Genomic DNA, 55,310 nt, shown 5'->3' with positions numbered 1-55,310 from the left:
GCCGCGTTGTCGATCAGCACGCGCACGAGGCTTTCGCCTTCGGTCTTCACCACAGGGCGCGCGGCCTCGGGCAGGCCGAGCGATACGCACACCTCGACGACCGTCGCGCTCACCACCTGGCGTGCGGCCATCGCGCGCAGCTCGGGCTTGTAGATCTTTCCGACGTTGGTCATCGGCATGGTCTCGATCACCGACACCCACTTGGGCTTTGCGGGCGCTTCGTCCACGCGCTCGGCGGTGAAGGCCAGCAGCTCTTCTTCCGTTGCCGAGGCGCTGGGCACCAGCGTCGCGAAGATCACGGGCAGTTCGCCCGCATAGGCATCGGGCGCGCCCACGGCGGCGCACAGTTGCACGGCGGGATGCGCGCCCAGCGCGTCCTCGATGGTCTTGGGGTCGATGTTGTGGCCGCTGCGGATGATCAGGTCCTTCGAGCGGCCCGTGAGGTTGAGTCGCTCCTCGCTGTCGATCCAGCCCAGGTCGCCGGTCGCGAGCCAGCCGTCGGCCGTGAAGGCCTTGGCGTTGTCGGCCGGGTCCACGAAGCCGGAGAACACATTGGGCGACTTGAACAGCACCATGCCCTGTTCGCCGGGCGCCACCTCGCGGTCGCTGGCGTTGCCGTTCTCGTCGAGCGCCACCACGCGCATCTGCATGTAGGGCAGGCGAAAGCCCACGCAGCCCGCGGGCCCGTCCACGCCCGGTGGTGTGATGGTCGAGATGCCGGCCATCTCCGTCATGCCCAGGCTCTCGTGCACGTGCAGGCCGAACAGCCGCTCGAAGCGCGCGGCCAGCTCGGGCGCGAGCACGGCGGCGCCGGTGCGGCAATAGGTGATCGATGAAATGTCCGCGCCGTCCAGCGGCACATTGGCCAGCGCCGCGAGCACGGTGGGCACGGCCGACAGCGAGGTCGGGCGGTACTTCGCCACCAGCTTCCAGTAGTTGGCCAGCACCTCCTTGTTGCGCAGCAGCGAGGGCGTGGGAATGATCACTTCCACGCCCGCCGACAGCGACGAGAGCGATGCCGGCAGCACGCCCGCCACGTGGAACAGCGGATAGCCGTTGATGGAGATGCCGCTCTCGTTCATGCCCGCGACCTGCACGCTGGCCCAGGCCGTGAACACCTGCGCGCCGTGGCTGTGGCGCGCGAGCTTCGGCGCACCCGTGGTGCCGCCGGTGTGGAAGTAGGCGGCGATGTCGGTCGGCGCGATGTCTCGGCCGCTCACGAGGCGGTCGTCGGGTTGCGCGGCGCGCAGCACGTCGAACTCGGCAACGCCCGGCAGCGCGGTCGCGCTGTCCGATCCTGCTCCAGGCAGCGTGCCGGCAGCGCCCGGCGCTTCGTCGTGCGGCGCCACGCGCAGCACCGTGGTCAGCGTCGGCACCTGGCCGCGCAGGCGCATCGCCTTCGACCACATGCCCGATTCGCTGTCCGAGCCGTAGGCGATCAGCACCTTGGCGCGGCCCGCGGTCATCAGCGCGACCAGCTTCTCGTCGGTGAGCAGCGGGTTCAGCGGCTGCACGATGCCGGCCGCCTCGCCGCCCCACAGCGCGAGGTGGTACTCCAGGCAACCGGGCAGCAGCACCGCCACCGCGTCGTCAGGCCCCACACCCAGCGTGTGCAGCATGTTCGCGGTCTGGTGGATGCGCGCGAGCAGTTCGGCGTACGACCAGCGAATGGGTTCGTCGGCCGGGTTGCCGGTGCGCAGGAAGGTCAGCGCCGTCTTGCCGCCGAAGGCGTGGCCCGCGTTGCGGAAGATCTCGTAGGTGCTGCGCACCGTGAGCGCCTGCTCCAGCGGCGTCTCTTCGAGCTTGCGGATGTCGGCGAGGCTGCGAACGGGAAGGGCGGGGCGGAACGGCGCGCCGACCGGGGTGCTGTAGTTGTTGTCGTGCCTGTCTGTCATGTCTTGTCTCCTTGGTGTTGTCGCCCTGCCGGCCCGGCCGTTTTACTGGTTCGTGATGTGGTTGTCGCGAATGACCTTGCCCCAGCGCTCGAAGTCCTCGCGCATGCGCACGCCCGTCTGCTCGGGCGTGCGGTAGGCCGAGAAGGTGCCGACGCTCTGGAGCTTGTCCTGCACTTCCTTGTCGGCCAGCGCGGTCTTGAGTTCGGCGCTCATGCGGTCGATCACGTCCTTGGGCGTGCCGGCCGGCGCCAGCAGGCCGCCCCAAGAGGTTGCGTCGAAGCCCGGGAAGCCCTGTTCGGCCACCGTCTTCACATCGGGCAGCAGGCTCACGCGCTGGCCGGAGCCGACCGCGATGGCGCGCAGCTTGCCGGCCTTGATGTGCGGCAGCACGCCCACAAGGTCAGAGAACATCGCGGGCACCTGGCCGCCGATCAGGTCGGTCACGGCCGGCGCGCTGCCGCGGTAGGGCACGTGCTGCATGTCGAACTTGCCGATGGTCTTCAGCTGCTCGGTCGTCAGGTGGCCGAAGCTGCCGGCGCCCGCGCTCGTGTAGTTGAGCTTGCCGCCTTCGGCCTTGGCCTTGGCGATCAGGCCCTGCACGCCGGTCACGTCGGGCAGCGACTTGGGGTTGACCACCAGCACGATCGGCAGGTCGTACACCGAGCCCACGGGCGTGAAGTTCTTGAAGATGTCGTAGCCGGTGGGGCCGTACAGGTGCGAGGCCAGCAGCGTGGGCGTGGCCAGCATCACGAAGGTGTAGCCATCGGGCGCGGCGCGGGCCGCGGCAGCAGCGCCCACGGTGCCCGATGCGCCGCTGCGGTTGTCGATCACGATGTTCTGCTTGAGCGCGACCGACATCTTCTGCGCCACGATGCGCGAGGCCACGTCGGTCGGGCCGCCGGGCGGGAAGGGCACGATCAGCGTGATCAGCTTGGCGGGCCAGGCCTGCGCGAAGGCGGTGCCGGCCACCAGGGGCAGGGCGAGTGCAAGAAGGGCGCGGCGAACGGGACTGCGAAGGGAACTGCGAAGGGAAGAAAAGGATGCCATTGGGTCTTGTCTACTTTGGAAATGCGGGCGCCTGTCTTCTTCAGACGACGCCACTTGTTTTAAGCGCGGCCAGCTTTTCATCCGACAGGCCGAGCAGGGACTGCAGCACGTCGTGCGTGCCTTCGCCCAATGTGGGCGGCGCGCTGCGCACCGGCAGGCGCTCGCCGTCGAAACGGTAGGGCGGTGCCAGCACGTTGACCGTGCCGGCCACCGGGTGCGGCTGCGTGGTCACGAGGCCGGCATCGGTCGCACGCTTCGATTGCAGCGCTTCGAGCAGGCCCAGCACCTCGCCGCACGGAATGCCCGAGGCGGTGAGCTTCGCGAGCAGGTCGGCGCGCTGGCGCTTGGCCAGCTCGGCATGCAGCTCGGGCAGCAGTACCGCGCGGTTTGCAGAACGCAGGATGTTGGTCTTGAAGCGTTCGTCGGCAGCGAGGTCGGGCCGCTCGATCACGTCGGTGCAGAAGCGCGCGAACTGCGCGTTGTTGCCCACGGTGATGACCAGCGGGCCGTCGGCCGCATCGAACACGCCGTAGGGCACGATCGACGGGTGCGAGTTGCCGTAGCGCGGCGGGTCTTCGCCCATCAGCAGCGCTTCGAGGCCGTAGTAGGCGGTGATCATCAGGCCGCAGTCGAACAGTGCCATCTCGACATGCCGGCCCTTGCCGGTTTTCTCGCGCTGGTACAGCGCGGCCAGGATGGCCTGCGCCGAGTACATGCCGGTGAACAGGTCGACGGCAGCCACGCCGAACTTCAGCGGCGGTTGGTTCGCTTCGCCGTTCAGTGCCATCAGGCCGGCTTCGCCTTGCACCACGAGGTCGTAGCCCGGTCGCGCGGCTTCGGGGCCGGTGCGGTCGTAGCCCGAGATCGAGCAGTAGATGAGGCCGGGCTGCTCCTTGCTCAGCTGTTCGTAGCCCAGGCCCAGCTTGTCGATGCCGCCGAACTTGAAGTTCTGGATCACCACGTCGCATTGCTTCGCGAGGTCGCGCGCGAGCTGCTGGCCTTCGGGCGTCTGCAGGTCGAGCGTGACCGAGCGCTTGTTGCGGTTCACGCTGTTGAAGTAGGCGGTCTCGGTCTTGCCGACACGCAGGCCCCAGTCGCGCGTGTCGTCGCCGCGGCCGGGGTGTTCTACCTTGATGACCTCTGCACCCATGTCGGCCAGCACCATGCCGCACCAGGGGCCCGCGAGGATGCGGGACAAGTCGAGGACGCGCACGCCGGCAAGCGGCAGCGAGGAATTCAGCGAAGACATGGCAGCTCCAGAAAGACGAAAAACCTCCGCACCTGCGTGCAAGAGGTTGGAAGGGTGAGCACGGCGCGTGTCAGGACGCGTCCTGCTTCTGTCGGCGCAGCGCGACGAAGTCGGCCTTGCGCTTGCCGAGGAACGCGCCGATGCCTTCGGCCGCTTCGGCGTCCGCCTGCGACTCGACCATGAACACGGCCTCGGCGTCGAGCTGCTCTTCCAGCGTGGCGCGGTGTGCCTGGCGGCACAGCGTCTTGATGCGGGCGCTCGCGCGTTGCGGGCCGCTCGCCACCTTGGCTGCGAGCGCGATGGCTTCGGCCAGCGCCGCGCCCTTGTCGGTCAGGCGGTTGACCGCGCCCAGTGCGTGCAGGCGCTCGGCCGGCATGCGGTCGCCGGTGAGGCACATCTCCGTCAGCACCTGGCGCGAGACGAACTCCGACAGGAATGCCGTGGCGCCGCCGTCCGGCGTGAGGCCGACCTTGACGTAGGCCACGGTAAAGAAGGCGTCTCGCGCCGACACCAGCATGTCGCAGGCCAGCGCCATAGACAGCCCAGCACCGGCAGCGCCACCTTCGACCGCCGCGATCACGGGCTTGCCGGAATCGCGGATCGCGCGGATCAGGTCATGCAGGCCTTCGAGCTTTTCGCGGCGCTCCGAGGCGGGCAGCTCGCGGCGCTTGGCCAGCAGGTTGAGGTCACCGCCGGAGCAGAAGAAGTCACCTGCGCCGGTGAACACCACGGCGCCCACTTCGGGGTCGTTCTGTGCATCGGCGAGTGCGGCCGAGAGTTCGGCGTACAGCGTCGGCGTGATCGCGTTGCGTGCGCCGGGGTTGCTGTTGGTCAGGATGCGTACGTCGCCTTCCTGCGAGATCAGAACCGTCTTGTCCGTCATGCCGCCAGCTCCTTGCCGGACTCTTTGCCCAGGGCAATGTAGCGCTGCAGATGGTGGTCTTCGTCGCCCAGCTGGTGGTCGATCATCACGAGGCGCTTGGCGTAGTGGGGCATCGGCAGCTCCCACGTCATGCCGATGCCGCCGTGCATCTGGATGCTTTCTTCCGCCACCAGCGCGCCGATGCGGCCGATGCTGAACTTGGCGGCCGACAGCGCACGCTCGCGCGTCACGCGGTCGCCGGTGTCGATGGCTGCCGCGGCGTTGATGACGGCCGAGCGGGCCTGTTCGATCTCGAGCAGCAGGTCGGCCATGCGGTGCTGCAGGGCCTGGAAGCTGCCGATCAGCGTGCCGAACTGCTTGCGCGTGCGCAGGTACTCCAGCGTCGCGGTCTTGGCCGCTTCCATCGCGCCCAGCGCTTCGGCGCACAGTGCGAGCACGCCGCGGCCGATGGCGCGTTCCAGCGTAGCGTGGCCCTGGCCTTCGGTGCCCAGCAGTGCATCGGCGCCCAGCTTCACGCCGTCGAACGAGAGTTCGGCGACACGGCCACCGTCGATGGCGGGGCAGCCGCGCACCGTGAGGCCTGCCGTCTTCGCGGGCACGAGGAACAGCGAGATGCCGGCTTCGTCGTCCACCTTGCCCGAGGTTCGGGCGGACACGAGGAAAAGGTCGGCCTGCTCGCCCTGAGGCACCACGGCCTTGGCACCGTGAAGCACCCAGCCATCGCCACAGCGCTCGGCCTTGGTAGCCACGCGCGTGCGTTCGTAGTGCGTGTCGGCCTCGTCGTGCGCGAAGGCTGCCACGGTCACGCCGTTGATGATGTCTGCGAGCTTCTCTTTCTGCGCGTTGGTGCCTGCGGCGCTGAGTGCCTCGCCGACCATCACGGCGCCCAGCAGCGGCTCGATCACCAGGCCGCGGCCCAGTGCCTCGAAGACCACCGCGATGTCGAAACCGCCACCGCCGAAGCCGCCATCGGCCTCGCTGAACAGCGCGCCGATCACGCCCAGTTCGGCGAACTGCTGGAAGATTTCCTTGCTGAACCCGTGCTCCGATTTCGCGATGCGGTCGCGTGCGTCGAACGCGTACTGCTCGGCGATGAAGCGGTTCAGGCTGTCGGCGAGCATGCGCCGGTCTTCGGTGTGTTCGAAGTTCATTGCATGTCTCCTTACAGACCCAGGATCATCTTGCTGATGATGTTCTTCTGGATTTCGTTCGAGCCGCCGAAGATCGACAGCTTGCGGTTGTTGAAGTAGCGCGAGGCGGCGGCCGATGCATAAGCTGGTCCGAAGGTCTCGCCGGTGAAGCCGTCTTTCAGCGCCTCGGCGATGAAGGGGCGGCCATAGACGCCCATCGCGCGGCGGGCCAGCGAAGAAATCTCCTGGCGGATCTCGGTGCCGCGGATCTTCAGCATCGAGCTTTCCGCGCCTGGCACGCCGCCACCGGCCACCGCCGCAATCACGCGCAGGTTGGTGGTCTTCATGTTCTCCAGGTCGATCTCGACGCGCGCCATGCGTGCCGCGAAGGCCGGGTCTTCGGCCAGCGGCCTGCCGTTCTTGGTCTGCGTGGCCGCAATGCCCTTGAGCTGTTCGAGCGCGGCCACCGAGAAGCCCACGCCCGCGATGTTGGTGCGCTCGTACGTCAGCAGGTACTTGGCGCAAGTCCAGCCCTTGTTCTCTTCGCCCACGAGGTTCTCGGCGGGCACGCGCACGTCGGAGAAGAACACCTCGTTCACCTCATGCTCGCCGTCGAGCGTGATGATCGGGCGCACTTCCACGCCGGGCGAGTTCATGTCGATCAGCAGGAAGCTGATGCCCTCCTGCTTCTTCGCCTCGCGGTTGGTGCGCACCAGGCAGAAGATCATGTTGGCGTGCTGGCCCAGCGTGGTCCAGGTCTTCTGGCCGTTCACGATGTAGTGGTCGCCCTGCGCGTCGATGCCGCGCACGGCTGAGGTCTTCACCGCTGCCAGGTCGGAGCCTGCGCCGGGTTCCGAATAGCCCTGGCACCACCAGTCGGCGCCGTTCAGGATGCGCGGCAGCCAGTAGCTTTTCTGCGCTTCGTTGCCGTACTTGATGAGCACAGGGCCGAGCATGTTCACGCCGAAGGGCACGATGCGCGGCGCAAAGGCCAGTGCGCATTCGTTCTCGAAGATGAACTTCTCGACCGCCGTCCAGCCCGGGCCGCCGTACTGCTCGGGCCAGTGGTTGGCCAGCCAGCCGCGCTCGTTGAGGATGGCGTGCCATTCCTGCATGTCGGCCTTCTCGAGGATCTTGCCGCCGCGCACTTTCTCCGACAGCCGCACGGGCAGCTTGTCGGCCAGGAAGGCGCGCACATCGCTGCGGAAGGCTTCTTCTTCGGGGGTGAAGTTCAGGTCCATCGCTGGCTCCTCAATAGATTTCGAACAAGCCGGCCGCGCCCATGCCGCCGGCGATGCACATCGTGACCACGGCGTACTTCGCGCCGCGGCGCTTGCCTTCGATGAGCACGTGGCCCGTGAGGCGCGCGCCGGTCATGCCGAAGGGGTGGCCGATGGAGATCGCTCCGCCGTTCACGTTCAGAAGCTCCGACGGAATGCCCAGCTTGTCCTGGCAGTAGATCGACTGCGAGGCGAAGGCTTCGTTGAGTTCCCACAGGCCGATGTCCTGCACCTTGAGGCCGTGGCGCGCGAGCAGCTTGGGCACTGCGAACACCGGGCCGATGCCCATTTCGTCGGGCTCGCAGCCGGCGACTGCCAGGCCGCGGAATGCACCCAGCGGCTTGATGTTGGCGCGCTCGGCGTCCTTGGCTTCCATCAGCACGCAGGCCGATGCGCCGTCCGACAGCTGCGAGGCGTTGCCTGCGGTGACGAACTTGTCCTCGCCCATCACGGGCTTCAGCTTGGCGAGCGCCTCGTAGGTGGTGCCTCGGCGGTTGCAGTTGTCTTCGGTGGCAGTGACTTCGCGGTAGGTGACTTCCTTCGTCTCCTTGTCGGTCACGGCCATCGTGGTGGTGCAGGCGACGATCTCGTCCTTGTAGCGGCCGGCGATCTGCGCTTCTTCGGTGCGGCGCTGACTTTCGGCGGAGAAGCGGTCCTGCGCCTCGCGGGTAATACCGTAGCGCTTTGCCACGATGTCGGCGGTTTCGATCATCGCCATGTACAGCTCGGGCTTGTGCTCGACGATCCACGGGTCCATGCCGCTGTCGCCAGCATCGGTGGCGCTGCGCGAGCGGATCTGCGAGATGCTTTCGACGCCGCCCGCGATCATGGCCGGCGCGCCGTCCACCACGATGCGGCCCGCGGCCATCGCAATCGCCTGCAGGCCCGAGGCGCAGAAGCGATTGACCGTGGTGCCGGCGATGCTGATCGGCAGGCCCGCGCGGATGATGGCCTGGCGCGCGATGTTGCGGCCGGTGGTGCCTTCGGGGTAGCCGCAGCCGAGGATCGCGTCCTCGATCAGCGCCGCGTCGAGGCCCGAGCGCTCTACCGCTGCCTTCACCGCGAAGGCAGCCAGCGTGGGGCCGGGGGTGATGTTGAATTCGCCGCGGTGCGCCTTGGTGAGCGGGGTGCGGGCGGTGGAAACGATGACGGCTTCACGCATGGGAATGTCTCCTGGACGGCTGACTGAAATGGACTCGGATTACTCGGATTGATTGAGGCTGGCGAAATCGGCGCCTTGCGCGACCAGCTCGACCAGCAGCGGCGAGGGCTTCCAGAAGATCGGGTCTTCCTTGGCAAACTCGCGGATGTCGGCCAGCACCTTGGGCAGGCCCACGGTGTCGGCGTATTTCATCGGGCCGCCGCGGTGGCGCGGGAAGCCGTAGCCGTAGAGGAAGGTCACGTCCACGTCGAGCGGGCGCAGCGCGATGCGCTGGAGCACGACGTTGGCGCCTTCGTTGATCATTGCGGCCATGTAGCGGCGCATGATTTCTTCCTCGGTGAAGGCGCGCGGCTTGATGCCCGCGCGTTCGCGCTCGGCATCGATGATGGCCAGCACCTCGGGGTCGGGCACGCCGGTGCGCGCGCCTTCGGGGTACAGGTAGTAGCCGCGCTGCGTCTTCTGGCCGAACCAGCCGCGCTCGCAGATGCGGTCGGCCACCTGCACGTAGCGCGCTTGCGGGTCGCGCGTGGCGGCCTTGCGCTTGCGCGTGGCCCAGCCGATGTCGCCGCCGGCCAGGTCGGACACCTGGAACGGACCCATCGGATAGCCGAAGTTGCGCACCGCTTCGTCGATCTGATACGGCGAGGCGCCGTCTTCCATCATGTGGTCGGCGGCCTGGCGGTACACGGCGAGGATGCGGTTGCCGATGAAGCCGTCGCACACGCCGGCGCGCACCGGCACCTTCTTGAGCTTCTTCGCAAGCTCGAAGCCGGTGGCGACCACGTCGGCGCTCACCTTGGCGGGCACCACGATTTCCAGCAGCTTCATGATGTTGGCCGGCGAGAAGAAGTGCAGGCCCACCACGTCCTGCGGGCGCGAGATGCTGTCAGCGATCTGGTCGATGTCGAGGTACGAGGTGTTGGTGGCGATGACGGCGCCGCGCTTGCACACGCGGTCGAGTTCGGCGAACACGGCCTTCTTGACGCCCATTTCCTCGAACACGGCCTCGACCACGATGTCGACCTGCGCGAGTGCGTCGTAAGACGTGGAGCCCGAGAAGCGCGCCATGACGGCGGTCTTGGCCTCGGGCGTCATGCGGCCCTTCTTGATGAGGCCGTCGTACACCTTCTCCACGTTGGCGCGGCCGCGCGCGAGCTGGGTGTCGTCGCGCTCGATCATGGTCACGGGCATGCCCGCGTCGAGCATCGCCACCGCGATGCCCGCGCCCATGGTGCCGCCGCCGATGATGCCGGCCGACTCCAGCGCACGCGGCTTCGCGCTCTTGGTCTCGGGCGCCTTCAGCACTTCGCGCTCGGCGAAGAAGGCGTGGATCAGGCCGGCGCGCTGCGGGCTGTCGATGCACTGCAGGAACAGCTTGCGTTCGAGCGCCATGCCTTCGTCGAAGGGCAGCGTGAGCGCGCCTTCGACGGCTTCGATGATCTTCATCGGCGAGAACAGGCCGCGGCTCTTCTTCGCGGTGTCGGCGCGCGCGGCTTCTAGGGCGGCGCGGCTGGCTTCCTTGTCGGCCAGCGCGCCGGCTTCGCGCGTGCGGCGCACCGGGGCCTTGGCGGCGACCAGTTCCTGCGCGTAGGCAAGGCCTTCAGCCAGCGCGTCGGCATCGGTGCCGAGGCGGTCGACGAGGCCGAGCGACAGCGCTTCCTTCGCGCCCGCATGGCGGCCGCTGAGCATCAGCTCGAGCGCGGGCTTCACGCCGATGAGGCGCGGCGCACGCTGCGTGCCGCCCGAGCCGGGCAGAAGGCCGAGCGCCACTTCGGGCAGGCCGAGCTTGGCCGTGGGCGATGCGAGGCGGTAGTGCGCCGACAGCGCCACTTCGAGCCCGCCACCCAGTGCGGCGCCGTGGATTGCGGCGACAACCGGCTTCGTGCAGTTCTCGATCTTCAGGCAGACCTCGGGCAGCGACGGCGGTTGCGGCGTCTTGCCGAACTCGCGGATATCCGCACCAGCGATGAAGTTGCGGCCCGCGCCGACGATCAGCACCGCCGCGGCGGCGCTGTCGGCCTCGGCCGCGTCGATGGCGCCCACGAGGCCGCGGCGCACATCCACGCCCAGGGCGTTGACGGGCGGGTTGTCGATGGTCACCACGAACACGTCGCCTCGACGCTGGAAGGTGACGGGACCGTTGGACGTGGAGGGGCTGGGAGTTGTGGTGGCCATGTGCTTGCTTGTCTCTTTGCGTTGCGAACCGTGCGGTTCGAGGCTCTGGGGGTGAACCCAGCATTCTTTGCCCGCTGCGCCGCTTTGACAATTGCATAGGCGGTTGACAGACTGTCAAAGAATTTTTGACACAATCGGCCCATGGACCTCCAGTCGCTCACTTTGTTGGTGGAAATTCTTGACGCCGGCAACCTGAGCGCGGCGGCCCGCCGGCTCAAGATGAGCCGCGCCAACGTCAGCTATCACCTGAACCAGCTGGAGCGCTCAGTCGGCGCGCAGCTGGTGCGGCGCACCACCCGGCGCGCCGAGCCGACCGAAATCGGCCTGCGGCTTTACCAGCACGGCGTGGCCATCCAGGGCGAGCTGCTGGCGGCGCGCGAATCGGTAACGACGCTGGGGCAGGGCCTGCAGGGCCGCGTGCGCCTGAGCGTGCCCAGCGGCTACGGCCAGCTCGTGATGGCCGACTGGCTGATCGACTTCAAGCGCCAGTACCCCGGCATCGTGCTCGACGTGGTGTTCGAGAACCGCATCGAGGACCTGCTGCGCGACGAAGTCGACATCGCGATCCGCGTGATTCCCGAGCCGCCGCAGAACCTGGTGGCGCGCGAGATGGGGCCGGTGCGTTATGTGGCCTGCGCTTCAACCGACTACGCGGCGAAGAACCCGCTGCCGGTGCAGCTGGACGCCCTGCAGGGCGCGCCGGTGGTCACCGCCGCCGTCATCGGGCGACAGCTGCGCGTGTCGGCCTACCAAGGCGAGACGAGGCGCGAAGTGATCCTGGAGCCGACGCTGATCTCGGAAAACTTCCTGTTCCTGCGCCAGGCCATCCTCGCGGGGCTGGGCATCGGGCTCGTGCCCGACTACGTGGTGCAGGAAGACGTGCGCAAAGGCGACGTCGTGACCACGCTCGACGACTGGCGCCTGAGCATCTTCGGCACGCAGATGTTCATGCTCTACATGCCGAACCGCCAGCACACGCGGGCGATCCGGACGTTCATCGATTTCATTCTGGAGCGGGTGCGGGTGCCTGGCTATGAAGGCCCGGACGTGAAGTAGATCAATAGAGCCACTACGCCGATCAACAGCCAGGTAAGAAAGCCGACTACGCTGCCCCAGTCCATGCTGAGCACGATGCGCCCGCTGGGCGCTCTGAGCCAGCGCGAGGTCATCGCGTCGACGCCTTCCTCGGGCTGCTCGACGACAACGAGTCCCAGTGTGGCGACCGGAACGACGATGAATCCGGTGACGTAGCCGGCCAGGTGCAGTACGGCCTCCGCGACGGGCTGCAGCACCAGTTCGATCACGGGTCGGATCAGGGCTTCGGCAAGGCCTTCAATGGGCATCGGTTCTTTTCAGCAATCGCAACTTTCACACACTGTCGGTCTGGCCATCCTGGTGTTGATGGCTACAGCTGTCGCCGCTCTGCCGCTGTACTCTCGTAGTGCCGTGACTTGTCGACATACATCGCCCGGTCCGCCCGCTGCAGCGCCACTTCGAGCGACTCGTCTCCATGGCAGGTTGCGAGCCCGATGGCCAGGCTCAAGGCGTGGCCGCTTTGCCCCGCGTGGAACTGGTTGTTCATTTCGAGCAGCGTGAGGATGCGCTCGCGCATTGCCTCGGCGCCGCGCTCGTCGGTCATCGGCAGCAGCACCGCGAACTCGTCGCCGCCGATGCGCGCGGGCCAGGCCGGTGGGTCGACGGCCTTGTCGAGCACCTCGCCCATGCGGCGCAGCAGCGAGTCGCCGGCGGCGTGGCCTTCATGGTCGTTGATCTGCTTCAGGCCGTTGAGGTCGATGGCCACGATCGACACCGGCCAGGGGCCCTTGCGCGACAGGCGGTTCAGCTCCTCGGTGTAGTAGGTGCGGTTGCACAGCTGCGTGAGCACGTCGTGCTTGCCGAGGTACTCAAGATAGGCCTCGGCCTTCTTGCGCGCGGTGATGTCGACCAGCGACACCAGCACCAGGTCCCAGGTGCCCTGCCGGTCTTCCTGCACCGCGAACTGCATGTGGATGTTCAGCACCTCGCCCGACAGCGAATAGTTGAGCACCTCGCGATGCTGCACGGTCTTGCCGTTCCACAGGTCTTGCAGTTGCTCGGCGAACGATTCGCGCATCTCGTCGCGGAAGATGCGCGAGATGCTGCCCAGCAGCGTGGGCAGGTCGGGCGCGCCGAACATGCGCAGCGTTTCGTGGTTCACGTCGATGACGCGAATCTCCTGCATGCAGCGCGCAACGAAGTCGGGGTGCACCTTGATGAAGGTGGCGAAGTCGGTGATGCCGCGCGCACGGATGCTCTCGAGCAGCGAGCGCACCGCGCTGAAGTCTTCCACCCACAGCGACACGGGCGAGCGGTCGAACAGGCTGCGCGCGTACATGGCGCTCTCGTCCCGCAGGCGCTGCGCGGCCACGCGCTCGGTAACGTCGTCGAGCGACACCAGCACGCGGCTCCAGCTGTCTTCGTACCCCGGCAGCACGCGGGCACGCACGCGCACGTCGAGCCGCCGGCCGTCGAGCGCGTAGTTGACGGTCTCGCTCTCGAAGGTGAGCTGGCCGTGCCACAGCTGGTCGAGCTCGTGCACCACGGTGGCCGACATGTCGCCGCGGAACACGCGGTCCAGCGCGCCCAGCAGGGTCTCCTGGCTGTCGGCGGCAAAGAGTTTCAGCGTGTGCTGGTTGACCCGCAGCACCTTCAGCAGCGCCATGCAGTCGCTCACGCGCTGCGGGTCCGCATGCAGGTGCGCCACCAGGTTGGTCACGCCCTCGGCGCGCCAGCCGTCGAGCTTGCGCTTGAGGTCGCCGTAGTCTTCGATCCAGAGCGAGACGGGCGCCAGGTCGAACATGGCGTCGAGGTCGCCGATGGACGGTGGGGCCGAAGAGGGGGAGGACGCGGCAGCGGGCTGGGCCATCGATGAAGCTTTCGAAGAAGCGGCTGCAGCCATGGCTGACGAATGCCGGCGAACTGAAGTCTTAATTATTACTCGCGCACCCGCTGCATTCAGCGGCTGTAGAGGCCCACCACGCTCTGCCCGCCCAGTGCATGGCCCTTGAGCGCGGCCAGCAGGGCGTCGCGCGCAAGGCCTGCCGGCAGGCTGCCCGGTGCGAAGTCGGTGGCAACCACGGTCATCACGTAGTGATGCGGCCGGTCGCCCACCGGCGGGCACATGCCGCGATAAGCGGGTGCGCCGGCCACGTTCGGGCCCATGGTGAAGTTGAAGTTCGAGCCCGCCTGGCCTTCGCCGGCCTTGAGCTCGCCGCGTTCGGCCGCGATGTTGTAGGCCACCCAGTGCGACACGCCGAGGCCGGCCGCGCCATCGGGGTCGAACACCAGCACGGCGACCGATTTGGTCTTGGCCGGCAGGTTGCTCCAGGCCACGGGCAGCGACACGTTCTTGCCGCCGCAGTCGCCCGCGCCGGCGTAGTCGGCCGGAATGACGCCGTTGTCGCCGAAGGCGCTCGACGTGACCTTCATGCCCGTGAAGGCCTTGCCGCTGCCGGGCGACATGCCGGTGCAGCCCGCCATGAGGCCGGCGAAGGCGAGGGCCGTGACCGACAGGGTGAGGGGGTGAAGCCTGTTGTTGCTGCGCATATCTTTTTTCTCCTGGAGGGTTGTCTTCGTCTTCATTCGGCCTGGCCGAGCCACACGCTGCCGTCCGCTTTTTCATGCACCGCCAGCGGCGTGAGCCGTGCGCCGCGGCAGGGGCCGCCGACGCACTTGCCAGTGTCGGGCTCGAAGATGGCGCCGTGCCGCGCGCACATCAGGAAGCGGCCTGAACTTTCCAGCACCTGGCCTTCGAAATCAAGCGGGCCGCCTGCATGGGGGCATTGGTTGAGATAGCCGTGCACGCCGCCTTGCCAGCGCACGGCAAAGGCCTGGGCGCCGTCCGGTGCCGTGAACATGGCGGCGAGGCCGCCATCGGCAAGCGCCGGGGCGATCAACTGGGGCTCTGTCGTGCTCATGGCGAACAGTATCCCTCGCGTGGCGGAAGGCATGCTTTCTGCTGCAATTGCGGCATGAACGATTTTTCTCCCGCCAGAGCAGCGTTGCTCGTCGCGCAGCCGCTGACTTCCCATGCCTTTGCCCCGTATGGCACCGTGATCGAGGCACCCACCGGCGAGGGCCGGCCCATCAACGGAGGCAATGCACAGCGCTTCGACCTGCTCGGCGACCTGCGACTAGACGCCGAAGGCGGACGGCCGATGCTCGCGCTGTTCCGCGCGCAGGCGCGGCGCTTTCCGCACGAGGTGTCGGAGATGGAGCGCCACGCGCTCGGCAGCCAGACCTTCGTGCCGCTGGGCGACAGGCGCTTCGTGATCGTGGTCGCCCGCGCGGGCGAGGCGCCCACCTCGGCGCAGCAACTCGCGGCTTTCGTCACCGACGGGCGCCAGGGCGTGGTGCTCGCGCCCGGCACCTGGCATCACGCGCTGCTGGCGGTGGATGCGGGCGACTTCGTGGTGATCGAGCGCGCGGGAGGCGGTGTCGATTGCGACGTCTGCCTTCTTCGGCAGAGCGGCAGCGTGCAGTTCTGAGGCTTGCCCGGCCTCAGCCCGCGAGGCGCTGCGCCAGCGCAACCAGCGACCGGTCCGACCCCGCCGGTCCGAGCAGCGAAATGCCCAGCGGCGCACCGTCGCGCGAAGCCAGCGGCATCGAGAGCTGCGGAAAGCCCGCCAGGCCCGCGATGCACAGCATGCGGATCGCACGGTTGCGGTAGTCCTCCAGCGCGGCTTCGCTGTCGCTGCGCAGCGGTGCGATGTCGGGCATGGTCGGCATCAGCAGCACGCCGTCGGTGCCGAGCAGCGCGGCCAGGTGCTCGCGAAACGCGGTGCGGAAGGTGCGGCCCGCTGCAACCTGCGCATCGGTCACTTCGCGCGACCACGCAAAGCGTTCGGCCACGCCCGGACCGAGCGGCGGTGCGTAGCGTTCGATGAGTGGGCCATCGGTGAGCCAGGCCTCGCGCGACTGCAGGTAGCGGAAGTTCCAGTACATCGTGTCGAAGGATTCCAGCGCCACCGTGGTGCCCTTGGCGGCACCGAGCAGGCCCTGCACGCGGTCGGCCGCGCCCTTCAGCGCTTCGATTGCGGCGGGCACGGCCAATGCCCAGACATCGTCGGGCCGCAGCAGCCGCACGCGTTCGGGCAAGGCCGCCGCATCGGCGCCGAGCAGCACATCGGCCACGCGCGCGAAGGTGCCGATGTCGCGCGCGAACCAGCCGCAGGTGTCGAAGCTGGGTGCGAGGTCGAGCGCGCCTTCAAGGCTCACGCGGCCGTGGGTAGGGCGCAGGCCGTACAGGCCGCAGTGGTTGGCCGGCGCGCGCACCGAGCCGCCGGTGTCGGTGCCCAGCGCGAAGTCGCACAGGTTCGACGACACGGCCGAGGCCGAGCCAGAAGACGAGCCGCCGGTAATGCGCGTGGGTGCGCCGCCGTTGATCGGCGCGCCGAAATGCGCGTTGTTGCCGTTCATCGAGAACGCCAGTTCGTCGGTCACGGTCTTGCCGGCAAAGCGCGCGCCGGCATCGAGCAGCTTCTGCACGGTCGGCGCGGTGCGGGTCTTGATGCCCGACATCGCCAGCACGATGGGATTGCCGCCGCCCGTGGGGTAGCCGGCCACGTCGAACAGGTCTTTCGCCGCAAAGCTCAGGTCGGCCAGCGGACCTGTCGTGGCGCGCGCCACCGGCGCATCGGGGTACGGAACGAAGGCGTGGGCGGGGTCGTGCAGAGGCATGGCGATGAAAGATGTTGAAGAGGTTGTCTGTCAGGCGACGAGCACCGGCGCAATGGCCGCCGCGGCATCGGTGTGGATGCAGCGCACGCGGTGGTTCGGCGCGAGCTCGACCACCGGTGGTTGCGCGGTGCGGCAGGCATCGCTTGCGAGCGCGCAGCGTTCGGCAAAGGCGCAGCCGGGCGGCAGCGCGGACAGGTCGGGCGGCGCGCCGCCGATGGTTTCGAGCCGCGTGCCGCGCGCCAGTGCGCCATGCGCGCGGCTCTTGAGCAGCGCGATCGTGTATGGATGGCGCGGCGAGCGGATCAGCTCGCGCGCAGTGCCTTCCTCGACGATGCGGCCGGCATACATCACCGCGATGCGGTCGGCCACCTCGACGGCGGCGCCGATGTCGTGCGTGACGAAGATCACCGACAGCCCCAGGTCGCGCTGCAGTTCGCGCAGCAGCAGCAGGATCTGAATTTGCACCGTGGCGTCGAGCGCAGTGGTGGGCTCGTCGGCCAGCAGCAGTTGGGGCTTGCAGGCGAGTGCCAGTGCAATCATGGCGCGCTGGCGCATGCCGCCCGACATCTCGTGCGGGTAGGCCTGCAGGCGCCGTTCGGGGCTTGGAATGCGCACGCGCTCGAACAGCGCCAGCGCACGTTGTTGCGCCTCGGCCTGCGTGACGGATTCGTGCCGGCGGATCGACTCGACGATCTGCGCGCCCACCGAATACACCGGGTCGAGCGCCAGCAGCGGCTCCTGGAAGATCATCGACGCGACCTTGCCGCGGAAGTCGGCCAGCTCGCGCTGCGACATCGCGAGCACGTCGCGGCCGGCCACCTGCACCGTGCCGCCCATGCGGGTGCGGCGCTCGGGGTGCAGGCGCAGCAGGGTGCGCATGGTCACGCTCTTGCCCGAGCCCGATTCGCCGATCAGCGCGACGACCTCGCCGCGCTGCACTTCGAGGCTCACGCCGCTGACGGCGTGCACCGGCTTGCGTCCGCCGCTGAAGGTAACGCTGAGGTCGCGCAGGCGGACCATCGGTTCGTTGTTGTCGCTCATTGGGGTACCTTCGTGCTTCGCACTGCGGTGCGAGCTTGCTTGGGGCGGCCCGGCGCGGCGCTCATGCTGCCTGCCTCTGCGTTTCGATGGCCATCGGATGCCCGCTGCCGGCTTCGTGGATCAGGCAGCTCACCGCATGCTGCGAGCCGGTGACGATGCGCTCGGGCACGACCTTGGCGCACACCGGCGCGGCCAGCGCGCAGCGCGGATGAAAGCGGCAGCCCGAGGGCGGGTTGATGGGGTTCGGCGGATCGCCCGCAAGCGCCGCTTCTTCGGTACGGTGGTCAGGGTCCATCGACGGCATGGAGGACAGCAGCGCACGCGTGTAGGGGTGCGCGGGCGCGTCGTACAGCGCATCGGCCGGGCCGATCTCGGCCACCTGGCCCAGGTACATCACCATGACGCGGTCGCTCACGTAGCGCACCACGTTGAGGTCGTGGCTGATGAACACGTAGGTCAGCCCGAACTCGGTCTTCAGGTCGAGCAGCAGGTTGATGACCTGTGCTTCCACCGACTTGTCGAGCGCGGAGACGGCTTCGTCGAGGATCACCATGCGCGGCTGCAGTGCCAGTGCCCGCGCGATGTTCACGCGCTGCCGCTGGCCGCCCGAGAGCTCATGCGGGTAGCGTTCGGCAAAGCGCTGCGGCGAGAGGCCCACGCGAGCCAGCAGGTCGCGCGCCCGTTCCACCGATTCGCGTCGCGATACGCCGTGCACCTGCGGGCCGAAGGCGATCGAGTCTTCGATGGTGAGGCGCGGGTTGAGCGAGGCGTAGCTGTCCTGGAACACCATCTGCACCTGGCGGCGGAATTCTTTCAGCGGCAGGTCGCGGCTGCCGACTTCGCGGCCGTCGAACACGACTTCGCCGCGTGTGGGTTCGATGAGCTGCATGAGCAGGCGGGCGGTGGTCGACTTGCCGCAGCCCGACTCGCCGACCACGCCTAGCGTTTCGCCCTTGAGCACTTCGAAGTCCACGCCATCGACCGCGCGCACAACGCCGCCGCCTCGGCCCAGTGGGTCTTTCTTCAAGGGGAAGTGCTTGACCAGGCCCTTGATTGTCAGGAGTGGTTGGGCTGGGCCGCCGATGTCTTTGGGTGCGTCCATTTTTGTTAGCTCCTGTCCACTGCGTTCGGGGTGCGTGCGAATGACACCGGGTACTCCCCTCCGCGAATGTCCCCCGCCTTCGGCTCCTCCTTTATTTCGCTGCGGGGAGCACCCGGTGCCATTCGCACATGGGCGCGGCTGTGGTGCTGGCCGATCAACCACCGCTGCGAACAACGATCACGCCGATGGGGTGCCTTGCGCAGCGAAATAAAGGAGGAGGCCGAAGGCCGGGGGACATTCGCGGAGCAAGGTACCCCGTCGGCGTGAGCGCGCCCTGAAACGCACTGCATCGAAGAACAGACTTCCATGCTCACCCCTTGTTGTCCATGGCGGACCGAAGCCCGTCGGACAAGATATTGAAAGAGATCGAAGTGATGAAGATCATCGCGCCCGGCAGGGCAGCGACCCATGGCTGCACATAGATGGCGGTGCGCAGCGTGTTGAGCATCAGCCCCCACTCGGGCTCCGGCGGCTTCACGCCGAGACCGAGGAACGACAGGCCCGAAGCCAGGATCATCGACACCGCGATCAGGCTGGTGGCGTACACGAAGATCGGGCCGAGCACATTGCCCAACACGTGCACGCGCACGATGGTGAAGGGGCTGGCGCCTGAAGCGCGCGCCGCTTCCACGTAGTCGCGGGTGCGCACCTGCGTTGTGACGCTCTCGGCCACGCGCGCTATCTGCGGAATGAACACGATGGTCAGCGAGATCAGCGAATTGACCACCCCCGCACCCAGCGTGCCCGACAGCGCGATGGCCAGCAGCACCGATGGGAAGGCGTAGAACACGTCGATGGTGCGCATGATCAGCGTGTTGGTCAGCCCGCCCGCGTAGCCTGCGACGATGCCGATGATCGTGCCCAGCACGAAGGCGCACAGCACCGGCGTGATGCCGATGAACAGCGACAGCCGCGCGCCGACGATGAGGCGCGAGAGCATGTCGCGGCCCAGCTCGTCGCTGCCGAAGGGCAGGCCTTCGGTGCCGATGGGCTTCAGGCGCTTGAGCATCGACGACTGGTAGGGGTCCGACGGCGCGAGCCATGGGCCGAAGACTGCGAGCGCGATCAGCAGCAGCACGACGATGGCCGCGCCCACGGCGACCGGGTCGCGCCGGAAGCGTAGCCACACCGAGGCCCAGTAGCCGCGCGAGCGCTGGGCCGGCAAGGGTTCGACTGCGATTGCGGAAGATGAAGAGACGGGAAGCACGGTGGACATGGCTTGGCGGCTTTCTTCTTCAGGCGCGCGCGATGCGCGGATCGAGCAAGGTCTGCAGCACGTCGACCAGCAGGTTCAGCAGCACGAAGAACAATGCCAGCACCAGGATCGTTCCCTGCAGCAGCGGCAGGTCGCGCTGGAAGATGGCCGAGTTCAGCAGGAAGCCGGTGCCCGGCCACGAGAACACGGTCTCGATGAGGATCGAGCCGCCGAGCAGGTAGCCCAGTTGCAGGCCCATCACCGCCAGCGCCGTGGGCGCCGCGTTCTTCACCATGTGGCGGAACACGCCGAGGTGCGTGAGGCCCTTGGCGCGCAGCCCGACGATGAACTCCTGGTCGAGGATGTCGGCCACCAGTGCGCGCACGGTGCGCGCGATGATGCCCATGGGAATCACCGACATCGTGAGCGCCGGCAGCAGCAGGAACTGCAGGTGCTCCCAGTCCCAGGCCCAGTCGTCGGAGCCGCTGGGGCCCGCGCCGGTGGCCGGCAGCCACATGAGCTGCGACGAGAACACGATCACCATCACCATGCCCAGCCAGTAGTGCGGCACGCTCACGCCGAGCACCGAGAACATCGAGGCCAGGCGGTCGACCCACGAGTTGCGGAAGTAGCCCGCCACGAAGCCGAACAGGCAGCCCAGCACGAAGCCGATGAAGGTTGCCACCACCGCGAGCCGCAGCGTGTTGCCCACGGCGGTGAACACCTCGCCGGCCACCGCGCGGTTGCTGGCGATGGACACGCCCAGGTCGCCATGCATCGCGCGCCACAGCCACATCGCGAACTGCTCTGGCAGCGAGCGGTTGAAGCCGTAGAGCTCCCGCAGCTGTGCCTGCAGGTCGGCGGACGCATCGGGCGGCAATATCGACACCAGCGGATCGCCCGGCGCGATGTGCACGAGCAGGAAGCACACGAGGGCCACGCCGATCATGATCGGCACGGCGTAGATCACGCGGCGCAGGAGGTAGGCGAACATTGGCTGGCTCGTGGCTGGCTGAAAAGAACGCTCAGTCCATCGTCATCGTGGCGATGTCGATGAACCAGCTCTTGGGCTGCACCACGTTCTTGACCTTGGCCGACATGGCGCGCGGACCGACGTCGTGCGCAATCCACACGAAGGGCGCGTCGTCAACGATGTGCGTGTGCAGCTTGGCTAGCGCGGCGTCGCGTGCCTTGTCGTCGAAGCTGGTGCGCGCATCGGCCACCAGCTTGTCGACCTCGGGATTGCCGTAGTAGCCCCAGTTGTTCGACACCGGCGGGAAGGCCTTGGTGCTCACGAAGCGCACCATCGCGAAGAACGGGTCCATGGCCGCGAAGCTGATGTTGACCGCGTTGGCGCCGTTGGCCGAAGGGTCCTTCGCGCCCTTGCGCCAGTTGGTGAACAGCGTGTTCCATTCGATCACGTCGAACTGCACGTCGAAGTAGCACTGCTTGAGCGACTGCTGCGCGAATTCGTTCATCGGCAGCGGCTGCATCTGGCCCGAGCCCGATGCCGAGATCTGCACCTTCACCTTGATCGGCTTGGCGGCCGAGTAGCCGGCCTGCGTCATCAGCGCCTGCGCGGCCTTCACGTCGTACTTGATGTCGAAGGTGGGCTTGCCGAACCACGGGTGGCCCGGCGGCACCGTGCCCTTGGGCTCGGCCATCATGCCGCCCAGCAGCTGCTTCATGCCGCCGCGGTCGATGCACAGGTTGGCGGCCTGGCGCACGCGCTTGTCGAGCCAGGGCGAGCCTTCGGCGAACGAGAGCTGCCAGGGCCACACATGGGGCTGTGCATTCGAATAGATCTTGAAGCCGCGCTGCGTGATCTGCGCCATGGCGTCGGGCGCGGGCGCCTCGATCCAGTCGACCTGGCCGCCCAGCAGCGCAGCGGTGCGCGCGTTGGCCTCGGGCATCGGCAGCATCACGACCTTGTCGATCTTCGGTACGCGCCTGGCGTCCCAGTAGGTCTTGTTGGCGGCCAGCTCCAGCCGCTCGCGCGCCACGAAGCGCGTGACCTTGAACGGGCCCGAGCCGGCGGGGTCGGCGGCGAAGGCGGTCCAGGCGGCCTTGGCCTTGTCGGCGGGCGTGGCGCCGGCGGCGGCATCGAACTTCTTCTGCCAGTGCGCGGGCGAAGCCATGAACAGGTTCGTGAGGTTGATCGGCAGGAAGGCGTCGGGCTCGCTGGTGGTGAGTTCGACCGTCGTGTCGTCGATCTTGCGCGCCGACTTGAGCGTGGGCATGCGCGAAGCCGTCACGCCGACCTGGCTGGGGTCGAACTGCACGGCTTCCTTGTCGAGCACCTTCTGCACGTTCCACACCACGGCGTCGGCGGTGAAGGCCGAGCCGTCGTGGAACTTGACGCCGGGGCGCAGCTTGAAGACCCACTTGGTCTTGTCCTTGGCGTCCACTGCCCACGAGGTGGCGAGGCCGGGAATCAGCACGCTCGGTGCGTCGGCCTTCGACAGGTCCCATTGCGTGAGCGAGTCGTAGATCGGAATGCCGGTGAAGCGGTTGCCCTCGAAGCCCTGGTCGGGCTGGCCCAGCGTGCGCGGAATGTCGGCTGCCGTCATGGCGATGCGCAGCGTCTTTTCCTGGGCCATCGCGTGGGGCGCGGCCAGGGCCAGGATGGCGAGTGCCGCGCAGGCGGCCAGGGGCTTCAGGAACAGGGCAGGGGCAGCACGCTTCACATGGAACTCCGTTGGGTGGAATGGCGGAAAGGACGAAAGGAAACTCTCAAGCACGACATGTGCCAGCAGGCGGTCAGTCCCTGCCTGGCCTAGGGCCATGACAGCGCGATCTCGCGCCTTGCGCAGCGCAGGTCCATCTCGACTTCCATGTCCACGATCGGCGGGCGCGCGAGGTGCCATGTCAGGCCGGTGGTGAGCGCGCCGCGCTGCACGATCTCGTCGAACACCAGCGCGCCGATGTCATGCACCGTGTAGGCCTGCACGGCCGCGGCATCGCGCCAGCCGAAGCCCAGCACGGCCAGGCGGCGTTCCATTTCCGTCATCACGTAGCCGAGCTTGGCGCGCAGGCCGTCGGGGCTGGTGTCGCCCAGGCGGACCATCACCTCGCGGTAGCTGGCGTGGCCGTCGGGCGCTTCGCCGCCGCCCGAGACCACGAAGCTCGGCGGCCCGGCATCGTCGTCGGCCGGCACGGTGTACGAGAAGGCCTGGAAGGCCGGCGTGGCCGGTGCGCCGACACGCGGGCACACGTTGGTGCGCGCAACCGGGTTGTGGTCGCCGCGCAGCAGCTGCCAGCGCTCGAGCGTGCCGGCATAGATGCGGTTGAAGTCGTGAAAGCCGCGCTCGGAGAACGGCGCGGGCGAGCGCAGTTCGCAGGCGCACAGCGCGGTGAGCGGCCGGCCGATGGCGCGCAGGTGCGCCGCGATGGCGTCGAAGCCGTCGGCCAGCGGCACGGCCTGCTGGAAGCGCACCCGCTCGATGGCAAAGCCGGGCAGCGCCGCCACGCCGGCGGAATACTGGAACACGCCCTTCGCGTAGCAGTAGCCGCCTTCGGAGAACGCAATGGTTTCGGTGCTTGTGGTTGTCATGCCGTCTTTCCTCGTCAGCGCCCAATGTAGGGAGCGACGAGGCCGACGGGAAGGCTCATTTCTGCACGCGCGTGTTGCCGGAATCAGAACGCGGCACCGCGTTGGAGCCGTAGCGCCCCATGCTGGTGGCCAGCATTTCGAGCAGTGCGCGCGACGCCGGCGACTGGCGCTGCCCCGGCATCGTGAGCAGGCTGGTCGCGGTGGCGGCAAAGTCGCGCTCCTGCAGCGGCACGGCGCACAGGTCGCCGTTCGACACCTCGTGCAGCGCCGCATAGCGCGGCAGGAAGGTGATGAGATCGCTGTTGCGCACCACGCCCTTGGCCATGTCGAGCGTGCTGGTCTCGATCACCAGGTCGAGCGACACCTGCGTCTTCGATGCGATGCGGTCGACCAGGTGGCGGATCTGGAACGAGCGGTCGGGCAGCGCCACGCGGTGGCCTTCGAGTTCGCGGAACGACACGCTGCGTCGCCGCGTCAGCGCATGTGTGGGCGCGACGATGGCGCACAGCGGCTGCTCCAGCCGCGCATGTTCGCGGAAGGCGTGGCGCTCGGGCAGGTTGAAGGCCAGCGCGATGTCGATGCGGCCTTCCTGCAGCGCTTCGAGCACCGCGCGCGAGCCCACCACCGAGGCCTGCAGCTTCACCTGCGGATGCCGCTTCTGGAAGCGCGCCAGGTTGTTCGCAAGGAAGTGGCTGACCATGCCCTCGATGCTGCCGACGCGCACTGTGCCGACGGGCTGGCCGATCAGCTCCTGCAACGCGCCGCGCAGCGCCTCGCTGTTCTGCAGCACCTGGTCGGCGTGTGCGAGCACCAGCTCGCCGGCCGGCGTGAGGGTGGTGCGGTTGGCGCGGCGGTCGAGCAGGGCGGTCTGCAGTTCGCCTTCGAGCTTGGCGATCTGGCGGCTGATGGCGCTCGGCGCCACGCCCAGTTGCTCCGCGGCGCGGCGCAGCGAGCCGGCCTTGGCGGTCTCGCGAAAGTAAAGCATTGCCGTGGACAGCATGGCGGTTTCCTGTTTTCTTGTTCTCGCAAGGCCTGGGCCGGCCGAACCTTCGGCCGAATGGCGCAGCACGTCAAGCAACGGGCGTGCCCCGGGGCAGGTGGGGTCGCCATCCCGTATATGCCGTCCGACCGATGGACGCGGCGGCACCCGCTTTTGACAATGCAACCGTTTGCACCGACAGTCTGTGGGGCGAAGGGAACAGAACCGATGACAACACTGACGCAGGGTGCACGTGGCGCCGACGTTCGCAGATTGCAGGAGGCATTGAACCGGAAGCTCCAGCCGAACCCCGGGCTCGTGCTCGACGGCGACTACGGCCCGATCACCCGGATGGCGGTGCGCCGCCTGCAGATCGCGAACTGGCTCGCCGAAGACGGCGAGGCGGGCCCCTGCACGCAGAACCTGGTGTTCGGCAACGAGTGCCACGCGCCGATCCTGCACCCCGTTGCACTGATTCCGCAGCCCACGCCCGGCCAATGCTGGGCCGCCTGCACGGCCATGATCACGCGCTCCAACGTGCAGGCGGTGGTGGCGCGTACGCCAGCCGAGCTGATCGGCGACGACGGCGGCCTGCGCACCTTCGCGAATGCCGACGACGCCACGACGGCCGATGTGCTCTTTGCGTCCGCGCACGGCCTGACGGTGCGCCCGCCGGTGCCCTGGTCGGTCGGCCAGTTGCGTGCCGCACTGCAGCACGGGCCGCTGATGTTCGATCTGCCGTGGGGTGCGAGGGGGTATGCCGCCGGTGTCGGCCGTCCGGGCCACATGGTGCTTGTCGTGGGCATTCGCGGCGACGACGATCCCGGCGGGCGCGGCACCACGCTGCGAATCTTCGACCCCTGGCCGCCGGGCAAGGGGGCGCGCAGTTCGGTCAACCACGTCAAGTGGAGCCAGCAGGTGCCCCGGAACGCCTGTCGCGTGTTCTCGCATCCGTAGCCCGGTGGGAGGGCGCCAGGGGGGCGATGCGACAATCCCAGCGCCATGACAGACACCCTCACGATCACCCGCCCCGACGACTGGCACCTGCACGTGCGCGATGGCGCCGCCCTCGAAGCCGTCGTTCCCCACAGCGCTCGCCAGTTCGGCCGCGCGCTGATCATGCCGAACCTTCGGCCCCCAGTGACCACCGCCGCACAGGCCGTGGCCTACCGCGACCGCATTCGCGCCGCCGTGCCCGAAGGCGCGGCCTTCGAGCCCGTGATGTCGCTCTACCTCACCGACAAGCTGCCGCCCGAAGAGATCGCGCTGGCAGCCGAAGCCGGCGTGCGCGCGCTCAAGCTCTACCCGGCCGGCGCCACCACCAACAGCGATGCCGGCGTGACCGACATCCGCAAGACCTACAAGACGCTCGAAGCCATGCAGAAGCACGGCCTGCTGCTGCTGGTGCACGGTGAGGTGACCGACCCCGCCATCGACCTGTTCGACCGCGAAGCCGTGTTCGTCGACCGCGTGATGATTCCGCTGCGCCGCGACTTTCCCGAGCTGAAGGTGGTGTTCGAGCACCTGACCACGAAGGAAGGCGCTCACTACGTGCGCGACGCTGATCGCTTCACGGCAGCCACCATCACGGCGCACCACCTGCTGTACAACCGCAACGCCATCTTCACCGGCGGCATTCGCCCGCACTACTACTGCCTGCCTGTGCTCAAGCGCGAGACGCACCGCGTGGCGCTGGTCGAGGCAGCCACCAGCGGCAGCGACCGCTTCTTCCTGGGCACCGACAGCGCACCGCACCCGGCGCACCTGAAGGAGCATGCGCTGGGCTGTGCCGGCTGCTACACCGCGCTCACGGCCATCGAGCTGTACGCCGAGGCCTTCGACAGCGTGAATGCGCTCGACAAGCTCGAAGGCTTCGCGAGCTTCCACGGCCCCGACTTCTACGAACTGCCGCGCCACACCGACACCATCACGCTCAAGCGCGAAAGCTGGACCGTGCCGGAGACCGTGCCCTACGGCGACGCCACGCTCAAGCCCTTGCGCGGCGGCGAAACGATCAACTGGAAGCTCTCATGACACCGACGCTGCGCGTGATGTTGCTGATCGACGCCGACAACGTCTCGGCCGATGTGATCGAACAGGCCGTGCAGCGCACGATGGATGAATACGGCGCCATTCACGTGCGCCGCGCGTATTGCAACGCCGAGATGGCGGTGAACCGGCAGGCGATGTTCAAGCGGCTGTCGGTGCGGCCGATGGTGAACCTGTCGGCCGGCAAGAACAGCACCGACATCGCGCTGTCGGTCGACGCCATCGACCTCGCCATCAACGAGCGGCCCGACGTGGTGGTGCTGGTGTCTTCCGACTCCGACTTCGCGCCGCTCGTGATCCGCCTGCGCGAAAAGGGCTGCCGCGTCTGCGGCATCGGCCAGCAGGGCAAGACGGGCGAAGAGACGGTCGGCGTGTACGACGCCTTCATGGACCTCGCGCACCACGCCGGCACGAAGCCCGCGGTGCGCACCGCGCCGGCGAAGAAGGCGGCTGCGGCCAAGTCTGCACCCGCGAAGACCGCGCGGGCCAAGGCGACGCCTGCTGCCAAGAAGGCCGCGGCCAAGACGCCGGCCCGCAAGACGGCGAAGGCCGTCAAGGCCGCACCGCCACCGCAGCAGCAACAGCAACCGCAAATCTCCGAAGCGGCCGAATTCATCCTGCAGGCTGCACCGGCCTTGCGCAGCGGCAACGACGTGCCGCTCAACGACGTGGCAAAGGCCCTGCGCACGGCCGGCTTGCTCGGCAAGCACGGCAGCTCGCTCAAGCTTTTCGACAAGCTCACGTCGGAGTTCGCCGTGATGCAGCACCCTGACCGCATCCGCTGGACGGGCGCGCCCGCGCCTTGACCCTGCCGGCGGTTGATTGGGCGCAGCCCTGGCTCGCGCCCTATCGTTCGAGCGGCGTCGCGGTAGAGCGGGCCGCACGGCACGCCGGGGTGGCGGCCGCCATGCAGGCAGTCAAGCCCGCGCAGGCGCCCGATTTCGTACATCAGGACGCGCTGCCCGCAGGCCAGGCCTACGAGGCCCACATCTTCCAGACCCGCACCGTCCCCACGCGCGACAACCTGCACGATCTTTTCAACGGACTCGTGTGGCTCGCCTTTCCGCAGACCAAACGCCGGCTCAACGAACTGCAGGCGGCCGAGATCGCGCGAAGCGGCGTTGCCGCCGTGCGAGGCCCGCTGCGCGATGCGCTCACGCTGTTCGACGAGAACGGTGCGGTGCTCGATGCGCCACCCGCGCTCTGGCAGGCGCTGATCGCGCGCGACTGGCACACGCTGTTCGTCACGCAACGCGGGCTGTGGAGCGAAGCCCGCCTGCTGCTCTTCGGCCATGCGCTGCTCGAAAAACTGGTCACGCCGCGTAAGCCGATCACCGCACACGTACTGCTGACGCGCGACGCGAGCGGCCCGGCGGCGTTCGATGACGAGCGCATGGCGCAGGCGCTCGACGCGCGGCAGCTCGAACGCAAGCCCTTCGTGCCGCTGCCGGTGCTCGGCGTGCCCGGCTGGTGGGGCGGCAACGAGGCGGCGGCGTTCTATGCCGACTCGCAGGTTTTCAGGCCCTTGCCGGGCCGGGGAATACCAGGGGCATAGAACTTTTGCTCCTATCATGGCTCTACCGGCTGCCGCCGACCGGAGCGCCCAGAACGCACTACAACACCCAGGGCCTCCATGCCGCGCACGGCTTGAAGAGGGCCCCGGGGTCCTCATCTAGGTGGCAGGTTTCCCCACGGAGAATTCAACTTGAAACGTATCCTTCTGTTCGTTTTGACCAATGTGATGGTCGTCGCGGTGCTCGGCGTGGTCGCCAGCCTGCTCGGCGTCAATCGCTTCCTCACGGCCAACGGGCTCAACCTGGGCGCGCTGCTCGGCTTCGCGCTGGTGATGGGTTTCGGCGGCGCGATCATCTCGCTGCTCATCAGCAAGCCCATGGCCAAGTGGACCACCGGCCTGCACATGATCGACAACCCCCAGTCGCCCGACGAGGCCTGGATCGTCGGCACGGTGCGCAAGTTCGCAGACAAGGCCGGCATCGGCATGCCCGAGGTCGGCATCTTCGAAGGCGAGCCCAATGCCTTTGCGACCGGCGCGTTCAAGAACTCGTCGCTGGTGGCGGTGTCCACCGGCCTGCTGCAGGGCATGACGCGCGAAGAGGTCGAGGCCGTCATCGGCCACGAAGTGGCCCACATCGCCAACGGCGACATGGTCACGATGACGCTGATCCAGGGCGTGATGAACACCTTCGTCGTGTTCCTGTCGCGCGTGATCGGCTATGCGGTCGACAGCTTCCTGCGCCGCGGCGACGACCGTTCGTCGGGCCCCGGCATCGGCTACTACGTGAGCACCATCGTGCTGGACATCGTGCTCGGCTTTGCCGCCGCGATGGTGGTGGCCTGGTTCTCGCGCCATCGCGAGTTCCGCGCCGACGCCGGTGCGGCCGCGTTGATGGGCCAGAAGCAGCCAATGATCAACGCGCTCGCGCGCCTGGGCGGCCTGCCGGCCGGCGAACTGCCGAAGGCTGTGGAAGCCATGGGCATCACCGGCAGCATCGGCAAGCTGTTTGCCACGCACCCGCCGATCGAAGAGCGCATTGCTGCGCTGCAGAACGCGCAGCGCTGATCAGTCGGTCGCGGCAAGTCCGCGGCGCCATGAAAAAAAAGCCGCCACATTGCTGTGGCGGCTTTGTTGTTTGTGTGGCGTGTTCAGTCTGCTGCGGGTGCTTCGGGTGCTTCGACGGCCGGCGCCGCAGGTGCCTCGCGATCAGCGCGCGCGCGTTGCAGCGTGCGCGTCACCTCGCCGTGCTTCATGCCGTACATGTCGGCGAACTCCTGCTCGCTGCGGCCGCTGGCCTCGAAGGCGCGCAGCAGCGCCTCGCGCTTGGCGGCCTGCTGGGCGAGTTCGGCCAGGGCTTCGTCCACCACGGCGTTGTTGTTCTCGTCACGCGAGCGCACCAGCACTGCATAGGCCTCGCGATCCAGGCCCGAGGCCTCGACGGCCTTGGCGATGCGCGCGACCAGCTGCGGGCGCAGGTCTTCGCCGTTGGCACGCTGCAGGCGGCGGCGGTGCAGCTCGAGGATGGCGTGGTGCACGTGCTCCGGCGCGACCGGGTCGAGCGCGTTGCCGTCGAGGTCGTGGCGCGCCAGGCCGGCGGCCACGGCTTCCAGGTAGCGCGTGGAGCGCGCGTGCTGGCCCATGGCGATCTTCAGGTCTTCGGCCTTGAAGTCTTCGGGGTGGCGCGCGAGCAGTTCCTCGTACACGCCGAGCTTCAGCGGCACGAAGCGCGCGCCGAAGAGTTGCGGGTACAGCTCGAACAGGCGCTCGAGCACCGGGTTGACCTTGCGCGGCGCGCGCTGCGGTTGAGCCGCTGCCTGGCCCTGTGCCTGGCCTTGCGCACCTTGCTTGCGCGGCTGCTGTTGCTGCCGCTGCGGGCGCTGGTTGCCTGTGCCCTGGTTGTTCTGGCGGGGTGGGCGGGACTGGCGAGGCTGCTGCGCGGGAGTTTCCGCGCTGGTGCTCGTGCCCGAATCCGCATCGGGGCCGGCCTGCAGCTGCTTCAGCTGATCGGCCATGTCCAGTTGCTGACGCCGGGGCGGGCGCGCGTTCGTCTTCGGGGTGGCGGTGGAAGCGTCGGTCATGCGGGGGGCGCGGCGAGGGTCGCGGTGGAATGAAAGGGAAAGAAATGAAGTCCGGTTTGGCGCCTTCAGCGCGGCCGGAACATCCTGAAGAGATTGTCGGGGCTGACTTCGAAATAGTCCGCCGGTCCGCCGCCGCGCAGGATGGGCTGCGCCGCGGCGGTGTCGTAGATGCCGTCCTTCAGCAGGTGGCGCGCAATGTGCACACCCACCACTTCGCCGAGGATCAGCCAGGTTTGCACGGGCGTGCCGTCCACGCCCTCGAGCTGCAGGATCTGCGTGAGCCTGCATTCGAAGGACACGGGGCTTTCGGCTACGCGCGGCACCACGATGGTTTTGGAGGCGGCGGTCGTGAGCCCGGCGAGCTCGAACTCGTTCACCTCGGGCGGCACGGCGGCGCACGAGCGGTTCATCTGCTCGGCCAGCGGCCGGGTCGCCAGGTTCCAGCCGAACTCGCGCGTCTGGCGGATGTTGTGCAGGCTGTCCTTGGCGCCGATGCTGGCGAAGCCGACGATGGGCGGCGTGTAGTTGAAGGCGTTGAAGAAGCTGTAGGGCGCGAGGTTGAGCACGCCGTTCGCGTCCTGCGACGAGATCCAGCCGATGGGGCGCGGCCCGACCATCGCGTTGAACGGGTCGTGCGGCAAGCCGTGGCCCTTGGCGGGCTCGTAGAAGTGGAAGTCGTCGTTCGCCATCGATGTCCTCAGTGGCCCAGAGCCGAAGCCCGCGCCGCCTGCCGGCCGATCAGCAGCCGGAACGGCAGCAGCATCAGCACGCCGACGGCGAGCTTCACGGCGAGGTCGCCCAGCGCCCACGTGAACCAAGGGCCTTCGGTGCCCGCGAAGGCGATGCCCCAGAACACGATGCTGTCGAGCACCGCCGCGATCACGGTGGCCACCAGCGGCGCACGCCACCAGAGGCCGCGCCGCAGCCGGTCGAACACACCGATGTCGAGCAGCTGCGAAGCGATGAAGGCCAGCCCCGAGGCGGCCGCGATGCGCACCGGCGCGAGCAGCAGCGAGATGCCCACGGCGACGGCAAAGCCGACCCATGCCACGCGCCGCGCCATGCCGGGGCCGAAGCGCCGGTTGACGAGGTCGCTCACGAGGTACGCCACCGGGTACGTGAAGGCGCCCCAGGTCAGCCAGTCGTTGATGGCGAACTGCACGAGGATGTTGGAAGCCAGCACCACGGCTGCCATCGCGAGCGTGGCGGCGGTCAGCTGGCCGAGGGTGGGGCGCTCGAAGTGCATGACTTGCATCAGACGCTCGCGGTGCGTTCGCGTTCGGCCTCGGCCAGCACGCCGTGCGCCACGGCCTCGGCCACCTTGATGCCATCGACACCAGCTGACAGGATGCCGCCCGCGTAGCTCGCGCCTTCGCCGGCGGGGTACAGACCGCGCACATTGAGGCTCTGGAAGTCGTCGCCGCGCGTGATGCGGATGGGCGACGAGGTGCGCGTCTCGACGCCGGTGAGCACCGCGTCGTGCGTGTCGAAGCCCTTGATCTTGCGGCCGAAGGCGGGGAAGGCCTCGCGCATGGCCTCGATGGCGTAGGCGGGCAGGGCCTTGTGCAGGTCGGTCGGGGTCACGCCCGGCTTGTACGACGGCGTCACGCTGCCGAGCGCCGTAGAGGGCTTGCCGGCGATGAAGTCGCCCACCAGCTGGCCCGGTGCGCGGTAGTCGCCGCCGCCGAGCACGAAGGCGTTGCTTTCGAGTTCGCGCTGCAGTGCGATGCCCGCGAGCGCGTCACCAGGGAAGTCGCGTGGGTCGATGCCCGCCACGATGCCCGCGTTGGCGTTGCGCTCGTTGCGCGAGTACTGGCTCATGCCGTTGGTGACCACGCGGCCCGGCTCGCTGGTGGCTGCGACCACGGTGCCGCCGGGGCACATGCAGAAGCTGTAGACCGAGCGGCCGTTGCTCGCGTGGTGCACCAGCTTGTAGTCGGCCGCGCCGAGCAGCGGGTGGCCCGCATGGCGGCCCCAGCGTGCGCGGTCGATCAGGCCCTGCGGATGCTCCACGCGGAAGCCGATGGAGAAGGGCTTGGCCTCGATGTGCACGCCGCGCTTGTGCAGCATCTCGAAGGTGTCGCGCGAGCTGTGGCCCAGCGCCATCACCACGTGGTCGGCGCGCAGTTCGCTGCTTTGGCCGGTCGTCTGGTCGAGCACGGTGAGGCCGCGAAGGTGGCCGTCTTCGATGTGCACGTCCGTCACGCGCTGCTCGAAGCGGATCTCGCCGCCCAGCGCCACGATCTGCTCGCGGATGTTCTCGACCACCTTCACCAGCTTGAAGGTGCCGATGTGCGGATGCGCGACGTAAAGGATTTCGGGCGGCGCGCCGGCCTTCACGAACTCTTCCATCACCTTGCGGCCGAGGAAGCGCGGGTCCTTGATCTGGCTGTAGAGCTTGCCGTCCGAGAAGGTGCCGGCGCCGCCTTCGCCGAACTGCACGTTCGACTCGGGGTTGAGCACGCTCTTGCGCCACAGGCCCCAGGTGTCGCGGGTGCGCTGGCGCACGGTCTTGCCGCGTTCGAGCACGATGGGCTTGAAGCCCATCTTCGCGAGCATCAGCGCTGCGAAGATGCCGCAGGGGCCGAAGCCGATCACCACCGGCCGGGCAGTGCCTTCTGCCGCATTGGCCGGCGGCGTGTAGCGCATGTCCGGAGCGGCCTGGATGTGCGGATGGCCCGCGTGCTTGGCGAGCAGCGCGGCTTCCAGCTTCGCATCGGCCAGCTGCACGTCGCAGATGTAGACCGTGAGCAGTTCGACCTTGCGCGCGTCGAAGCTGCGCTTGTAGACGGTGTGGGAGGCGATCGCGTCGAGCGGAACGTCTAGCGTCCTGGCGATCAGGGTGACCAGCGCGTCGGGCGCGTGGTCGAGCGGGAGTTTGAGTTCGGAGATTCTCAGCATGGCATGGGGCTTGTGACTATCAAGCAGCCGGCCATTTTAGCTTCGTCGTTCGTGGAACACCGCGGAACCGGCTTTGCCGGGCCGCTGGTGTTGCCCCCGGTAGGGGGTTGGCGAAGCGACACGAAGTGCGCGTAGCCTGGGGGCGAGCCAGATCAGGCGGGCAGGAAGCCCTCTACCGACAGGTACCGCTCGCCGGTGTCGTAGTTGAAGCCCAGCACCACCGCATCGGGTGCCAGCGAGGGCAGCTTCTGCGCGATGGCAGCGAGCGTGGCACCCGACGAAATGCCGACCAGCATGCCTTCCTCGCGCGCGCAGCGGCGGGCCATTTCTCGCGCCGGTTCGGCATCGACCTGCAGCACGCCGTCGAGCAGCGAGGTGTCGAGGTTCTTCGGAATGAAGCCCGCGCCGATGCCCTGAATGGGGTGCGGCGCCGGCGCGCCGCCGGAAATGACCGGCGAAGCCACCGGCTCGACCGCGAACACCTGCAGCTTCGGCCACTTCTTCTTCAGCACCTGCGCCACGCCCGTGATGTGGCCGCCCGTGCCCACGCCGGTGATCAGCACGTCGATGCCATCAGGAAAGTCGGCCGCGATTTCCTCTGCCGTGGTGCGCACGTGCACTTCGACATTCGCGGGGTTGTTGAACTGCTGCGGCATCCACGCACCGGGCGTGCCGGCCACGATTTCCTCGGCGCGGGCGATGGAGCCCTTCATGCCGTTGGCGCGCGGTGTCAGGTCGAACGAGGCGCCGTAGGCCAGCATCAGGCGGCGGCGCTCGATGGACATGCTGTCGGGCATCACCAGGATCAGCTTGTAGCCTTTGACGGCCGCCACCATGGCAAGGCCGATGCCGGTATTGCCCGAGGTGGGCTCGACGATGGTGCCGCCGGGCTTGAGCGCGCCGCTTTTCTCGGCGTCTTCCACCATCGACAGCGCGATGCGGTCCTTGATGGAGCCGCCGGGATTGGCGCGCTCCGACTTGATCCACACCTGCTGCTTCGCATTGCCGAACAGGCGGTTGATGCGGATGTGCGGTGTGTTGCCGATGGTCTCGAGGATGTTCTGGGCCTTCATGGACGGAGTCTCCTTGGGTCAATGCGTTTGTCGGACGGACAGCGCGCATTGTGAGACCAGCCCATGACCCCTGCGGCCCCTATGCCGCTGCAGGCGTGAAGGTCATCGCCACGCCGTTCATGCAGTAGCGCAGCCCGGTGGGCTTCGGCCCGTCGTCGAACACGTGACCCAGGTGGCCGCCGCAGCGGCGGCAGTGCACTTCCGTGCGCGCCATGCCGAAAGACCGGTCCTGGTGCTCGCCCACGGCCTTGTCGAGCGGCTGCCAGAAGCTCGGCCAGCCGGTGCGGCTGTCGAACTTGGTCTTCGAGGAGAACAGGTCGAGCGCGCAGCCCGCGCAGCTGAAGCGCCCGGCCCGGTGCTCGTCGTTGAGCGGGCTCGTGTAGGGCCGCTCGGTGCCTTCCTGGCGCAGCACCGAGAACTGGCTCGCGGTGAGCAGCTTGCGCCATTCGGCCTCGGTGTGCGTGACTTCGAATTTCTCGTTGTCCGCTGCGTGCGCAGGGCGTGTGCCCCAGCCGAAGAACTGGGCAATGGCCAGCCCCAGGGTCGAAGTGCCAGCGGCAATGGCGAAGCGGCGTCTGGTGTTTTGCGTCATGCCCTTAGTTCGGGCCGACGAGGCGGCGGGTTACAAATAGCGGCGCAGCATCGCCTGAAAAGGCGCTTTCGCCCGTGAGGCGATAATTCGCCCCGTGAAGCACGCCAGACCGCCGCTGGTGCAAGTCTCGAAAGAGCGCACTGGAGGAACGTCCGGACTGCATAGGACAGCGCAGGAGTTAACGACTCTCCACCGTGAGGTGAGGATCAGAGCAACAGAGACGAGCCGATTAAGTTCGGGTGAAACGGGCAATCTCTGCGCGCAGCAACACCAAGTAGGCCAGTATTGAGGTGGTTCCGCTGAGCTGGCGGGTAGGTGGCATCGAGCCGTCTGGCGACAGACGGCCCAGAGTAATGGCGGTCACGTCGAGGGCTTCGCAAGAGGCCCTCGATGCACAGAATCCGGCTTATCGGCGGGCTTCACACTTTTCTTCTTCCCGTTTTTCTTTTTTTCGCGCCTTCGGCCTGAAGGCGGGCGACAGCCTTGCCGCCAGCAGGGATTGGTAGTTACCCGTACAATCGATAGCATGCTAATTAATAGGCGGCTACCGTGACCGACTCCGACAACTCCCAACCGACACGCGAAAACGCGCTGATGCGGCTCGGCATGTCGCTTTCGGTGCTGCAGCGCGGCTACCGCGCCCATGCAGACAAGGCGGTGGCGCACGTCGGGGTGTCGCAATCGCTGGCTTGGCCGATCGTGATGCTCGGCCGCATGAACGGCGAAGTGCGCCAGGGCGTGCTGGCCGAGGCGCTGGGCATCGAAGGCCCTTCGCTGGTGCGCTCGCTCGATCAGCTGGTCGAGGCCGGTTTCGTCGAGCGGCACGAAGATCCGTCCGACCGCCGCGCCAAGACCCTGCACCTCACCGAAGCCGGCAAGGCCGCCTGCGCGCCCATCGAGGCCGCGCTGAGCCTGATGCGCACCGCAATGTTCGAAGGCGTGCCGGACGAAGACATCGCGGCCTGCCTGCGCGTGTTCGCCGTGCTCGAAGAGCGCCTGGGCCGCGCCGCGCAGCCGCCGCAAGAAGGGCGCAAGTAAATGGCCGCGCTCAGCCTGCCGCGCTTCAGCCGCGCGGAGCTTCTCTTTTCCGGCAAGAGCTTCGCCGCGGCCATGCTGGCGATGTACCTTGCCAGCCGCGCCGGCCTGCCGCGTCCGTTCTGGGCGCTCATGACCACCTACATCGTCGCCCATCCGCTGGCCGGCGCCGTGCGTTCCAAGGCGGTGTACCGCTTCTTCGGCACGCTCATCGGCAGCACCGCCACTGTGCTGCTGGTGCCCGCGCTTTCCAACGCGCCCGAGCTGCTGACGCTGGTGCTCGCGCTGTGGGTCGGGCTGTGCCTGTGCATCTCGCTGCTCGACCGCACGCCGCGCTCGTATGTGTTCATGCTCGCGGGCTACACGGCGGCATTGATCGGCTTTCCGTCGGTGCAGACGCCGCTCGCGCTGTTCGACACCGCCGTGGCGCGCGTGGAAGAAATCGGCCTCGGCATCTTCTGCGCCACGCTGATCCACAGCCTCGTGCTGCCCGCGGGGCTTGCACCGACCGTGCTGGGCCTGCTTGACCGCACGCTGCAGGACGCGCGCAAGTGGCTCGGCGACCTGCTGCAGCCCGGCCGCAGCAGCAACGCCGATCCGAAACGCCTCGACGACGACCGCCGCCGCCTCGCCGGCGACATCACGCAGCTGCGCCTGCTCTCGACCCATGTGCCCTTCGACACCACGCACCTGCGTTGGACCGCGGGCGCCATCCGCGCCATGCAGGACCGCGTTGCCGCGCTCACTCCGGCCCTGTCGGCCGTCGAAGACCGCCTGCAGGCGCTGGAGCAGGCCGAAGGCCGGCTGGCACCCGATGTGGCTGCCGTGCTCTCGCGGGCCGCACAGTGGCTGCGCGAAGAAGCCGAACCCACCGGCGATGCAGCAACCCGCGCCGAACGCCTGCAAGCCCTGCGCCGCGCCATCGACGTACTGAGCGCCACACCCGCGAGCGCGCAGCAACAGACTCCATGGGGCCGCGCCCTGCGCATCGGCCTCGCAGGCCGTCTCGCAGAACTCGTCGACGGCTGGACCGCCTGCGCCCAGCTGCGCCTGGACATCGACGAAGGCCTGAAGGGCGCTGCGCCGCTGCGCCGCACGGCAGCGCTCGGCAGTCGAGTGCTGCACCGCGACTACGGCATGGCGCTGCTGTCCGCGCTTGCGGCCGTCATCGCCATCTGCCTGTGCGGCGCGTTCTGGATCGTCACCGGCTGGCCCATGGGCTCGGCCGCGACCATGATGGCTGCCGTCTTCTGCTGCTTTTTCGCCACCATGGACGACCCCGTGCCGGCGATCCACGGCTTCCTGAAGTGGACGCTGTTGTCCATTCCGATCTCGGCGCTCTATGTGCTGGTGCTGATGCCCACGGTGCAGGACTTCGGCATGCTCGTGGTCATCTGCGCGCCGCTCTTCCTGCTGCTGGGCCTCTACCTGCCGCGCCCGACGCATTTCATGCCCGCGATGGCGCTGATCTTCGGCGTGGCCGGCACGCTCGCGCTGCACGACACGGCCAGCTCCGATCTCGTGAGCTTCCTCAACAGCATGATCGGCCAGATCGTCGGCGTGGTCGTTGCTGCGCGAGTCACCCGCCTGGTGCGTTCGGTGGGCGCCGACTGGAGCGCGCGCCGCATCCAGCGCGCCACATGGCGCGAACTCGGCGACATGGCCGCGTCTTCTCAACCGCAGTACGCGCAGAGCGATGCTTATGCCGTGCGCATGCTCGACCGCATCGGCCTGCTCGCCCCGCGCATTGCGCAGGCCGGCGGCACCGTCGAAGGCGTGGCCGCCAACGACGCGCTGCGCGACCTGCGCATGGGAGCCGACATCGCCGTGCTGCAGCGCGTGCGCGCCCAGCTGCCGCTGGCCACATCGGCCGCGCTGCTGGGCGGCATCTCGCGCTTCTTCCGCCAGCGTTCGGAAGGCCGCATGAACCCGCGCCCGCCGGGCCTGCTGCCGCAGATCGACGAGGCGCTGAACGCAATGCTCGAAGCGCGCGACACCGCTGCTTCATCGACGTCGCGCGCCGCCGTTACCGCACTGGTCGGCCTGCGCCGCAATCTTTTTCCCGACGCGCCACCGATGCTGGGCGCGTCCAGGCAAGGAGCCTCCGCATGATCGGCGAAGCCAGTTTCTACGGCCTCTACCTGCCCTGGATCATGGTGCTGGCCCTCGGCGCGCTGCTCGCGCTGTGGGGCGTGCGCCGCCTGCTCGCGGCCACCGGCGTGTACCGCTGGGTGTGGCATCCGGCGCTGTTCGACATGGCGCTCTACCTGCTGCTGCTCTATGCGCTGAGCCGCGTCACCTCCTACCTCCAATAAACAGACAGACAACGAGATCTCCATGAAAGCCACCACCAGTCCTTCCGCAGAAAACCCATGGGCCCAACGCCTCGGGCGCGTTCTTTTCACCGTGGTCGTGGTGGCCGCCGCCGTGTGGGCCGGCCTGCGACTGTGGGACCACTACGAACTCGCACCGTGGACGCGCGACGGCCGCGTACGCGCCAACGTCGTGCAGATCGCGCCCGACGTGTCGGGCCTCGTCACCGCCGTGCCGATCCGCGACAACCAGCCGGTCGCCGCCGGCACGCTGCTGTTCGAGGTGGACCGTGCGCGCTACGACCTCGCCGTGCGCCAGGCCCAGGCCGTGCTCGCCGCGCAGCGCGCCCAGAGCGCCCAGGCGCAGCGCGAGAACACGCGCAACACCGGGCTCGACGACCTGATCTCGAAGGAGTCGCGCGAACAGACCCGCTCGCGCGTCGAGCAGATGCAGGCCGCGGTTGCGCAAGCCGAGGTGGCGCTCGATTCGGCCCGCCTCAACCTGCAGCGCGCCCAGGTGCGCGCGCCCACCGACGGCCTCGTCACCAACCTCGACCTGCGCCAGGGCAGCTACGCCGCTGCGGGCCGCCCGGTGCTCGCGCTGGTCGATGCGCAGTCGTTCTACGTCGAAGGCTATTTCGAAGAAACCAAGCTGCCCCGCATCCACCTCGGCGACCGCGTGCGCGTCACGCCCATGGGTGGCGGCGCGGTGTTCGAAGGCGCGGTCGACAGCGTGGCCGCCGGCATCGCCGACCACGACCGCTCCACCAGTGCCAACCTGCTGCCCAGCGTGAACCCGACCTTCAACTGGGTGCGGCTCGCGCAGCGCATTCCGGTGCGCATCAAGCTCGATCCGCTGCCGCAGGGCGCGCGCCTTGTTGCGGGCCAGACGGTGACGGTGCAGGTGCTGGAGAACAAGGCGGCGCAGAAGACGGCGGCAACGACCCCAGCGCCGCAGAAGGGATGAACAGCATGACCCGCTTCGCATTTCGCCTTGCATCGCTGGCCGTCGCCGCCGGGCTCGCGGCCTGCGCGGCGGTCGGCCCCGATTACAAGCAACCGCCCGAGGCGCTCGCCAGCCAGAGCGCTGCCGGCAAGCCCTTCGCCGAGGCGCCCGCCAACGCCGCTCCGCTGCCTGCGCACTGGTGGCGCCTGTACCACGACCCGCTGCTCGACAGGCTCGTCGAGCAGGCTCTCGCGCACAACACCGACCTGCGCCAGGCCGTGGCCAACCTCGAGCGCGAGCGCGCCATCGACGACGAAGTGGCCGGCGGCAAGTACCCCACCATCGGCGTGAATGGCGGCCCGTCGTTCGGCCACCAGTCGGGCATCCAGTTGCTGCAGCGCGGCTACGAGCCGCCGAGCACCTTCAACTACAGCCTGGGCGCCTCGCTGTCGTACCAGGTCGACCTGTTCGGCCAGCTGCGCCGCGCCATCGAAGCCTCGGCCGCCAACACCGAAGCGGCCGAAGCCGCGCTCGATCTGGTGCGCGTCAACGTCGCAGCGGGCACCGCGCGCGCCTACGCCGAAGCCTGTTCCACCGGCTTGCGCCTGGAGATCGCGCAGAAGTCCGTCGACCTGCAGAAAGACGCGGTGAACGTCACCGAGCGCCTGCAGAAGGCCGGGCGCGCCGGCGCCATCGATGCGGGCCGCGCGCGTGCGCAGCTGCAATCGCTCAACGCCGCGCTGCCGCCGCTGCAGGCCAGCCGCCAGGCCGCGCTGTACCGCCTGGCCACGCTCACCGGCGCGCTGCCGCAAGACTTTCCGCGCGAGGTGGCCGGCTGCACCACGCCGCCGCGCGTGGCCGGCGTGCTGCCCGTGGGCGACGGCGCGCAGCTGCTGCGCCGCCGGCCTGATATCCGCCAGGCCGAGCGCACGCTGGCCGCGTCCACCGCGCGCATCGGCGTCGCCACGGCCGACCTGTACCCGCACGTGTCGATCGGCCTGTCGGCAATGTCGGCCAGCACCGCCGCCGATTTCGGGCGCAAGGACAGCATGAGCTACAGCCTCGGCCCGCTGATCTCGTGGACGATTCCGAACACCGGCGTGGTCCAGTCGCGCATCGCGCAGGCCGAGGCCGGCACGCGCGGCGCGCTCGCCAAGTTCGACGGCACCGTGCTCACCGCGCTGCGCGAGACCGAGACCGCGCTCGGCAACTACGCCCGCGAACTCGACCGCCGCGCTGCGCTGGAAGCCTCGCGCGACCAGAGCGCCATCGTCGCGCGGCAGGCACGCCAGCTCTACCAGAACGGCCGCACCGGCTACCTCGATTCGCTCGACGCCGAGCGCGCGCTGGCCGCGAGCGAGTCCGCGCTGGCCGCCAGCGAAGCGCAGCTGTCCGACGATCAGGTCATGCTTTTCATGGCGCTGGGCGGCGGCTGGGAGCCTGAAGATACGAACCTTGCGCAAGGCAACCTGACCGGCGGCGCAACCATCACCAAGCAATGACCGCAGCCATCACCTCCGAGCCACAGCGCCGCCCGCACGCGCCGCTGTGGCTGCTGGCGCTGGTCACCTTCAGCGGCACGCTGGCCATGCACATCTTCGTGCCCGCGCTGCCCATCGCCGCAAAGAGCCTCGGCGCCGGCATCGGCGCCATGCAGATGACGGTGAGCCTCTACATCTTCGGCCTGGCAGTGGGCCAGCTGGTGTACGGCCCGCTGGCCGACCGCTACGGGCGGCGGCCGGTGCTGCTGTTCGGGCTGGGGCTGTATTGCGTGGCGGGTCTTGCGGCCGCGGTCGCGCCAGAAGTGCATTCGCTCATCGCGGCGCGCCTGTTCCAGGCGGTCGGTGGCTGCGCCGGCCTCGTGCTCGGCCGCAGCATCGTGCGCGACACGGCCGAGCCGCAAGAGGCCACGCGCCGCCTCGCGCTGATGAACCTGATGGTCACCATCGGCCCGAGCCTCGCGCCGCTGCTCGGCGGTGCGCTCGCCACCGCGCTGGGCTGGCGCTCGATCTTCTACGCGCTCTTTGCCCTCGGCGTCATCGGCTTCCTGTTCACCTGGCGCCTGCTGCCCGAAACCGGCGCGCCCGGCGCGGCCGTCAATGCGCGTGAGCTCGCGCGCAACTACAGGAAGCTGCTGGCCTCGCCGGCCTTTCTCGGCTTCTCGGTCGGCGGCGGCTGCGCCACCACGTCGATGTATGCCTTCATCGCCTCGGCGCCCTTCATCTTCGTGGACCAGCTGCACCGGCCGGCGCACGAGGCGGGCATCTACCTCGCCATCCTGGTGTCGGGCGTGTGGCTCGGCAGCTTCCTCACCAGCCATCTGATCTCGCGTGTGCGGGTCGACCGCCTCATGGTCCGCTCGAACGCCTTGAGCGTGGCCGCGGCCTTCGTGTTGCTGGGCGCGGCGCTGACCGATCACCTCTCGGTGCCGCTCATCGTCGCCTGCATGTTCCTGTTCACGGTCGGCGCCGGCATGGCCTCGCCGGCCGCGCTCACGCAGGCGATCAGCGTGAACCCGCAGGTCATCGGCTCGGCCTCGGGCCTTTACGGCTTCACGCAGATGGCCGTGGGCGCGCTGTGCACGGCGCTCGCCGGCATGGGCCACCGCAACCCCGCCCTGGCATCGGCCATCGTGCTGGCGGGGGCGGGCATCGTGGCGCAGCTGTCGTTTGCGGTGGCGCTGCGCGCGCAGAAGGCCCGCACGCTCACGGCGTGAGTCAGCCCTTGCAGCGCTTCTTCAGGTCCGTGCCGATCTGCGCGGTGAGGCTGTCCAGTGCCGTGTTGAAGGCCTCCTGGATTTCGCTCTCGGACGTGGACCAGTTCATCGAGTCGTCGAAGCCGCGATAGGTTTTCGTCGTCGTTGTCGCGCCCGAACCCTCCGGCGGAAACTGCACGCGCACGACGAGGTTGGCCGACTTCAGCGTGACGAGGCCGTGCACATAGGCCTTCAGCACCGTGACCCGGATCGCCGGCGCGCCGGCATCGCGCGTGTAGCCGGGAATCGATGCGATGCCGCTCCTGAACCATCCGTCGAAGCCCGCGCCGTCGATGTGCGTGCGGCCCATCTGGCCCAGGCTCTGCGCGTCGCGCTGGTCGTCGATGCCGCCGAGGGAGAACGCGCAGGCCGGCGCTGTGGGGGGCAGCTGTGCAGCTGCAGTCCGGCGATGCAGGCCTGCAACCTTGTCCGACGCGCAGCCCGCCAGGAGCAGCGGCGCCGCCAGTGCGCAGCAGGCTGCGCGGCGCCAACCCATGCGGGTCACTTCGCAGCCGTGTCCGCGACAGCCTGCACGGCGGACACTGCCGCCGCCGGGGCGGCTGCATCGGCCGAAGGAGTAGCTGGGGACGTAGCCACAACCGCCGGCGCTGCGGCTGCCACGTTGGCCAGTGCCGCATCGAAGTACAGCGAACCGTCGGGGTAGCGAAGCAGCTTGCCGGTATTGCGTTGCGACACCAGGTTGGCCTTCAGGCCGAGCGGGGTGTCGACATTGGCCGTCGCGGCTGCATAGATGGGGTGCTTGCTCTGCAGATCGGAGGCCAGCAGCGCCGTCGACTGCGCGATGCCGTCCAGCAGCGCCACCTTCAGCAGGCGAGCGTTGTCGGCCTTCCAGGCCGCGATGTTCTTCGTGGCGTCGTCACCCGACGCCGGGTGCTTCGCGCGGTAGATGATGTTGCTGCGGTAGGTCGCGTTCTGCAGCGCAAGTGCCGGCTCCGAAGGCGTTGCCGACAGCGCGGTCGGCAGCTTGGCCGCCTTGCGCGCCGTGGCCCCGCGCGGATAGATCAGGCCTCGCGCCGAGACCTCCAGCGTGGAGAAGTCGGGCGACAGGTGGTAGTCGAGGTTGATGAACATCACCGCGTTCGACGTCGAGCCTTTGAACGTCTTCTCGTACGCCTCCGTGGTGACGGTCTTGGTAACGGCCACGTCCGCGAGTTGCATGTTGGGCACCGACTGCAGCGACTGCGTGAGCGACTCGCGCATGAGCTGGTCAAAGTTCACGTCGACCAGTTCGTCCTTGAGCGGGCGAACGCTCTCTTCGGCCGCCTTGGCCCGCGTGGCGTTGACGCTTGCATCCACCGCGCCCATCGCACCGCCACAGGCCGCGGCCAGCAGAATGCCCAACCCCGGAACGGCCCCGCATGCCGCGGCACCGGTGGCAGCCGCGTTCGAACGGACAAAGGCCGCATACAGCTCGGCCTGCGTGATGCCGACCTTCACCTCGACGGGCTGGAGGGCGCCGAGCACTTCAGGCTTGACCGGCTGCGTGGCCGGCAGGTGCGTGCAACCGGCGAAGACGAACGATGCCAACACCGGAATAACGGCGCTGCGGATAGCGAACATGAGTTTCTCCCTCGGACATGTGATTCGAATGCATCGCTGCGCCCCCTGTTTATGTCGGGTGTCTGCAGCGATGAAGCCTCGGCCAAGGTCTGCCACCTTTCGGCCGGCAGGGATCGTACATGCCGTTACGCTTTGTGCAACATTTGTTGCGCGCCCGGGTGCCCGGACTGTGCGGAAAAGCACTGTCCCTCGGGTTTGTCCCAGTCTGCGCGAGGGGGCGGAATCAGCGCGTGAAGAGCCAGCCCCCCTTGGGCTGGCGCATCAGCTCGTGGCGTTTCACGGCGCGTTCCTCGCCGTCATCGCCCACGTAGACCACCTCGAAGCGCAGCAGCTTCGGCGTGACCATCTTCCAGTTCTGGATGCGCTTGACGGTCACGCAGGCGGTCTTGTCGTGGTACTGCATTTCCGTCATCGGGCCGCCCTGGAAGCCCGTGCCGTCGAACAGGCGGCCGGGCGCGGCAAAGGGGTTGAGCACCGCACCGTTGCGCGCGGTGATGCAGCCCTCGGTCCGCACGAAGGACTCGATGGTCGGCGAGGCGCTGCGCACTACCTTGCCGACGGCCGGGCTGGGCGGCTTGCCGCCGATGGCTTCGCGGATGCGCTCGACCTGTTCTTCTGTGATGGGCGCCAGGCCGTCCTTCGAGACCACGGCAGGCGGTGGTGCCGGTGGCGCGGGCGGCGGTGGTGGCGCGAAAAGCGTGCAGCCCGCTACCAGTGCCAAAGGCACGGTGCAGGCCAGGGCGGTGCTCGGTGGTCCGAACTTCATGGCTCAGTCTCCCTGACGGCGGCCCATCGGGGCCGCTGGCTGAAAATTGCAGGCCGCGAACATGCGGTGCATCGTCGTTGTCGTCCTCTTTCTCTTCTCTTCTCTTCTTTATTTCTTCGTTGTTGTTTTTCAGAAGCGTTCGTGGGGTGCAAGGTAGCGCCACTGGCCGGGCTGCAGCCCCGCCAGCGGCACGCGGCCGATGCGGATGCGCCGCATCGCCAGAATGCGCAGGTCTACGCCGTCGCAGATGTTGGCAATCTGCCCAGGCCGCGCGCCCTTGAGCGCGAAGCGCAGGCCTGTCTGCTCGTCGCTCTGGCGGCCGATGCTCACGCGCGCGGGCGAGCGTTCCAGCCGCGCCAGCACTTCGGCGCTCACCGGGCCGGCCACGTCCACCATCACCTCGTGTTCGAGGATGCCGGCGTCTTCCTGCAGCTTGCGTTCGATGCGGAATTCTTGCGTGTACGCGACCAGCCCGCTGGCGCCGGTTTCGAGCGGCGTCATGCAGCGTTGCGCCTTTGCATGCGCCGGCAGAAAGCGCTGTCCGGCGCGCTCGGGCTCGTGATGATTCGCAGCCACCAGCAGGCGGTGCGCGGTGTCGGTTGCCATGCCGGCAGGCTTGTACAGAAGCAATGTGACAGGCACTACCGGCTCGGGCTTGGCACCCGCCTCGATCTCGACCTGCTGGTGCGGCAGCACGCGCGACTGCGGCAGCATCTGCGGCACGCCATCGACGCGCACTGCGCCGTTCTCTATCAGCAGCTCGGCTTCGCGCCGCGACACGCCAGCCATTGCGGCCACGCGCTTGGCGAGGCGGATGCCTTCGTCTTCGACGGGAGCAGTTTTCATGTTCATCGGGGCGCCGCCAGTTGGCGGATGCGTGCCACGTGCGCGGCCAGCGAGCGGGCGGCCACTGGCCACATGCGTTCGGGCACGTCGTCGTAGGCCAGCGGCAGCCATTCTTCGGGCGTGCCTTCGGGCAGCTTCTGCATCGCGGCGGCGATCTTGGCTTCGCGCTTCAGGCGGTGCGCCTTCAGCATGCCGATGGCGGTGCGGGCAACGCCGATCACGTAGCCGTGCGCCGGCAGGATGAAGTCGATGCCACCGGCCTCGCAGGCTGCATCGAGCGTGTCGAGCGAATCGAGGTACGCCGTCATGTCGCCATCGGGCGGATCGACCACCGTGGTGCTGCCGTTGAGGATGTGGTCGCCGGAGAACAGCAGGCCGTCTTCTTCCAGCACCAGGCACAGGTGGTTGGCTGCATGGCCGGGTGTGTGGATCACGCGCAGCGTGTGGGTGACGGTTTCGCCGGCAGCGTTGGCGCCCGACAGCACGAGGCGTTCGCCGTCGGCCAGTTCGCGCTCGGGCGTGAAGCGCGCGGTGGCGCGCGCGGTCGGCTTCGAGGCCAGGCCCAGGATCGGCGGCTTGCCGTTCTTGCACAGCGCCTGCAGCGGCGCCGCACCCGGCGAGTGGTCGGCATGCGAGTGCGTGCAGACGATCATGCGGATGTCGCCCTTCGTGGCGCGCCACAGCCGGCCGATGTGGTCGAAGTCGTTCGGGCCCGGGTCGATCACGATGTAGCCCGTTGCCGCGTCGCCCACGATGTAGCTGTTGGTGCCCGGGCCCGTCATCGCGCTCGGGTTGGGCGCGGTGAGGCGCATCACGTTCTTCAGCAGCGGCACCGGGTGCTCGCTCTGCCAGTCGAGCGCGTGCAGGAGCTGGCCGTCGGGGCACACCAGAGCGAGTTCGCCATAGGGCGACTCGTGTTCCATGTAGCGCGCGTCCTCGCCCTTGAGCAGGCCGGCGCGCGGGCAGCTGGTCCACAGCGGGGCCTCGCTGGCACAGGCCGCGAGCAGGGCATCGACGGTGGGGTACGCGGCCATGCGCTGCAGCGTGCGCACGGTCGGGAAGATCATGAAGAAGGTGCCGGCCTCATGGCGCGCGAGCGCATCGGCCGGATGCACCCAGCTGGGCTCGAACTGCTCGCTCTCGTCGGCAGTGGGCGTCTGGCCTTCGGGCATGCGCGCCACCAGAAAGGGCACGTCGAAGCGCTTGGGCAGGTCGCGGTCGGTCATCCAGTGCGCGAAGGTGAACACGCGGTCCGAGTCGAGCACCAGCCCGCGGGCCGCGCACTGGTCGGCAAAGGCGGTGCCGGCGGTGTTGCCGCGGTCCATTGCCGCGACTTCTCCGGCTCTGACAGGGCTTGCGTCGGCATGGTGCGCGAGCAGGATGCCCAGCTCTTCGAAAGCCTCGCGAATGGCCGCGATGGCCTGCGTGCGCTGCACGCGGCTTTGCGTGGGGCGGCGCGTGGCGATGCGCTTGGCCGCTTCGTCGGCGTCGTCGATATGGCCGCCGGGAAACACGTATGCGCCGGGCGCGAAACTGGCGGTGGCCGAGCGGCGGGTCATCAGCACTTCGATGCCGGCGGCGCTGTCGCGCAGCAGCAGCACCGTGGCGGCCGCGCGCAGGGGCGCGGGCTCGCGTGGGGTGTGTAGTTGTTGGGAGGAACGGACCATGGGGCAATTATGGGGAGCAGGCGCGATACATGCATGTCGACGCGCATAAGCTCATATGGAATCGGGCATCAGCGGCGCGCCACAATTCGCGCCTGCACCGTCTGCATTGAAGACAAAAGACTGAACGACCGAAAGACTGTCATGGCCCATTCTCCACTCACTCGTCTTGCCCGCCGTGTATTGCTGCTGGCAGCGGCCTCGCTCGTCGTGCCCGCCGCCCTCGCTCAACAGGACTGGCCGCAACAACCCGTCACGCTGATCATGGGCTTTCCGGCCGGCTCGGGCGTCGACGTGGTGGCCCGCGTCATCCAGGAGCCGCTGGCAAAGCAGCTCGGGCGGCCCGTCGTCATCGACTACAAGTCTGGCGCCGCAGGCAACATCGCCAGCGACTACGTGGCCCACTCGAAACCCGACGGCTACACGCTTGCCTTCGGCACAGCCGCCACGCACGGCAGCAACGCAGCGCTCTACAAGAAGCTGCCCTTCGACGTGGAGGCCGACTTCATTCCGGTGGCGCCGGTGCTCGACGTGTCGAACGTGCTCACCATCAATCCCGACGTGATCAACGTCAAGACCTTGAAGGAATTCGTCGAGCTGGTCAAGGCCAACCCCGGCAAGTACAACTATGCGTCTACAGGCAACGGCGCAGGCACGCACATGGCCTTTGCCGAATTCAATTCGCGCCTGGGCCTGAACATGGTGCACGTGCCCTACAAGGGCGGCCCCGAGGCCATTACCTCGGTGGTGCGCGGCGAGACCTGCTGCATCATGAACCAGGTGCAGACCATTCTTCCGCACTACAAGGCCGGCAAGGTGCGCCTGCTGGGCGTGACCACCGCAGCGGCCGTGCCGGCAGTGAAAGAAGTGCCCACCATCGCGTCGAGCGGCCTGCCGGGCACCAAGGGCTTCGACAGCTCGATCTGGTTCGGCATCTTCGCGCCCAAGGGCACCGACCCGCAGATCGTCGACAAGCTCAATGCCGCCGTGAAGGCCGTGCTGGAGCAGCCCGAGATCCGCGAGCGCTTCGAGAGCCAGGGCAACACCGTGCGCATCGAGTCGCCGGCACAGTTCAAGAAGACCGTGCACGACAACCGCGTGAAGTGGGCCGAGGTCGCGAAGGCCGCGAACATCAGCATCGACTGAGTTGCCAGCTACGGGCCGTGGTTCAGTTCACGCCCGGCGCGCCGGCATCGTCATCGCGATCACGCCGGCCATGATGCATGCAAGGCCGGCCCACGCCGTGGGCGCCGGTGCCTCGCCAAGAAACACCACCCCGATCATCACGCCGATAGGCACGCGCAGATAAGCCTGCGCAGCCGTCGACATCGGCCCCAGCGTCTTGATGAGCCGGAAGTAGATCGTGAAGGCCAGCGCGGTGGACAGCACAGCGAGTGCCAGCACCGCCATCATCGAAGCGGCGGACGGCGCGAGCGTCCACGGCCGGTCGATCACGAGGCTCGCGGGCAGCAGCATCGCCGTGCCGCTCAGCAGCGAGCCGGCGGCCGGCACCATCGGGTCCAGCCTCTTGAACACGCGGCCGAACATCGCGGCGCAGCCGTAGCAGACGGCGGCGGCCACCAGCCCGAGTTGCGCGAGCAGCGAATGCCCGAGCCCGTTCAGCGCCTCGAAGCCGACGATGAGGCAGATGCCCGCCAGCCCCGCGCCCACGCCGAACAGGCGCCGCAGCGTGGGCCTCTCGGAGCCGCCAAGGCCCAGCCCCAGCAGGAAGATGAAGATCGGCGAGGTCGAGTTGAGGATGGTCGCCAGGCCCGCATCCACGCTGCGTTCAGCCCACGCAATGAGAGTGAAGGGCAGCACGCTGTTCAGGCATGCCTGCAGTGCGAAGCGCCACCACATCGCCGGCTCCTTCGGCAGCTTCACGCCGCGCATGCGCAGCACCGCAAGCAGCAGCAGGCCGGCAATCAGCGTGCGTGCCGCGATCAGCGTGACTGGCGGGATCGTCGCCACGCCGATCTTGATGAAGGTGTACGAAGCGCCCCAGCAGGTGGCCAGCAGCGCGAGCAGCGCCCATTCGAAGGCGACGTTGGTGTGGGGCTTGCTGGCGCAGGAGTGTGTGTGCATGGTGCGCCGATCATCGCGAGCCCTGCCAACCGACACTTCGCCCGCGAGCGAAGCGTGGATGCCTCAGTGGCTGTGCCCGTGCGCGGTGGTGTCGCCGCCGTTCAGCAGCGTCGCCAGGTCCACCTCCTGCTCGGCCGCCGCGCCTGCGATGACGCGCTGCTCCAGCTCGTCGAGGTGCTCCAGCGCCACGGCCAGCGCCTTGTCGAGCGACTTGCCCGTTGTCAGCGCCTCGATGATCTGCTCATGCTCGCGCGGCGCGCAGCTTGCGGCCTCGGCGGAGTCGTACAGCGCCTTGTAGAGCTCGGTGTTCGAAATCAGCCGCCGGATGTACGACAGCAGCTCGTCGCTGCCCGCCATCTCCGCCAGCAGCAGGTGAAAGTCGCCTGCAAGGCGGATCGAGTCTTCACGCCGGCCTTCCTTGAACGCCTTCTGCTCTGCCTGCACGTGCTTGCGCAGCGCGGCCACCTGCTCGCGTTCGAGGTTGCCGAACAGCGTGGTCACCAGCCCGGCTTCGACGATGCGGCGCGCGCGGTAGATGCCGCGCATGTCGTCGATGGACGGGTTGGGCACGAAGGCGCCGCGGTTGTGCTCCAGCACCAGCCGCTTTTCCGACCCCAGCCGCGCCAGCACCTTGCGCACCGCGCCGCGCGTGCAGCCCAGCGCCTCGGCCAGCGCGCGTTCGCGCAGGGGCGTGCCGGGGCGCAGCTTGCCGCTGAGCAGTGCCTTCGACACGGCGGCGTAGACGCGTTCGTCCACGTTGGCTTCGTCGGCGTCGGTGGGCTCTGCAGGGGCGGCGGAAGTGGGGGATTTGCGTGCGGTGGAAGGCATAGGCGTGGGGATTATTGCCCGCGCCGTGTCGCCTCCGGGAAATCCCCCGGATTGACTCGGCCCCTCTCGCTCCGTACCATTCGACTCGTTTGGTTAACCAAAATAATTGTATATGGTCAACCAAAACTGAATTCGAATCTCAACCAGAACAGGAATCGAGGCAACCCATGAAATCCGCCAAATGGCTGGCCGCGCTGCCGGTAGCCGCTTTCTTCAGCGGGGGATGGCTGTCCTCCGTCGCGCCCACCTTTGTGTTCGGCATGCCCTTCCTGATGGTGTGGAACGTCAGCTGGCTGGTGCTGACCTCGCTGATCATGGTGGTCATCGACCGCGCCGAAGGCGACCTCGATGCGCCCGCCACGGCCAACGGAGAAGCCCGATGAACGCCGCACTCGGCGTGATTGCCCTGTTCGTCGTCGGCGCGCTGGGCCTCGCGGTGCTCGCGCGGCGCGGCCGCACCATGAGCCTGGAGCAATGGGCGCTCGGCGGGCGCGGGCTGGGCGCGATCATGGTGTTCCTGCTGATGGCGGGCGAATCGTTTTCCACCTTCACCTTTTTGGGCGCCAGCGGCTGGTCTTACAGCAAGGGCTCGCCGGCCTTCTACATCCTGGCCTACGGCGGGCTGGCCTACCTCATGGCCTTCTGGATGCTGCCTGCCATCTGGCGCTACGCCACCGCGCACAAGCTGGTGTCGTTCTCCGACTTTTTCGCGCACAAGTACGACAGCCGCCCGCTCGGCGTGCTGGTGTCCATCGTCGCGCTCATGGGCATGGTCGCGCTGCTGACCATCCAGCTGCGCGGGCTCGGCATCATCGTGTCGGAGGCCTCGTACGGCTCCATCGCGCCGCAGGTTGCCATCTGGATCGGCACCATGGTCATGGTGAGCTACATCCTGTTCTCGGGCATCCATGGCTCGGCCAGCATCGCCATCGTGAAAGACGTGCTCATCCTCGCGCTCGCCGTGTTCCTCGGCATCTACCTGCCGTGGCACTACTACGGCGGCGTCACGCCCATGTTCACCGCCATCCACGCGGCCAACCCCAGCTTCTTCGAGTTCCCGAAAGAAGGCCTGAACCTCACCTGGTACAACTCGACCATCCTGCTGACGGCGCTGGGCTACTACCTGTACCCGTTCAACCTCACCTCGGTGTATGCCGCCAGGAGCGCGAGCGCGGTGCGCCGCAACACCATCCTGATGCCGCTGTACCAGGTGGTCATCGCCTTCCTGTTCCTCGTCGGCTTCGCGGCCATCCTGCAGGTGCCGGGGCTCAAGGGCTCGGAGGTCGACCTTGCGCTGTTCGGGCTGGCAAAGCACACCTTCGACCCATGGTTCGTCGGCGTGATCGGCGGCACGGGCGTGCTCACGGCGCTGGTGCCGGGCTCGATGATTCTGCTCACGGCCTCCACCGTGATCGGCAAGAACGTCTACAAGGAAGGCTTCGCCCACAACGCCACCGACAAGCAGGTGTCGCGCGTGGCGCGCGGCGTGCTGCCTGTGTTTGCACTGGTGGCGGTGTACTTCGTGCTGCGCGGCGGCACCACCATCGTGTCGGTGGCCATCTTCGCGTCGAGCCTGCTCACGCAGCTGTTGCCCTCGCTGCTGTTCAGCCTCATGAAGAAGCCCTTCGGCAACAGGCACGCAGCCTTCGCGGGCATCCTGGCGGGCGGCGCGGTGCTGGCCTTCATGATGACCACCAGCTCGAACCTGGGTACGCTGTTCCCGGCTGCACCGGTCGTCTTCAAGTCGCTCAACATCGGGCTCGTGGCGCTGGCGACGAATGCGCTGGTGTTCGCGATCGTGGCGCTCTTCACGGCGCGCATCGTGCCGCGTACCGTTGCAGCGCAACCTGCCTGATGCTTTCAACGAACGGACTCTCAACATGCCATCGCTCCTGATCCGCGACGTGCGCCCCATGGGCGCTTCCCCGGTCGACGTGCGGGTGCAGGACGGGCGCATCGCCGAGATCGGCACCGCGCTTGCCGCGCCGGCCGGCGCCACCATCGAAGACGGCCAGGGCGCCTTGCTGCTGCCCGGCCTCGTCGAAGGCCACACCCACCTCGACAAGACGATGTGGGGCATGGACTGGTACCGCAACGAAGTCGGCACCAACCTCACCGACAAGATCGAGAACGAGCGCGCCTTTCGCCACTCCAGCGGGCACGACGCGGCCACGCAGTCGCTGGTGCTCGCCAAGGCCTTTCTCGCGCTCGGCACCACGCGGCTGCGCACGCATGTAGACGTCGACACGCAGGCCGGCCTGCGCCACCTTGAAGGCACCCTGCGCACGCGCGAGGCGCTGCGCGATGTGCAGCAGATCCAGATCGTCGCCTTCCCGCAGTCGGGCCTGCTGGGCCGACCCGGCACGGCCGAGCTGCTCGACCAGTCGCTGGCGCTGGGCGCCGACGTGCTCGGTGGCCTAGACCCCTGCGCCATCGACGGTGACCCGGTGAAGTCGCTCGACATGCTGTTCGGCATTGCCGACAAGCACCAGCGCCCCATAGATATCCACCTGCACGAGCCCGGCGCCATGGGCGCGTTTTCGCTCGACCTCATCCTGCAGCGCACCGAGGCGCTGGGCATGCAGGGCAAAGTGGCTATCAGCCACGGCTTCTGTCTGGGCGACGTGAGCGAACGCGAGCGCGATGCGCTGCTCGCGCGCATGGCCAGGCTCGGCGTGGTGCTCGTCACCAGCGCGCCGCCCTCGCGCACCGTGCCGCCGCTCATGGCCTGCCGACAGGCCGGCGTGACGGTGCTCGGCGGCAATGACGGCATCCGCGACACCTGGTCGCCCTACGGCAACCCCGACATGCTCGAGCGCGCCATGATCATCGGCCTGCGCTACAACCTGCGCCGCGACGACGAGATCGAAGTCGCACTCGACACCGTCACGCACTCCGGCGCGCGCGGCTGCGGCTTCGAGGCCTACGGCCTCGTGCCCGGCAACCGCGCCGACCTCGTGCTGGTCGATGCGCAAACGGTCGCGCAGGCCGTGGTGTCGCGGCCCGTGCGCAAGCTGGTGGTGGCGGGCGGCCGCATCGTGGCGCGCAACGGCGTGCTGCAGGCCGACGTGGCGTCTTTGTGAGGGCAGGGCGCAGTCGTGACGGAGGCGTCGCCTTCGCGGTAGTGATCGTGCTGGTGGCGCTCAACCTGCGCGCCTTTCTCACGTCGAGCAGCCCACTGCTCGAACCCATACGCCTTGCGACCGGCATCGGCTTTCATGCGGTGGCGCTGCTCACGGTGCTGCCGATGTTCGCGATGGGGGCCACGTCGCTGTGCGGCGCGGCGGTGGGCCAACGCATCGGCGCGCGCGGCGGCGTCGCGCTCGGGCTCGGAGCAATTGCCTTCGCTTGTGCGAGCCGCTATGTGGCGGGCGGCGCGGCTGCGCTGCTGTGGAGCGCCGCGCTCGCGGGCGCGGGTGTCGGGCTGGTGCAGGCGCTGATGCCCGGCGTGGTGAAGCAGGCCTACCCGGCGCGCATCGGCGTGATGACGGGGCTCTACTCCGCCGCGATCATGGGCGGCGGCGGGCTCGGTGCCATGGCCAGCCCGTGGGTGGCACACGCATTCGGCGGCGCGCAGCCCGACTGGCATGCGGGCCTCGCGATATGGGCCCTGCTCGCAACCTTCGCGCTGCTGTATTGGCTCAACATGCGGCGCATGGAATTCACAGTCGCCGATGCGCCGCGCCAGAACCTCTCGTGGTTGCGCTGCTTCGCAAGCCGCCGCGCATGGCTGCTGGCTGCGTGCTTCGGCCTCATCAACGGTGGCTACACCAGCCTCGTCGCGTGGCTGCCGCACTTCTACGCCCAGCAGGGCTGGACCGCACAGCAGGGCGGCTCGGTGCTCGCGCTGATGACGGCTGCGCAGGTGGTCGCCGCGCTCGCCATGCCCGCCATCGCGCGCAGCCGGGGGCGCGACCTGCGGCCCTGGCTGGTGCTCACGCTGGTTGCGCAGCTCGCGGGCTTCTGCGCGCTGACTTTCGATGCGCCCGTGCCGGCCGTCGCCATCGCGGTCGTGCTGGGCTTCGGCCTTGGCGGTGCGTTCTCGCTGTGCATGGTGCTGGCGCTCGACCACCTCCCAGACCCGGCACAGGCCGGCGCGCTCGCGGGCTTCATGCAGGGCGTGGGCTTCATGATCGCTGCGCTCGCGCCCTTCGTCACCGGCTGGGTGCGCGAGCACACCGGTGGCTTCACGCTTGCATGGGCTTACCTTGCCGTAGTCGTGGTGGTGCTGCTGCCGCTCATGCTGTGCTTCGGTCCGCGTCGCTATGCCGCGGCAACGGCGGGGCTCTTCTCGCCGAAAGCGCACCGCGCCACGAACACGCTCACGGCGCTGGACAGCAGCGCCAGAAAGGCCTGAACACCATGTACCAACAGCAATTCATGCAGCGCGCACTGGCCCTCTCGGCACAAGCGCTCCAGGAGCCCGGCACCGAGCCCTTCGGCGCCGTCGTCGTCAAAGACGGCGTGATCGTCGGCGAAGGATTCAACCATTCCGTCGCCCACTCCGACCCCACCTCGCACGGCGAAGTCGAAGCCATCCGCGACGCCTGCCGCAAGCTCGGCACCGTGAACCTGTCGGGCTGCGAGCTCTACACCTCGTGCGAACCCTGCGCCATGTGCGTGGCGGCGATGCACATCGCGGGCATCGCCAAGCTGTACTACGCGGCGTCGCTCGCGCAGTCGGGCGAGGCCTTCAAGGGCGTGACGGTGGCGGCGCGGCACCCCATCGATGTCGAGGCGCTGCGCGCCGAAGCGGGCGCCATGCTTGCACAGCGCAGCCTGCCTGCCGAACAGAAGCTCGACCGTGAGGCTGTGCAGATTCTTTCGGACTGGGCTGCGACGCGTAGGGGTTCCTGAAGCGCCCGCGCAGCTGCCTGAGTGGCTGAAATATCCACCCCGTATGCTTCTCGAAAAAATCAGTTTCGAGATTTCAAAAGGGGAGGATCTATGACTACTACAGGCGCGAATTCCGTCGCACGGGCGCAGCACTCGGAGCCCACCGTTACCCTCTATGGGCGCATCGCCGCAGGTCTGGCTGGATACGTCAGCTGGCCCGATCCGCCCGATTTACATTTGTCCATCATCATCGACGACGCGTACAGCGGTATCACCGTGATCGATGGTCAACCGACGATGACCGAGGCAGGTTTCAAGAACATGGGCTTGATCAGGACCAACAAGTACGAGAACTCGCTCCCCGCCGGGGTGAAGGTGAGGATCCAACTCCAACCGCCCGAGGGCATGAGCCGGCAGGAGTTCGCACGCAGGTTGGTCGTCAACTCACAGAGCTTTTCGAGCTACGTAGCTCCGTACTCGGCGCCAAAGAACATCCGAGGATCGCGGATGCGCCCGGGCGAATACAACAGCAGTTCGTACGTCGCAGGTCTGCTCAAGAGCGTCATGGGCTACGTGCCACTGATCGCCACACCGGGCTTCCAGACGCCCGGATGGGAAAGCCCCATGTCCGGACACTTCTTCAAGGGCGAGGCGATCCGATGAGAGTCGCCTTGCGCCTCGTATTGAACGTGCTGGCCTGGGCCGTGTCTATCCCGGTCCTGAATGTCTGCCTGACGGCATTGGAGCGGCATCGAATCATGCCGCTGTCGGGGCCCGTCGCGGCAGTCGTGGCGGTCACACTGCTTCTCTGGGCGGCGCTGATCTACTGGCGCTGCGTTCCGAGCACGCCGAGTATCGTGACTCGCCTGAGCTATCTCGTGGTCTTCGTGGTCGCGATGGTTCTGGTGGGCTTTGGTGCAGTTTGGGTAGCGTTCTGGGCCTCGGTCGCGACCTTCGGGCTCTAGGGAACGTCTGATCAAGTCGTAGATTGATTTGATGACGAGGACGCGTGTTGAGTTGCTGCGCTTGCGGGCTCAT

54 protein-coding genes and 1 other RNA gene (1 of these 55 running past the window's edge) are annotated in these 55,310 nt (G+C 68.0%); 22 read left to right on the top strand and 33 right to left on the bottom strand.

The features are described 5' to 3' along the window. The 8 genes from AC07O3_RS19680 to AC07O3_RS19645 all read right to left on the bottom strand — a co-directional run. Window positions 1–1,895: the 5' portion of an acyl-CoA synthetase gene (locus tag AC07O3_RS19680; protein WP_495340101.1), read on the bottom strand. It extends 88 nt beyond the left edge of the window; 1,895 of the gene's 1,983 nt are visible here — the first part of the coding sequence; the start codon lies at window positions 1,893–1,895; its stop codon lies beyond the left edge, outside the window. A 42-nt stretch (window positions 1,896–1,937) separates the two neighbouring features. Continuing rightward, the gene (locus AC07O3_RS19675; RefSeq protein WP_495340100.1) at window positions 1,938–2,942 is read right to left on the bottom strand and encodes a Bug family tripartite tricarboxylate transporter substrate binding protein; all 1,005 of its coding nucleotides are present in this window, start codon (window positions 2,940–2,942) and stop codon (window positions 1,938–1,940) included. A gap of 40 nt (window positions 2,943–2,982) precedes the next feature. Further along, complete coding sequence (locus AC07O3_RS19670; protein ID WP_093078515.1) at window positions 2,983–4,191, bottom strand: CaiB/BaiF CoA transferase family protein; 1,209 nt, start codon at window positions 4,189–4,191, stop codon at window positions 2,983–2,985. 70 nt (window positions 4,192–4,261) lie between these two features. Then, window positions 4,262–5,074 carry an oxepin-CoA hydrolase, alternative type gene (locus AC07O3_RS19665; RefSeq protein WP_495340099.1) on the bottom strand — a complete coding sequence of 271 codons (813 nt, stop codon included), beginning with the start codon at window positions 5,072–5,074 and terminating at the stop codon, window positions 4,262–4,264. Then, a complete protein-coding gene (locus AC07O3_RS19660) occupies window positions 5,071–6,225 on the bottom strand; it encodes an acyl-CoA dehydrogenase family protein (protein WP_495340098.1) in 1,155 nt (384 codons plus the stop codon). Before AC07O3_RS19660 ends, AC07O3_RS19665 begins: the two co-directional genes overlap by 4 nt. Window positions 6,226–6,236: 11 nt before the next feature. Further along, window positions 6,237–7,445: an acyl-CoA dehydrogenase family protein gene (locus AC07O3_RS19655; protein ID WP_495340097.1), complete on the bottom strand. Its 1,209-nt coding sequence runs from the start codon at window positions 7,443–7,445 to the stop codon at window positions 6,237–6,239. Between the two features lie 10 nt (window positions 7,446–7,455). Then, entirely contained in the window at window positions 7,456–8,646 is a 1,191-nt protein-coding gene (locus tag AC07O3_RS19650) for an acetyl-CoA C-acyltransferase (protein WP_093173176.1), read from the bottom strand. 39 nt (window positions 8,647–8,685) lie between these two features. Then, window positions 8,686–10,821: a 3-hydroxyacyl-CoA dehydrogenase NAD-binding domain-containing protein gene (locus tag AC07O3_RS19645; RefSeq protein ID WP_495340096.1), complete on the bottom strand. Its 2,136-nt coding sequence runs from the start codon at window positions 10,819–10,821 to the stop codon at window positions 8,686–8,688. Between the two features lie 141 nt (window positions 10,822–10,962). Here AC07O3_RS19645 and AC07O3_RS19640 point away from each other — a divergent pair, with 141 nt between their 5' ends. Next, the gene (locus AC07O3_RS19640) at window positions 10,963–11,877 is read left to right on the top strand and encodes a LysR family transcriptional regulator (RefSeq protein WP_093056366.1); all 915 of its coding nucleotides are present in this window, start codon (window positions 10,963–10,965) and stop codon (window positions 11,875–11,877) included. Here AC07O3_RS19640 and AC07O3_RS19635 read toward each other — a convergent pair. The 4 genes from AC07O3_RS19635 to AC07O3_RS19620 form a co-directional block, all read right to left on the bottom strand. Beyond that, window positions 11,853–12,164, bottom strand: a complete 312-nt coding sequence (locus tag AC07O3_RS19635; protein ID WP_093078524.1) for a hypothetical protein — start codon at window positions 12,162–12,164, stop codon at window positions 11,853–11,855. The two genes, AC07O3_RS19640 and AC07O3_RS19635, sit on opposite strands and share 25 nt — an antisense overlap. Window positions 12,165–12,226: 62 nt before the next feature. Further along, window positions 12,227–13,726 carry a sensor domain-containing diguanylate cyclase gene (locus AC07O3_RS19630; RefSeq protein WP_176928814.1) on the bottom strand — a complete coding sequence of 500 codons (1,500 nt, stop codon included), beginning with the start codon at window positions 13,724–13,726 and terminating at the stop codon, window positions 12,227–12,229. 89 nt (window positions 13,727–13,815) lie between these two features. Continuing rightward, window positions 13,816–14,406 carry a YbhB/YbcL family Raf kinase inhibitor-like protein gene (locus AC07O3_RS19625; protein WP_093056363.1) on the bottom strand — a complete coding sequence of 197 codons (591 nt, stop codon included), beginning with the start codon at window positions 14,404–14,406 and terminating at the stop codon, window positions 13,816–13,818. Window positions 14,407–14,438: 32 nt separating this feature from the next. Beyond that, window positions 14,439–14,777, bottom strand: a complete 339-nt coding sequence (locus AC07O3_RS19620) for a Rieske (2Fe-2S) protein (RefSeq protein ID WP_495340095.1) — start codon at window positions 14,775–14,777, stop codon at window positions 14,439–14,441. A 54-nt stretch (window positions 14,778–14,831) separates the two neighbouring features. Here AC07O3_RS19620 and AC07O3_RS19615 point away from each other — a divergent pair, with 54 nt between their 5' ends. Beyond that, a complete protein-coding gene (locus AC07O3_RS19615) occupies window positions 14,832–15,347 on the top strand; it encodes an ureidoglycolate lyase (protein ID WP_495340094.1) in 516 nt (171 codons plus the stop codon). Window positions 15,348–15,360: 13 nt separating this feature from the next. Here the strand turns inward: AC07O3_RS19615 and AC07O3_RS19610 are convergent, their stop codons facing one another. From AC07O3_RS19610 to AC07O3_RS19575, 8 genes are all read right to left on the bottom strand, one after another. Beyond that, a complete protein-coding gene (locus tag AC07O3_RS19610; protein ID WP_495340093.1) occupies window positions 15,361–16,539 on the bottom strand; it encodes an amidase in 1,179 nt (392 codons plus the stop codon). Between the two features lie 30 nt (window positions 16,540–16,569). Next, window positions 16,570–17,580, bottom strand: a complete 1,011-nt coding sequence (locus AC07O3_RS19605) for an ABC transporter ATP-binding protein (RefSeq protein WP_257014978.1) — start codon at window positions 17,578–17,580, stop codon at window positions 16,570–16,572. Between the two features lie 61 nt (window positions 17,581–17,641). Further along, complete coding sequence (locus AC07O3_RS19600) at window positions 17,642–18,682, bottom strand: ABC transporter ATP-binding protein (RefSeq protein WP_093056359.1); 1,041 nt, start codon at window positions 18,680–18,682, stop codon at window positions 17,642–17,644. Window positions 18,683–18,992: 310 nt separating this feature from the next. Beyond that, window positions 18,993–19,898 (bottom strand): ABC transporter permease, encoded by a 906-nt coding sequence (locus AC07O3_RS19595; protein ID WP_495340092.1) that lies wholly within the window; start codon window positions 19,896–19,898, stop codon window positions 18,993–18,995. A gap of 19 nt (window positions 19,899–19,917) precedes the next feature. Then, complete coding sequence (locus AC07O3_RS19590; protein ID WP_093078530.1) at window positions 19,918–20,871, bottom strand: ABC transporter permease; 954 nt, start codon at window positions 20,869–20,871, stop codon at window positions 19,918–19,920. Between the two features lie 31 nt (window positions 20,872–20,902). Beyond that, window positions 20,903–22,564: an ABC transporter substrate-binding protein gene (locus AC07O3_RS19585; protein WP_495340091.1), complete on the bottom strand. Its 1,662-nt coding sequence runs from the start codon at window positions 22,562–22,564 to the stop codon at window positions 20,903–20,905. A gap of 89 nt (window positions 22,565–22,653) precedes the next feature. Beyond that, entirely contained in the window at window positions 22,654–23,430 is a 777-nt protein-coding gene (cnbZ, locus tag AC07O3_RS19580) for a 2-amino-5-chloromuconate deaminase CnbZ (RefSeq protein WP_495340090.1), read from the bottom strand. 55 nt (window positions 23,431–23,485) lie between these two features. Continuing rightward, the gene (locus AC07O3_RS19575; protein WP_495340089.1) at window positions 23,486–24,430 is read right to left on the bottom strand and encodes a LysR family transcriptional regulator; all 945 of its coding nucleotides are present in this window, start codon (window positions 24,428–24,430) and stop codon (window positions 23,486–23,488) included. 207 nt (window positions 24,431–24,637) lie between these two features. Between AC07O3_RS19575 and AC07O3_RS19570 the strand changes: the two genes are divergently transcribed. The 5 genes from AC07O3_RS19570 (at window position 24,638) to htpX (ending at window position 29,039) form a co-directional block, all read left to right on the top strand. Next, the gene (locus AC07O3_RS19570) at window positions 24,638–25,366 is read left to right on the top strand and encodes a peptidoglycan-binding protein (RefSeq protein WP_495340088.1); all 729 of its coding nucleotides are present in this window, start codon (window positions 24,638–24,640) and stop codon (window positions 25,364–25,366) included. 45 nt (window positions 25,367–25,411) lie between these two features. Next, on the top strand, window positions 25,412–26,443 hold the full coding sequence (pyrC, locus tag AC07O3_RS19565) for a dihydroorotase (RefSeq protein WP_354339503.1): 1,032 nt from the start codon (window positions 25,412–25,414) through the stop codon (window positions 26,441–26,443). Beyond that, complete coding sequence (locus AC07O3_RS19560; RefSeq protein WP_093173156.1) at window positions 26,440–27,264, top strand: NYN domain-containing protein; 825 nt, start codon at window positions 26,440–26,442, stop codon at window positions 27,262–27,264. Before pyrC ends, AC07O3_RS19560 begins: the two co-directional genes overlap by 4 nt. After that, entirely contained in the window at window positions 27,261–28,013 is a 753-nt protein-coding gene (locus AC07O3_RS19555; protein WP_495340087.1) for a DUF3025 domain-containing protein, read from the top strand. Before AC07O3_RS19560 ends, AC07O3_RS19555 begins: the two co-directional genes overlap by 4 nt. 150 nt (window positions 28,014–28,163) lie before the next feature. Then, on the top strand, window positions 28,164–29,039 hold the full coding sequence (gene htpX, locus AC07O3_RS19550; RefSeq protein ID WP_093056349.1) for a protease HtpX: 876 nt from the start codon (window positions 28,164–28,166) through the stop codon (window positions 29,037–29,039). Window positions 29,040–29,122: 83 nt separating this feature from the next. On the opposite strand, the gene AC07O3_RS19545 is transcribed toward htpX, so the two are convergent. From AC07O3_RS19545 to msrB, 6 genes are all read right to left on the bottom strand, one after another. After that, complete coding sequence (locus AC07O3_RS19545; protein WP_495340086.1) at window positions 29,123–30,052, bottom strand: ProQ/FinO family protein; 930 nt, start codon at window positions 30,050–30,052, stop codon at window positions 29,123–29,125. Window positions 30,053–30,117: 65 nt separating this feature from the next. Next, window positions 30,118–30,741: a flavin reductase family protein gene (locus AC07O3_RS19540; protein ID WP_495340085.1), complete on the bottom strand. Its 624-nt coding sequence runs from the start codon at window positions 30,739–30,741 to the stop codon at window positions 30,118–30,120. Window positions 30,742–30,749: 8 nt separating this feature from the next. Next, window positions 30,750–31,307 (bottom strand): VUT family protein, encoded by a 558-nt coding sequence (locus AC07O3_RS19535; protein WP_093173148.1) that lies wholly within the window; start codon window positions 31,305–31,307, stop codon window positions 30,750–30,752. Then, window positions 31,307–32,953: an NAD(P)/FAD-dependent oxidoreductase gene (locus AC07O3_RS19530; RefSeq protein ID WP_495340084.1), complete on the bottom strand. Its 1,647-nt coding sequence runs from the start codon at window positions 32,951–32,953 to the stop codon at window positions 31,307–31,309. The genes AC07O3_RS19535 and AC07O3_RS19530 overlap by 1 nt, the downstream gene beginning before the upstream one ends. Window positions 32,954–33,105: 152 nt before the next feature. Beyond that, entirely contained in the window at window positions 33,106–34,026 is a 921-nt protein-coding gene (cysK, locus tag AC07O3_RS19525) for a cysteine synthase A (protein ID WP_093056344.1), read from the bottom strand. A 79-nt stretch (window positions 34,027–34,105) separates the two neighbouring features. Then, complete coding sequence (gene msrB, locus AC07O3_RS19520) at window positions 34,106–34,618, bottom strand: peptide-methionine (R)-S-oxide reductase MsrB (protein ID WP_489017303.1); 513 nt, start codon at window positions 34,616–34,618, stop codon at window positions 34,106–34,108. Between the two features lie 96 nt (window positions 34,619–34,714). On the opposite strand from msrB, the gene rnpB reads away from it, so the two are divergent. From rnpB to AC07O3_RS19485, 7 genes are all read left to right on the top strand, one after another. Next, window positions 34,715–35,043: RNase P RNA component class A (gene rnpB, locus AC07O3_RS19515), an RNA gene on the top strand. Between the two features lie 169 nt (window positions 35,044–35,212). Further along, on the top strand, window positions 35,213–35,656 hold the full coding sequence (locus tag AC07O3_RS19510) for a MarR family winged helix-turn-helix transcriptional regulator (protein WP_093056399.1): 444 nt from the start codon (window positions 35,213–35,215) through the stop codon (window positions 35,654–35,656). Beyond that, window positions 35,657–37,765, top strand: a complete 2,109-nt coding sequence (locus AC07O3_RS19505; protein WP_495340083.1) for an FUSC family protein — start codon at window positions 35,657–35,659, stop codon at window positions 37,763–37,765. Beyond that, window positions 37,762–37,968, top strand: coding sequence for a DUF1656 domain-containing protein (locus AC07O3_RS19500; RefSeq protein WP_093056341.1), 207 nt, complete (start codon window positions 37,762–37,764; stop codon window positions 37,966–37,968). Before AC07O3_RS19505 ends, AC07O3_RS19500 begins: the two co-directional genes overlap by 4 nt. A gap of 22 nt (window positions 37,969–37,990) precedes the next feature. After that, the gene (locus tag AC07O3_RS19495) at window positions 37,991–38,932 is read left to right on the top strand and encodes an efflux RND transporter periplasmic adaptor subunit (RefSeq protein ID WP_093056340.1); all 942 of its coding nucleotides are present in this window, start codon (window positions 37,991–37,993) and stop codon (window positions 38,930–38,932) included. Then, window positions 38,929–40,413, top strand: a complete 1,485-nt coding sequence (locus AC07O3_RS19490; protein ID WP_495340082.1) for an efflux transporter outer membrane subunit — start codon at window positions 38,929–38,931, stop codon at window positions 40,411–40,413. Before AC07O3_RS19495 ends, AC07O3_RS19490 begins: the two co-directional genes overlap by 4 nt. Next, a complete protein-coding gene (locus AC07O3_RS19485; RefSeq protein ID WP_093056338.1) occupies window positions 40,410–41,627 on the top strand; it encodes a multidrug effflux MFS transporter in 1,218 nt (405 codons plus the stop codon). Before AC07O3_RS19490 ends, AC07O3_RS19485 begins: the two co-directional genes overlap by 4 nt. Before the next feature lies 1 nt (window position 41,628). Here the strand turns inward: AC07O3_RS19485 and AC07O3_RS19480 are convergent, their stop codons facing one another. The 5 genes from AC07O3_RS19480 to AC07O3_RS19460 all read right to left on the bottom strand — a co-directional run bounded on the left by AC07O3_RS19480 (window position 41,629) and on the right by AC07O3_RS19460 (window position 46,526). Further along, complete coding sequence (locus tag AC07O3_RS19480) at window positions 41,629–42,162, bottom strand: hypothetical protein (RefSeq protein WP_093173136.1); 534 nt, start codon at window positions 42,160–42,162, stop codon at window positions 41,629–41,631. Between the two features lie 5 nt (window positions 42,163–42,167). Continuing rightward, a complete protein-coding gene (locus tag AC07O3_RS19475) occupies window positions 42,168–43,247 on the bottom strand; it encodes a hypothetical protein (protein WP_093056336.1) in 1,080 nt (359 codons plus the stop codon). 223 nt (window positions 43,248–43,470) lie between these two features. Then, complete coding sequence (locus AC07O3_RS19470) at window positions 43,471–44,013, bottom strand: hypothetical protein (protein WP_093173132.1); 543 nt, start codon at window positions 44,011–44,013, stop codon at window positions 43,471–43,473. Window positions 44,014–44,142: 129 nt separating this feature from the next. After that, window positions 44,143–44,859 (bottom strand): RNA pseudouridine synthase, encoded by a 717-nt coding sequence (locus AC07O3_RS19465; RefSeq protein WP_307616407.1) that lies wholly within the window; start codon window positions 44,857–44,859, stop codon window positions 44,143–44,145. Between the two features lie 2 nt (window positions 44,860–44,861). Next, the gene (locus AC07O3_RS19460) at window positions 44,862–46,526 is read right to left on the bottom strand and encodes an MBL fold metallo-hydrolase (RefSeq protein ID WP_495340081.1); all 1,665 of its coding nucleotides are present in this window, start codon (window positions 46,524–46,526) and stop codon (window positions 44,862–44,864) included. Between the two features lie 141 nt (window positions 46,527–46,667). On the opposite strand from AC07O3_RS19460, the gene AC07O3_RS19455 reads away from it, so the two are divergent. Next, window positions 46,668–47,669, top strand: coding sequence for a Bug family tripartite tricarboxylate transporter substrate binding protein (locus tag AC07O3_RS19455; RefSeq protein ID WP_176928812.1), 1,002 nt, complete (start codon window positions 46,668–46,670; stop codon window positions 47,667–47,669). A gap of 27 nt (window positions 47,670–47,696) precedes the next feature. Here AC07O3_RS19455 and AC07O3_RS19450 read toward each other — a convergent pair whose 3' ends face one another. Beyond that, on the bottom strand, window positions 47,697–48,608 hold the full coding sequence (locus AC07O3_RS19450; RefSeq protein ID WP_495340080.1) for a DMT family transporter: 912 nt from the start codon (window positions 48,606–48,608) through the stop codon (window positions 47,697–47,699). A gap of 63 nt (window positions 48,609–48,671) precedes the next feature. Then, on the bottom strand, window positions 48,672–49,436 hold the full coding sequence (locus AC07O3_RS19445) for a GntR family transcriptional regulator (RefSeq protein ID WP_495340079.1): 765 nt from the start codon (window positions 49,434–49,436) through the stop codon (window positions 48,672–48,674). Between the two features lie 167 nt (window positions 49,437–49,603). Here AC07O3_RS19445 and AC07O3_RS19440 point away from each other — a divergent pair, with 167 nt between their 5' ends. The 7 genes from AC07O3_RS19440 (at window position 49,604) to AC07O3_RS19410 (ending at window position 55,237) form a co-directional block, all read left to right on the top strand. Then, window positions 49,604–49,819 carry a DUF3311 domain-containing protein gene (locus tag AC07O3_RS19440; RefSeq protein ID WP_354338785.1) on the top strand — a complete coding sequence of 72 codons (216 nt, stop codon included), beginning with the start codon at window positions 49,604–49,606 and terminating at the stop codon, window positions 49,817–49,819. Continuing rightward, entirely contained in the window at window positions 49,816–51,291 is a 1,476-nt protein-coding gene (locus AC07O3_RS19435) for a sodium:solute symporter family protein (RefSeq protein ID WP_495340078.1), read from the top strand. The genes AC07O3_RS19440 and AC07O3_RS19435 overlap by 4 nt, the downstream gene beginning before the upstream one ends. 25 nt (window positions 51,292–51,316) lie before the next feature. Beyond that, the gene (locus tag AC07O3_RS19430; protein ID WP_495340077.1) at window positions 51,317–52,519 is read left to right on the top strand and encodes an amidohydrolase family protein; all 1,203 of its coding nucleotides are present in this window, start codon (window positions 51,317–51,319) and stop codon (window positions 52,517–52,519) included. After that, window positions 52,516–53,793: a cyanate transporter gene (locus AC07O3_RS19425; protein ID WP_495340076.1), complete on the top strand. Its 1,278-nt coding sequence runs from the start codon at window positions 52,516–52,518 to the stop codon at window positions 53,791–53,793. The genes AC07O3_RS19430 and AC07O3_RS19425 overlap by 4 nt, the downstream gene beginning before the upstream one ends. A 5-nt stretch (window positions 53,794–53,798) precedes the next feature. Beyond that, window positions 53,799–54,293 (top strand): nucleoside deaminase, encoded by a 495-nt coding sequence (locus AC07O3_RS19420; RefSeq protein WP_435461089.1) that lies wholly within the window; start codon window positions 53,799–53,801, stop codon window positions 54,291–54,293. A gap of 90 nt (window positions 54,294–54,383) precedes the next feature. After that, window positions 54,384–54,935, top strand: coding sequence for a hypothetical protein (locus AC07O3_RS19415; RefSeq protein ID WP_495340075.1), 552 nt, complete (start codon window positions 54,384–54,386; stop codon window positions 54,933–54,935). A gap of 8 nt (window positions 54,936–54,943) precedes the next feature. Further along, window positions 54,944–55,237 (top strand): hypothetical protein, encoded by a 294-nt coding sequence (locus AC07O3_RS19410; protein ID WP_177142270.1) that lies wholly within the window; start codon window positions 54,944–54,946, stop codon window positions 55,235–55,237. The last annotated feature ends 73 nt before the right edge of the window (window positions 55,238–55,310 follow it).

This window comes from Variovorax sp. GW821-FHT09D05 (assembly GCF_059416325.1).
Note: the sequence above shows the minus strand (reverse complement) of the source record. Positions and strands in the feature narration are given on the sequence as shown.

Coding starts and splice junctions, on each gene's coding strand:
- AC07O3_RS19570 (WP_495340088.1), top strand. CDS start 24,638: ATGACAACACTGACGCAGGGTGCACGTGGCGCCGACGTTCGCAGATTG.
- AC07O3_RS19510 (WP_093056399.1), top strand. CDS start 35,213: ATGCGGCTCGGCATGTCGCTTTCGGTGCTGCAGCGCGGCTACCGCGCC.
- AC07O3_RS19560 (WP_093173156.1), top strand. CDS start 26,440: ATGACACCGACGCTGCGCGTGATGTTGCTGATCGACGCCGACAACGTC.
- AC07O3_RS19530 (WP_495340084.1), bottom strand. CDS start 32,953: ATGCTGAGAATCTCCGAACTCAAACTCCCGCTCGACCACGCGCCCGAC.
- AC07O3_RS19620 (WP_495340095.1), bottom strand. CDS start 14,777: ATGAGCACGACAGAGCCCCAGTTGATCGCCCCGGCGCTTGCCGATGGC.
- AC07O3_RS19675 (WP_495340100.1), bottom strand. CDS start 2,942: ATGGCATCCTTTTCTTCCCTTCGCAGTTCCCTTCGCAGTCCCGTTCGC.
- AC07O3_RS19420 (WP_435461089.1), top strand. CDS start 53,799: ATGTACCAACAGCAATTCATGCAGCGCGCACTGGCCCTCTCGGCACAA.
- AC07O3_RS19475 (WP_093056336.1), bottom strand. CDS start 43,247: ATGTTCGCTATCCGCAGCGCCGTTATTCCGGTGTTGGCATCGTTCGTC.
- cnbZ (WP_495340090.1), bottom strand. CDS start 23,430: ATGACAACCACAAGCACCGAAACCATTGCGTTCTCCGAAGGCGGCTAC.
- AC07O3_RS19625 (WP_093056363.1), bottom strand. CDS start 14,406: ATGCGCAGCAACAACAGGCTTCACCCCCTCACCCTGTCGGTCACGGCC.
- pyrC (WP_354339503.1), top strand. CDS start 25,412: ATGACAGACACCCTCACGATCACCCGCCCCGACGACTGGCACCTGCAC.
- AC07O3_RS19445 (WP_495340079.1), bottom strand. CDS start 49,436: ATGCCTTCCACCGCACGCAAATCCCCCACTTCCGCCGCCCCTGCAGAG.
- cysK (WP_093056344.1), bottom strand. CDS start 34,026: ATGAAGGCCCAGAACATCCTCGAGACCATCGGCAACACACCGCACATC.
- AC07O3_RS19545 (WP_495340086.1), bottom strand. CDS start 30,052: ATGACCGACGCTTCCACCGCCACCCCGAAGACGAACGCGCGCCCGCCC.
- AC07O3_RS19665 (WP_495340099.1), bottom strand. CDS start 5,074: ATGACGGACAAGACGGTTCTGATCTCGCAGGAAGGCGACGTACGCATC.
- AC07O3_RS19590 (WP_093078530.1), bottom strand. CDS start 20,871: ATGTTCGCCTACCTCCTGCGCCGCGTGATCTACGCCGTGCCGATCATG.
- AC07O3_RS19535 (WP_093173148.1), bottom strand. CDS start 31,307: ATGCAAGTCATGCACTTCGAGCGCCCCACCCTCGGCCAGCTGACCGCC.
- AC07O3_RS19600 (WP_093056359.1), bottom strand. CDS start 18,682: ATGGACGCACCCAAAGACATCGGCGGCCCAGCCCAACCACTCCTGACA.
- AC07O3_RS19655 (WP_495340097.1), bottom strand. CDS start 7,445: ATGGACCTGAACTTCACCCCCGAAGAAGAAGCCTTCCGCAGCGATGTG.
- AC07O3_RS19615 (WP_495340094.1), top strand. CDS start 14,832: ATGAACGATTTTTCTCCCGCCAGAGCAGCGTTGCTCGTCGCGCAGCCG.
- AC07O3_RS19440 (WP_354338785.1), top strand. CDS start 49,604: ATGAAATCCGCCAAATGGCTGGCCGCGCTGCCGGTAGCCGCTTTCTTC.
- AC07O3_RS19455 (WP_176928812.1), top strand. CDS start 46,668: ATGGCCCATTCTCCACTCACTCGTCTTGCCCGCCGTGTATTGCTGCTG.
- AC07O3_RS19430 (WP_495340077.1), top strand. CDS start 51,317: ATGCCATCGCTCCTGATCCGCGACGTGCGCCCCATGGGCGCTTCCCCG.
- AC07O3_RS19540 (WP_495340085.1), bottom strand. CDS start 30,741: ATGGCGAACGACGACTTCCACTTCTACGAGCCCGCCAAGGGCCACGGC.
- AC07O3_RS19485 (WP_093056338.1), top strand. CDS start 40,410: ATGACCGCAGCCATCACCTCCGAGCCACAGCGCCGCCCGCACGCGCCG.
- AC07O3_RS19415 (WP_495340075.1), top strand. CDS start 54,384: ATGACTACTACAGGCGCGAATTCCGTCGCACGGGCGCAGCACTCGGAG.
- AC07O3_RS19660 (WP_495340098.1), bottom strand. CDS start 6,225: ATGAACTTCGAACACACCGAAGACCGGCGCATGCTCGCCGACAGCCTG.
- AC07O3_RS19575 (WP_495340089.1), bottom strand. CDS start 24,430: ATGCTGTCCACGGCAATGCTTTACTTTCGCGAGACCGCCAAGGCCGGC.
- AC07O3_RS19480 (WP_093173136.1), bottom strand. CDS start 42,162: ATGGGTTGGCGCCGCGCAGCCTGCTGCGCACTGGCGGCGCCGCTGCTC.
- AC07O3_RS19670 (WP_093078515.1), bottom strand. CDS start 4,191: ATGTCTTCGCTGAATTCCTCGCTGCCGCTTGCCGGCGTGCGCGTCCTC.
- AC07O3_RS19470 (WP_093173132.1), bottom strand. CDS start 44,013: ATGAAGTTCGGACCACCGAGCACCGCCCTGGCCTGCACCGTGCCTTTG.
- AC07O3_RS19635 (WP_093078524.1), bottom strand. CDS start 12,164: ATGCCCATTGAAGGCCTTGCCGAAGCCCTGATCCGACCCGTGATCGAA.
- AC07O3_RS19465 (WP_307616407.1), bottom strand. CDS start 44,859: ATGAAAACTGCTCCCGTCGAAGACGAAGGCATCCGCCTCGCCAAGCGC.
- AC07O3_RS19460 (WP_495340081.1), bottom strand. CDS start 46,526: ATGGTCCGTTCCTCCCAACAACTACACACCCCACGCGAGCCCGCGCCC.
- msrB (WP_489017303.1), bottom strand. CDS start 34,618: ATGACGCAAAACACCAGACGCCGCTTCGCCATTGCCGCTGGCACTTCG.
- AC07O3_RS19500 (WP_093056341.1), top strand. CDS start 37,762: ATGATCGGCGAAGCCAGTTTCTACGGCCTCTACCTGCCCTGGATCATG.
- AC07O3_RS19435 (WP_495340078.1), top strand. CDS start 49,816: ATGAACGCCGCACTCGGCGTGATTGCCCTGTTCGTCGTCGGCGCGCTG.
- AC07O3_RS19605 (WP_257014978.1), bottom strand. CDS start 17,580: ATGAGCGACAACAACGAACCGATGGTCCGCCTGCGCGACCTCAGCGTT.
- AC07O3_RS19505 (WP_495340083.1), top strand. CDS start 35,657: ATGGCCGCGCTCAGCCTGCCGCGCTTCAGCCGCGCGGAGCTTCTCTTT.
- AC07O3_RS19610 (WP_495340093.1), bottom strand. CDS start 16,539: ATGCCTCTGCACGACCCCGCCCACGCCTTCGTTCCGTACCCCGATGCG.
- AC07O3_RS19640 (WP_093056366.1), top strand. CDS start 10,963: ATGGACCTCCAGTCGCTCACTTTGTTGGTGGAAATTCTTGACGCCGGC.
- AC07O3_RS19650 (WP_093173176.1), bottom strand. CDS start 8,646: ATGCGTGAAGCCGTCATCGTTTCCACCGCCCGCACCCCGCTCACCAAG.
- AC07O3_RS19595 (WP_495340092.1), bottom strand. CDS start 19,898: ATGTCCACCGTGCTTCCCGTCTCTTCATCTTCCGCAATCGCAGTCGAA.
- AC07O3_RS19645 (WP_495340096.1), bottom strand. CDS start 10,821: ATGGCCACCACAACTCCCAGCCCCTCCACGTCCAACGGTCCCGTCACC.
- AC07O3_RS19490 (WP_495340082.1), top strand. CDS start 38,929: ATGAACAGCATGACCCGCTTCGCATTTCGCCTTGCATCGCTGGCCGTC.
- AC07O3_RS19495 (WP_093056340.1), top strand. CDS start 37,991: ATGAAAGCCACCACCAGTCCTTCCGCAGAAAACCCATGGGCCCAACGC.
- AC07O3_RS19630 (WP_176928814.1), bottom strand. CDS start 13,726: ATGGCCCAGCCCGCTGCCGCGTCCTCCCCCTCTTCGGCCCCACCGTCC.
- AC07O3_RS19450 (WP_495340080.1), bottom strand. CDS start 48,608: ATGCACACACACTCCTGCGCCAGCAAGCCCCACACCAACGTCGCCTTC.